The sequence below is a fragment of the Kribbella speibonae genome (assembly GCF_004331375.1).
GTDB classification, from domain to species: domain Bacteria; phylum Actinomycetota; class Actinomycetes; order Propionibacteriales; family Kribbellaceae; genus Kribbella; species Kribbella sindirgiensis.
On sequence record NZ_SJKC01000004.1, the window covers coordinates 516,269 to 571,650 of the forward strand.

57 protein-coding genes (2 of these 57 running past the window's edge) are annotated in these 55,382 nt (G+C 68.9%); 42 read left to right on the plus strand and 15 right to left on the minus strand.

From position 1 onward, the window contains the following. Window positions 1-804 carry the 3' portion of a threonine aldolase family protein gene (locus E0H92_RS30485; protein ID WP_131498678.1) on the plus strand. 288 nt of this gene lie to the left of the window's left edge, so the window shows 804 of its 1,092 coding nt (coding positions 289-1,092); its start codon lies beyond the left edge, outside the window; its stop codon occupies window positions 802-804. Window positions 805-952: 148 nt separating this feature from the next. Continuing rightward, a complete protein-coding gene (locus E0H92_RS30490) occupies window positions 953-1,513 on the plus strand; it encodes a dihydrofolate reductase family protein (RefSeq protein WP_131498679.1) in 561 nt (186 codons plus the stop codon). Here E0H92_RS30490 and E0H92_RS30495 read toward each other — a convergent pair. Together E0H92_RS30495 and E0H92_RS30500 are read right to left on the minus strand one after the other, a co-directional pair. After that, window positions 1,506-2,411, minus strand: a complete 906-nt coding sequence (locus E0H92_RS30495; RefSeq protein WP_131498680.1) for a M56 family metallopeptidase — start codon at window positions 2,409-2,411, stop codon at window positions 1,506-1,508. The genes E0H92_RS30490 and E0H92_RS30495 overlap by 8 nt on opposite strands. Then, window positions 2,408-2,800, minus strand: coding sequence for a BlaI/MecI/CopY family transcriptional regulator (locus E0H92_RS30500; protein ID WP_131498681.1), 393 nt, complete (start codon window positions 2,798-2,800; stop codon window positions 2,408-2,410). The genes E0H92_RS30495 and E0H92_RS30500 overlap by 4 nt, the downstream gene beginning before the upstream one ends. An 82-nt stretch (window positions 2,801-2,882) precedes the next feature. Here E0H92_RS30500 and E0H92_RS30505 point away from each other — a divergent pair, with 82 nt between their 5' ends. The 7 genes from E0H92_RS30505 to E0H92_RS30535 are packed head-to-tail and all read left to right on the plus strand — an operon-like array spanning window position 2,883 to window position 11,400. Further along, a complete protein-coding gene (locus tag E0H92_RS30505; RefSeq protein WP_131498682.1) occupies window positions 2,883-4,286 on the plus strand; it encodes a cytochrome ubiquinol oxidase subunit I in 1,404 nt (467 codons plus the stop codon). A 10-nt stretch (window positions 4,287-4,296) separates the two neighbouring features. Continuing rightward, window positions 4,297-5,280: a cytochrome d ubiquinol oxidase subunit II gene (gene cydB / locus E0H92_RS30510; protein WP_131498683.1), complete on the plus strand. Its 984-nt coding sequence runs from the start codon at window positions 4,297-4,299 to the stop codon at window positions 5,278-5,280. Further along, on the plus strand, window positions 5,277-6,902 hold the full coding sequence (cydD, locus tag E0H92_RS30515) for a thiol reductant ABC exporter subunit CydD (protein WP_131498684.1): 1,626 nt from the start codon (window positions 5,277-5,279) through the stop codon (window positions 6,900-6,902). The genes cydB and cydD overlap by 4 nt, the downstream gene beginning before the upstream one ends. Further along, window positions 6,899-8,512, plus strand: a complete 1,614-nt coding sequence (gene cydC / locus E0H92_RS30520; protein WP_131498685.1) for a thiol reductant ABC exporter subunit CydC — start codon at window positions 6,899-6,901, stop codon at window positions 8,510-8,512. The genes cydD and cydC overlap by 4 nt, the downstream gene beginning before the upstream one ends. Window positions 8,513-8,555: 43 nt before the next feature. Beyond that, window positions 8,556-9,743 (plus strand): signal recognition particle-docking protein FtsY, encoded by a 1,188-nt coding sequence (gene ftsY, locus E0H92_RS30525; RefSeq protein ID WP_202873911.1) that lies wholly within the window; start codon window positions 8,556-8,558, stop codon window positions 9,741-9,743. Between the two features lie 60 nt (window positions 9,744-9,803). Further along, a complete protein-coding gene (locus tag E0H92_RS30530; RefSeq protein WP_131291840.1) occupies window positions 9,804-10,211 on the plus strand; it encodes a YciI family protein in 408 nt (135 codons plus the stop codon). Beyond that, window positions 10,189-11,400 carry an RNA polymerase sigma factor gene (locus tag E0H92_RS30535; RefSeq protein ID WP_131498686.1) on the plus strand — a complete coding sequence of 404 codons (1,212 nt, stop codon included), beginning with the start codon at window positions 10,189-10,191 and terminating at the stop codon, window positions 11,398-11,400. Before E0H92_RS30530 ends, E0H92_RS30535 begins: the two co-directional genes overlap by 23 nt. Here the strand turns inward: E0H92_RS30535 and E0H92_RS30540 are convergent. Next, on the minus strand, window positions 11,397-12,356 hold the full coding sequence (locus E0H92_RS30540) for an asparaginase (protein ID WP_131498687.1): 960 nt from the start codon (window positions 12,354-12,356) through the stop codon (window positions 11,397-11,399). The genes E0H92_RS30535 and E0H92_RS30540 overlap by 4 nt on opposite strands. A gap of 11 nt (window positions 12,357-12,367) precedes the next feature. Beyond that, window positions 12,368-12,943 carry a helix-turn-helix domain-containing protein gene (locus tag E0H92_RS30545; protein WP_131498688.1) on the minus strand — a complete coding sequence of 192 codons (576 nt, stop codon included), beginning with the start codon at window positions 12,941-12,943 and terminating at the stop codon, window positions 12,368-12,370. Window positions 12,944-12,993: 50 nt separating this feature from the next. Between E0H92_RS30545 and E0H92_RS30550 the strand changes: the two genes are divergently transcribed. From E0H92_RS30550 to E0H92_RS30560, 3 genes are read left to right on the plus strand one after another with little or no spacing between them, the layout of a single operon-like run. After that, window positions 12,994-13,950 (plus strand): NAD(P)/FAD-dependent oxidoreductase, encoded by a 957-nt coding sequence (locus E0H92_RS30550; protein WP_131498689.1) that lies wholly within the window; start codon window positions 12,994-12,996, stop codon window positions 13,948-13,950. 27 nt (window positions 13,951-13,977) lie between these two features. Continuing rightward, window positions 13,978-14,421, plus strand: coding sequence for a sigma factor-like helix-turn-helix DNA-binding protein (locus tag E0H92_RS30555; RefSeq protein WP_131463966.1), 444 nt, complete (start codon window positions 13,978-13,980; stop codon window positions 14,419-14,421). Further along, window positions 14,418-15,656 carry a hypothetical protein gene (locus E0H92_RS30560; protein WP_131498690.1) on the plus strand — a complete coding sequence of 413 codons (1,239 nt, stop codon included), beginning with the start codon at window positions 14,418-14,420 and terminating at the stop codon, window positions 15,654-15,656. The genes E0H92_RS30555 and E0H92_RS30560 overlap by 4 nt, the downstream gene beginning before the upstream one ends. On the opposite strand, the gene E0H92_RS30565 is transcribed toward E0H92_RS30560, so the two are convergent. Then, window positions 15,645-16,259 (minus strand): TetR/AcrR family transcriptional regulator, encoded by a 615-nt coding sequence (locus E0H92_RS30565; protein ID WP_131463970.1) that lies wholly within the window; start codon window positions 16,257-16,259, stop codon window positions 15,645-15,647. The genes E0H92_RS30560 and E0H92_RS30565 overlap by 12 nt on opposite strands. A gap of 266 nt (window positions 16,260-16,525) precedes the next feature. Between E0H92_RS30565 and E0H92_RS30570 the strand changes: the two genes are divergently transcribed. Genes E0H92_RS30570 through E0H92_RS30590 form a run of 5 tightly spaced genes read left to right on the plus strand, consistent with a single transcriptional unit; the run spans window position 16,526 to window position 22,084 of the window. Next, the gene (locus tag E0H92_RS30570; RefSeq protein ID WP_202873912.1) at window positions 16,526-17,872 is read left to right on the plus strand and encodes an ammonium transporter; all 1,347 of its coding nucleotides are present in this window, start codon (window positions 16,526-16,528) and stop codon (window positions 17,870-17,872) included. After that, complete coding sequence (locus E0H92_RS30575) at window positions 17,869-18,207, plus strand: P-II family nitrogen regulator (RefSeq protein WP_131463972.1); 339 nt, start codon at window positions 17,869-17,871, stop codon at window positions 18,205-18,207. The genes E0H92_RS30570 and E0H92_RS30575 overlap by 4 nt, the downstream gene beginning before the upstream one ends. Beyond that, entirely contained in the window at window positions 18,208-20,466 is a 2,259-nt protein-coding gene (locus E0H92_RS30580; RefSeq protein WP_131463974.1) for a [protein-PII] uridylyltransferase, read from the plus strand. It abuts the gene before it with no gap. 10 nt (window positions 20,467-20,476) lie between these two features. Beyond that, entirely contained in the window at window positions 20,477-21,526 is a 1,050-nt protein-coding gene (locus E0H92_RS30585) for a DUF2332 domain-containing protein (RefSeq protein ID WP_131498691.1), read from the plus strand. Window positions 21,527-21,577: 51 nt separating this feature from the next. Next, entirely contained in the window at window positions 21,578-22,084 is a 507-nt protein-coding gene (locus tag E0H92_RS30590) for a hypothetical protein (protein WP_131498692.1), read from the plus strand. A 4-nt stretch (window positions 22,085-22,088) separates the two neighbouring features. Here the strand turns inward: E0H92_RS30590 and E0H92_RS30595 are convergent, their stop codons facing one another. The 3 genes from E0H92_RS30595 to E0H92_RS30605 form a co-directional block, all read right to left on the minus strand. Beyond that, window positions 22,089-22,823 (minus strand): arginase family protein, encoded by a 735-nt coding sequence (locus E0H92_RS30595; protein WP_238173668.1) that lies wholly within the window; start codon window positions 22,821-22,823, stop codon window positions 22,089-22,091. Between the two features lie 205 nt (window positions 22,824-23,028). Further along, complete coding sequence (locus E0H92_RS30600) at window positions 23,029-24,057, minus strand: hypothetical protein (protein WP_131498694.1); 1,029 nt, start codon at window positions 24,055-24,057, stop codon at window positions 23,029-23,031. Then, complete coding sequence (locus E0H92_RS30605; RefSeq protein ID WP_131463984.1) at window positions 24,050-24,493, minus strand: hypothetical protein; 444 nt, start codon at window positions 24,491-24,493, stop codon at window positions 24,050-24,052. Before E0H92_RS30605 ends, E0H92_RS30600 begins: the two co-directional genes overlap by 8 nt. A gap of 140 nt (window positions 24,494-24,633) precedes the next feature. Here E0H92_RS30605 and ffh point away from each other — a divergent pair, with 140 nt between their 5' ends. From ffh to E0H92_RS30645, 8 genes are all read left to right on the plus strand, one after another. Beyond that, the gene (gene ffh / locus E0H92_RS30610; protein WP_131498695.1) at window positions 24,634-26,193 is read left to right on the plus strand and encodes a signal recognition particle protein; all 1,560 of its coding nucleotides are present in this window, start codon (window positions 24,634-24,636) and stop codon (window positions 26,191-26,193) included. A gap of 235 nt (window positions 26,194-26,428) precedes the next feature. Continuing rightward, on the plus strand, window positions 26,429-27,784 hold the full coding sequence (locus E0H92_RS30615; RefSeq protein WP_202873913.1) for a lytic transglycosylase domain-containing protein: 1,356 nt from the start codon (window positions 26,429-26,431) through the stop codon (window positions 27,782-27,784). A 237-nt stretch (window positions 27,785-28,021) separates the two neighbouring features. Then, window positions 28,022-29,212, plus strand: coding sequence for a lytic transglycosylase domain-containing protein (locus tag E0H92_RS30620; protein WP_238152913.1), 1,191 nt, complete (start codon window positions 28,022-28,024; stop codon window positions 29,210-29,212). A 17-nt stretch (window positions 29,213-29,229) separates the two neighbouring features. Next, on the plus strand, window positions 29,230-30,321 hold the full coding sequence (locus E0H92_RS30625; protein WP_131463990.1) for an amidohydrolase family protein: 1,092 nt from the start codon (window positions 29,230-29,232) through the stop codon (window positions 30,319-30,321). A 109-nt stretch (window positions 30,322-30,430) separates the two neighbouring features. Continuing rightward, on the plus strand, window positions 30,431-31,771 hold the full coding sequence (locus tag E0H92_RS30630) for an N-acetylmuramoyl-L-alanine amidase (protein ID WP_131498696.1): 1,341 nt from the start codon (window positions 30,431-30,433) through the stop codon (window positions 31,769-31,771). Window positions 31,772-31,831: 60 nt separating this feature from the next. Beyond that, entirely contained in the window at window positions 31,832-33,049 is a 1,218-nt protein-coding gene (locus E0H92_RS30635) for a sensor histidine kinase (RefSeq protein ID WP_131498697.1), read from the plus strand. Beyond that, entirely contained in the window at window positions 33,040-33,678 is a 639-nt protein-coding gene (locus E0H92_RS30640) for a response regulator transcription factor (protein WP_131463996.1), read from the plus strand. Before E0H92_RS30635 ends, E0H92_RS30640 begins: the two co-directional genes overlap by 10 nt. A 99-nt stretch (window positions 33,679-33,777) precedes the next feature. Beyond that, window positions 33,778-34,890 (plus strand): S1 family peptidase, encoded by a 1,113-nt coding sequence (locus E0H92_RS30645; RefSeq protein ID WP_131498698.1) that lies wholly within the window; start codon window positions 33,778-33,780, stop codon window positions 34,888-34,890. Window positions 34,891-34,934: 44 nt separating this feature from the next. On the opposite strand, the gene E0H92_RS30650 is transcribed toward E0H92_RS30645, so the two are convergent. The 3 genes from E0H92_RS30650 to E0H92_RS30660 all read right to left on the minus strand — a co-directional run bounded on the left by E0H92_RS30650 (window position 34,935) and on the right by E0H92_RS30660 (window position 37,356). Further along, complete coding sequence (locus E0H92_RS30650) at window positions 34,935-35,717, minus strand: peptidoglycan DD-metalloendopeptidase family protein (protein WP_131464000.1); 783 nt, start codon at window positions 35,715-35,717, stop codon at window positions 34,935-34,937. A gap of 72 nt (window positions 35,718-35,789) precedes the next feature. After that, window positions 35,790-37,139 carry a flotillin family protein gene (locus E0H92_RS30655; RefSeq protein ID WP_131498699.1) on the minus strand — a complete coding sequence of 450 codons (1,350 nt, stop codon included), beginning with the start codon at window positions 37,137-37,139 and terminating at the stop codon, window positions 35,790-35,792. 22 nt (window positions 37,140-37,161) lie between these two features. Further along, complete coding sequence (locus E0H92_RS30660; RefSeq protein ID WP_130387656.1) at window positions 37,162-37,356, minus strand: hypothetical protein; 195 nt, start codon at window positions 37,354-37,356, stop codon at window positions 37,162-37,164. Window positions 37,357-37,497: 141 nt separating this feature from the next. On the opposite strand from E0H92_RS30660, the gene E0H92_RS30665 reads away from it, so the two are divergent. The 3 genes from E0H92_RS30665 to E0H92_RS30675 are packed head-to-tail and all read left to right on the plus strand — an operon-like array spanning window position 37,498 to window position 40,014. Next, window positions 37,498-37,881 (plus strand): hypothetical protein, encoded by a 384-nt coding sequence (locus E0H92_RS30665; RefSeq protein WP_131498700.1) that lies wholly within the window; start codon window positions 37,498-37,500, stop codon window positions 37,879-37,881. 1 nt (window position 37,882) lies between these two features. Continuing rightward, window positions 37,883-39,532, plus strand: coding sequence for a caspase family protein (locus E0H92_RS30670; RefSeq protein WP_165550110.1), 1,650 nt, complete (start codon window positions 37,883-37,885; stop codon window positions 39,530-39,532). Then, window positions 39,463-40,014, plus strand: a complete 552-nt coding sequence (locus tag E0H92_RS30675) for a hypothetical protein (RefSeq protein WP_131498702.1) — start codon at window positions 39,463-39,465, stop codon at window positions 40,012-40,014. Before E0H92_RS30670 ends, E0H92_RS30675 begins: the two co-directional genes overlap by 70 nt. Here the strand turns inward: E0H92_RS30675 and E0H92_RS30680 are convergent. From E0H92_RS30680 to E0H92_RS30695, 4 genes are read right to left on the minus strand one after another with little or no spacing between them, the layout of a single operon-like run. Further along, window positions 39,980-40,807 (minus strand): carbohydrate ABC transporter permease, encoded by an 828-nt coding sequence (locus E0H92_RS30680; RefSeq protein WP_131498703.1) that lies wholly within the window; start codon window positions 40,805-40,807, stop codon window positions 39,980-39,982. The genes E0H92_RS30675 and E0H92_RS30680 overlap by 35 nt on opposite strands. Next, window positions 40,804-41,721 (minus strand): carbohydrate ABC transporter permease, encoded by a 918-nt coding sequence (locus E0H92_RS30685; RefSeq protein ID WP_131464266.1) that lies wholly within the window; start codon window positions 41,719-41,721, stop codon window positions 40,804-40,806. The genes E0H92_RS30680 and E0H92_RS30685 overlap by 4 nt, the downstream gene beginning before the upstream one ends. A gap of 14 nt (window positions 41,722-41,735) precedes the next feature. Continuing rightward, window positions 41,736-43,022 (minus strand): ABC transporter substrate-binding protein, encoded by a 1,287-nt coding sequence (locus E0H92_RS30690; protein WP_131464010.1) that lies wholly within the window; start codon window positions 43,020-43,022, stop codon window positions 41,736-41,738. 4 nt (window positions 43,023-43,026) lie between these two features. Next, window positions 43,027-43,986 (minus strand): carbohydrate kinase family protein, encoded by a 960-nt coding sequence (locus E0H92_RS30695; RefSeq protein WP_131464012.1) that lies wholly within the window; start codon window positions 43,984-43,986, stop codon window positions 43,027-43,029. A 126-nt stretch (window positions 43,987-44,112) separates the two neighbouring features. Between E0H92_RS30695 and E0H92_RS30700 the strand changes: the two genes are divergently transcribed. The 14 genes from E0H92_RS30700 to dprA all read left to right on the plus strand — a co-directional run. Further along, the gene (locus E0H92_RS30700) at window positions 44,113-44,865 is read left to right on the plus strand and encodes a DeoR/GlpR family DNA-binding transcription regulator (protein WP_131464014.1); all 753 of its coding nucleotides are present in this window, start codon (window positions 44,113-44,115) and stop codon (window positions 44,863-44,865) included. Next, entirely contained in the window at window positions 44,862-46,208 is a 1,347-nt protein-coding gene (locus tag E0H92_RS30705; RefSeq protein WP_131464016.1) for a 6-phospho-beta-glucosidase, read from the plus strand. The genes E0H92_RS30700 and E0H92_RS30705 overlap by 4 nt, the downstream gene beginning before the upstream one ends. Before the next feature lie 171 nt (window positions 46,209-46,379). Beyond that, window positions 46,380-46,883 carry a 30S ribosomal protein S16 gene (gene rpsP / locus E0H92_RS30710; RefSeq protein WP_131464018.1) on the plus strand — a complete coding sequence of 168 codons (504 nt, stop codon included), beginning with the start codon at window positions 46,380-46,382 and terminating at the stop codon, window positions 46,881-46,883. A gap of 5 nt (window positions 46,884-46,888) precedes the next feature. Next, window positions 46,889-47,140: an RNA-binding protein gene (locus tag E0H92_RS30715; RefSeq protein WP_131292053.1), complete on the plus strand. Its 252-nt coding sequence runs from the start codon at window positions 46,889-46,891 to the stop codon at window positions 47,138-47,140. A 116-nt stretch (window positions 47,141-47,256) separates the two neighbouring features. After that, window positions 47,257-47,802, plus strand: coding sequence for a ribosome maturation factor RimM (gene rimM / locus E0H92_RS30720; RefSeq protein WP_131498704.1), 546 nt, complete (start codon window positions 47,257-47,259; stop codon window positions 47,800-47,802). Window position 47,803: 1 nt separating this feature from the next. Further along, window positions 47,804-49,003 (plus strand): tRNA (guanosine(37)-N1)-methyltransferase TrmD, encoded by a 1,200-nt coding sequence (gene trmD, locus E0H92_RS30725; protein WP_131498705.1) that lies wholly within the window; start codon window positions 47,804-47,806, stop codon window positions 49,001-49,003. A 182-nt stretch (window positions 49,004-49,185) separates the two neighbouring features. Continuing rightward, window positions 49,186-49,545 (plus strand): 50S ribosomal protein L19, encoded by a 360-nt coding sequence (gene rplS, locus E0H92_RS30730; protein ID WP_131291903.1) that lies wholly within the window; start codon window positions 49,186-49,188, stop codon window positions 49,543-49,545. Window positions 49,546-49,689: 144 nt separating this feature from the next. Further along, window positions 49,690-50,319 carry a signal peptidase I gene (gene lepB, locus E0H92_RS30735; protein WP_238152915.1) on the plus strand — a complete coding sequence of 210 codons (630 nt, stop codon included), beginning with the start codon at window positions 49,690-49,692 and terminating at the stop codon, window positions 50,317-50,319. Further along, on the plus strand, window positions 50,316-51,080 hold the full coding sequence (lepB, locus tag E0H92_RS30740) for a signal peptidase I (RefSeq protein ID WP_131464024.1): 765 nt from the start codon (window positions 50,316-50,318) through the stop codon (window positions 51,078-51,080). The genes lepB (E0H92_RS30735) and lepB (E0H92_RS30740) overlap by 4 nt, the downstream gene beginning before the upstream one ends. 52 nt (window positions 51,081-51,132) lie before the next feature. Beyond that, on the plus strand, window positions 51,133-51,831 hold the full coding sequence (locus E0H92_RS30745) for a ribonuclease HII (protein WP_131498706.1): 699 nt from the start codon (window positions 51,133-51,135) through the stop codon (window positions 51,829-51,831). 76 nt (window positions 51,832-51,907) lie between these two features. After that, window positions 51,908-52,231, plus strand: a complete 324-nt coding sequence (locus E0H92_RS30750) for a DUF2469 domain-containing protein (RefSeq protein ID WP_012922325.1) — start codon at window positions 51,908-51,910, stop codon at window positions 52,229-52,231. A gap of 76 nt (window positions 52,232-52,307) precedes the next feature. Next, window positions 52,308-52,664 carry a YraN family protein gene (locus tag E0H92_RS30755; RefSeq protein WP_131464028.1) on the plus strand — a complete coding sequence of 119 codons (357 nt, stop codon included), beginning with the start codon at window positions 52,308-52,310 and terminating at the stop codon, window positions 52,662-52,664. Further along, window positions 52,664-54,241 (plus strand): YifB family Mg chelatase-like AAA ATPase, encoded by a 1,578-nt coding sequence (locus E0H92_RS30760; RefSeq protein ID WP_131498707.1) that lies wholly within the window; start codon window positions 52,664-52,666, stop codon window positions 54,239-54,241. Before E0H92_RS30755 ends, E0H92_RS30760 begins: the two co-directional genes overlap by 1 nt. Next, window positions 54,238-55,382, plus strand: partial view of a DNA-processing protein DprA gene (gene dprA, locus E0H92_RS30765; RefSeq protein WP_131498708.1) — the 5' portion only. 82 nt of this gene lie beyond the right edge of the window; 1,145 of the gene's 1,227 nt are visible here — the first part of the coding sequence; the start codon lies at window positions 54,238-54,240; its stop codon lies beyond the right edge, outside the window. Before E0H92_RS30760 ends, dprA begins: the two co-directional genes overlap by 4 nt.

Sequence of the window (55,382 nt, forward strand, 5' to 3'; positions counted from 1 at the left end):
GTGGCGGTCCACGGGCTCGCACATCTGCTGGTGCACGAGCTCAACGCGCTGGAAGAGGTACACCATCTGCGGATCGAGCGGCTGACGTCAGAACCGCGTCAGCCGCGACCGGACGAGTTGGCCGCGATCCCGGGCGAGCTGGCTGCGGTGACGTTGGAGCTGCCGCTGCGCGATGCCGGGTTCGTACTGCCGACGTGGGACGAGCTGGTCGTGTTCTCCGAGTCCTGCGCGGAGCGCGGCGTACCGCTGCACCTGGACGGTGCGCGGTTGTGGGAGAGCACGCCGTACCTGGAGCACAGCCTCGCTGAGATCGCAGTGCTGGCGTCGACGGTGTACGTGTCGTTCTACAAGGTGCTGGGTGGCATCAGCGGCGCAGCGCTCGCCGGGCCCGAGGACGTCATCGCAGAGGTACGGCGGTGGCAGCGGCGTCTCGGCGGCAACCTGTACTCGCTCTTCCCGTACGCCGTGTCCGCGCGCCAAGGACTCCGCACGGTCCTGCCGCTGATGGACGACCTGCACCAGCGAGCCATCGAGGTCGCAACGGCCTTGCAGAGCGAAGGTTTCCGCGTCTTCCCGGAGCCGCCGCACACCAACTCGTTCCGGGTCTACGCGCCGCGCGCCGCCGAGTCGATCGAGCACGCCGCCGTCGAGCGGATGGAGCGGACGCACGAGGCGCTGTGCGGTCCGTGGCAACCGGCCGACGTACCCGGGTGGTCGTGGGTCGAGCTGGTGATGACACCGGCTTCGCTGGAGTGGCAGGTCGACGAGATCGCCAAGGCGTTCGGGGAACTTTTGCGGCGCTGAGTACGTCAGGCAGTGTGTTGGGTGTGGGGATCCGGGGAGAGAAGTGCTGACATTCGTCGTCACCATGGTGGTTCTGCTGGTTCTGTCGGGGCTCGTGCTCCTGGCTGTGGCACGGGGTGAGGGAAAACATTTCGGGTAGCCTCGCTGGATGAGGCGGCTGATCTTCCAGGAGTACGTGACGCTCGACGGGTACGCGGCGGGGCCGGACGGCGGGCTGGAGTTCTTCGACGCCATCGGCTCGCATCCCGACACCGACAATCTCGAGCTGCTCGAGAGCGTCGACACGATGCTGCTGGGCGCCGAGACGTACCGGTTGTTCGCGGGGTTCTGGCCGACCGAGGCGTCGGCCGGCGAGCCGATCGCGGAGAAGCTCAACGCACTGCGCCTGGTTGTGGTGTCGACCAAGCTGGACAGTGCGCCGTGGGGTCCGTACGAGCCCGGCCTGGTGGTCCGGGACCTGGACGCGGTGCGTGCGCTGAAGGCGGAGCAGACCGGCAAGGACATCATCCTGTGGGGCAGCATCACGCTGTTCCAGTCGCTGCTGCGGGCCGGGCTGGTCGACGAGGTGCAGCTGCGGATCTGCCCGGTGCTGCTCGGAGTGGGCAAGAGCGCCTTCCCGTCCGGCGGTTCGCCGGTGGGCCTGGAGCTGATCGAGGCGCGTCCGTGGGGTGCGGGCGGCGTACTGGTGCGGTACCGGCCGGCTAGCTGACCGCATCGACGATCGCCTGGACGATCGGTGCGGCGATGGTGATCGTCGGCAGGATCAGGAGCGCGGCCGCGGCGGCGTACGTGATCGCCGACAGCGTGGACTCGTTGGCCGCCGGGCCGGCGAGGCGTTGCACTCTCAGCACTGTGGCGGACTTGGCTGCGGCCAGGGCGGCCTCTGGCGCGGGTGAGCCAGCGAGTGCGACCAGGGCGCGGGCCAGTGGACGTGGACCGTTGCGGCGGCGGGCGTCGTCGTCGGCGAGCAGCTCGACCAGTGTGCGTGCCTGCTCCAGCGCAACGTCGCTGCGTACCCAGCGCGGGAAGGCGTGGTGCAGCGCGGTGAACTCCTCCAGCACCAGGTCGTGCCGAGCCCGCAGGTGCGCCTGCTCGTGGGCGAGGACCGCCTTCAGCTCACTGTCGTCCAGCCGGTCCAGCGCACCAACGGACACGACAACCCGCGCTCCACGCAGCGCCGGCAGGCAGTACGCCAGCGGCGTCTCCTCCGCCAGTACTCGCAGTCCTGGGATCAGCCCGTCCGGTGTGGCCAGTACGTCGACCAGATCGCGGTGCCGTTTGCGCCGTGCCCGAGTGCCGACCGCTACTCGTCCGATCGCCCACAGCAGTCGCACTACGACCAGTGCGACCATGGCGAGGATCGCCGCCGCTACCAGGTCCCGTACCGACGACGGATCGAACCGTGGTTCACCAGGGCGACCGGCAATCGAGTACGACAACGCGATACCGGCACCTAGCGCAGCCAGTACGGCGGCCAATGCGATCGCCTGCCAGAGGATGACCGCGGCGCGGGGGACCCGGTAGGGCCAGTCGGAACGAGCCAGCAGCGCCGGTGCCGGGCCGGTGAGTACCAGCGCCAGTACGGCCAGCAGGACCGGGGTGGTCACCCCGTCTGCTCCTGGTCGTCCAGCTTGGACAGGGCCTCGCGGAGCAGCGCCGCTTCCTCATCGGAGACCTGGCCGACGAAACGGACCAGGGCCTCGCGCCGGTCGCCCGCACGGTCGAGTGCGTCCCGCATCAGGTCGGCGGCCAGCTCCTCGCGGGGCGCGGCGGCGCGGTAACGCCAGGCCTTACCGTCCCGCTCGCGCTCGGTCAGCTTCTTCTTCGCCAGCCGGTCCAGAACGGTCATCACGGTGGTGTAGGCGAGCTCACGCGTGCCTGACAGCTGCTCGTGCACCTCGCGCACGGTCAGCGCAGCCGGGGACGCCCAGAGGCGCTCCATCACCAGGCGTTCCAGATCGCCCAAGGGGCGTGGACCCTTCTCCTCACTCGCCACGTGACCAGTATAACTACACGTCGTAGTAGATCCGCGCTAGCATCTACTACGACACGTCGTAGATGGCTGGGAGGCCCTCCCGATGGACACGCTGGATCTGGCCCGGTGGCAGTTCGCGATCACCACCGTGTACCACTTCTTCTTCGTGCCGGTGACGATCTCGCTGGTCGCGATCACCGCCGGCCTGCAGACCGCCTGGTACCGGACCGGGAAGGAGAAGTACCTCCGGTTGACGAAGTTCTACGGGAAGCTGTTCCTGATCAACATCGCGATGGGCGTGGTCACCGGCCTGGTCCAGGAGTTCCAGTTCGGGATGAACTGGAGCGACTACTCCCGGTTCGTCGGCGACGTGTTCGGGGCCCCGCTGGCGCTCGAGGGGCTGCTCGCGTTCTTCCTCGAGTCGACGTTCATCGGCCTGTGGATGTTCGGCTGGGACCGGCTCCCTCGCCTCGTCCATCTCGGGTGCATCTGGATGGTGGTGCTCGGCACGCAGCTCTCGGCGTACTTCATCCTCGCGGCGAACTCGTGGATGCAGAACCCGGTCGGCTTCCGCGTGAATCCCGAGCGGGGCAGGGCCGAGCTGACCGATCTGTGGGCGGTGCTGACCAACAAGGTCGTCCTTGTCACCTTCCCGCACACGATCTTCGCCGCGTTCATGGTCGGCGGCGCGTTCGTCGCCGGTGTCGCGCTGTGGCACCTGGTCCGTCGGCCCGACACGGATCGGGACGTGTTCCGGTCGGCGCTGAAGATCGGCGCGTCGATCGTCCTGGTGGCCAGTGCCGGCGTCGCGATCAGCGGTGACCTGCAGGGCAAGGTGATGACCGAGGTGCAGCCGATGAAGATGGCGGCGGCCGAGGCCCTGTACGAGACCGAGAAGCCGGCGTCGTTCTCGGCGTTCACGATCGGGACCCTGGACGGTTCGAAGGAGATCTTCTCGATCAAGGTGCCGTACCTGTTGTCCTTCCTCGCCACCGGGCACTTCGACGGCGAGGTGAAGGGGATCAACTCGCTGCAGGACGCGTACGAGCAGCTGTACGGACCGGGGTCGTACAAACCGAACATTCCGCTGACCTACTGGACGTTCCGGTTGATGATCGGCGTCGGGATGGCGTCCGCCGCGGTCGCGCTGTGGCTGTTGTGGACCACGCGCCGCGGCCGGGCTCCGACCCGCTGGCTGGTCTGGCTGGCGGCCCCGTTGCCGCTGCTGCCGTTGGCGGCGAACACGTTCGGCTGGATCTTCACCGAGACCGGCCGGCAGCCGTGGCTGGTCTTCGGTCTGTTGCCGACGGCGTCGGGCGTCTCACCCGGTACGACGAGCGGCGAGGTGATCACGTCGCTGGTCGGGTTCACCGCGCTGTACGGCGTTCTCGCGGTGGTCGAGACCAAGCTCCTGCTGCGGACGATCCGGGGTGGCCTGGCCGGGACGGACGCGCCGCCTGAGGAGTCACCGGAGCAGCCCGACAAACCACTGTCGTTCGCGTACTGAGGGGTCTCTGATGGAACTGACGACTGTCTGGTTCGTCGCGATCGCGACGCTGTGGACCGGGTACTTCGTGCTCGAGGGCTTCGATTTCGGAGTCGGGATGCTGTACCGCGTGCTGGGCCGCAACGAGCCGGAACGCCGGGCCGCGATCAGCACGATCGGCCCGGTCTGGGACGGGAACGAGGTCTGGCTGATCATGGCCGGCGCGGCCACTTTCGCGGCGTTCCCGGAGTGGTACGCGACGCTGTTCAGCGGGTTCTACCTGCCGTTGTTCGCGATCCTGGTAGGGCTGATCCTGCGCGGCGTCGCACTCGAGTACCGCGGCAAACGGGACGAGCCGGTGTGGCGCGCGCGGATGGACGCGATGATCGTCGCCGGGTCGGTGCTGCCCGCGCTGCTCTGGGGCGTTGCCTTCGGCAACATCGTCCGCGGCGTACCGCTCGACGCTTCGCATGAGTACGTCGGCGGCCTCGGGACACTGCTCAACCCGTTTGCCCTGCTCGGCGGCCTGACCTTCGTCGCGGTGTTCGTCACGCACGGCGCGATCTTCCTCGCGCTGCGGACGACCGGCGACCTGCGCGTTCGCGCCAACCGGCTCGCGACCCGCACCGGCGCTGTCGCCGCGGTCCTGACGATCGCCTTCCTCGCGTGGGCGCAGGCGTTGCGCGGAGACACCGTCTCGATCGTCGTGACTGTCGCCGCGGTGGTGGCGTTCGCCGGCGGCCTGGTCGCGAACCTCCTGCGCCGCGAGGGCTGGGCCTTCGTCGGTACGACGCTCGCGATCGGACTGGCCGTGGTGTCGTTGTTCGTCGCGCTGTTCCCGGATGTGATGCCGTCGACGCTCGATCCGGGTTCGACGCTGACCGCGGTCGAGGCGGCGTCGTCGGCGTACACGTTGAAGGCGTTGACGATCATCACGGCGATCTTCATGCCGCTGGTGCTGCTGTACCAGGGCTGGACGTACTGGGTGTTCCGCAAGCGGGTCGTGGTCGCATGAAGCCGCTCGACCCGCGGTTGCTGAAGCGGGCCCGTGGCGCCCGGGACTTCCTGGCCGCGTCGGTACTGATCGGCATCGTCAGTGGCGTGCTGATCATCGTGCAGGCAGTGCTGCTCGCTCACGGCATCGCCGGCGTCGTACTGCGAGGCAGCTCGGTGACTGCTGTGGCCTGGGGGCTGGCAGCAGTCGTTGCAGGTCGGGGGGTGCTGGTGTGGGTGCAGGAGGTGGTCGCACAGCGCGCAGCCGCCGCGGTGAAGTCCACGCTGCGGCGGCAGGTGCTGGAGCACTCGCTGAAGCTAGGACCGGTCTGGCTGAGTGGTGAACGCAGCAGTGCGCTGACAACCCTGCTCACTAAGGGCTTGGACGATCTGGACCCGTACTTCGCCCGCTACCTGCCGCAGCTCGTCCTAGCGGCCACTGTGCCCGCAGGCGTGATCGGTTGGATGGCAACCGGTGACCTGATCGCCGCTGGCACAGTGCTGATCACTCTGCCGCTGATCCCGATCTTCATGGCCCTGATCGGCTGGGTGACACAGGCGCGCAGCCGGCAACGTCAGCACGCGCTGGCCGTGCTGGCGCATCACTTCGCGGACGTCGTCGGCGGACTAACCACGCTGAAGCTGTTCGGCCGCGCGAAGTCGCAGGAGTCCGCGGTACGCCGGGTGACCGACCAGCACCGCGCTGCGTCGATGGGGAGCTTGCGGCTCGCGTTCCTGTCCTCGTTCGCGTTGGAGCTGCTGGCGAGCCTGTCGGTCGCCTTGGTCGCAGTTGGTGTTGGTCTGCGGCTGGTTGACGGAAAGCTCGGGCTCGAGACCGCGTTGATGGTGCTGATCCTTGCGCCGGAGGCGTACCTGCCGTTGCGACAGGTCGGCATGCAGTTCCACGCGAGCGCGGACGGGGTCGCGGCGAGCGAGGAGGTGTTCCGCGTGCTGGAGACACCGTTGCCCGCGCGTGGCGAGCGCACCGACGTACCCGATCTGCGGGTGAGTCCGCTCTACCTGTACGACGTGACGGTGACCTACCCGGGGCGGGAGGCGCCGGCGCTGCAGGGGTTCGATCTGGAGTTGCGGCCGGGGGAGGTGGTGGCTCTGACCGGACCGAGTGGTGCTGGGAAGTCGACAGTGCTCGCCGTACTGCTCGGGTTTGTGGAGCCGGAGCGCGGTGTGGTCGTTGCTGCAGGCAGTGCAGCGGATGAGTTCGATCCGGTGGTGTGGCGCCGCCAGTTCGCGTGGGTCCCGCAGCGTCCCGGCCTGCGGTTGGGGACGGTGGCCGATAACGTGCGGTTGGGTCGGCCGGACGCTTCGGACGACGAGGTTCGCTTGGCGCTCATCACTGCAGGCGCAGGCGAACTGCAACTGGACAAGGCGGTTGGAGAGCAAGGCCAGCAGCTCTCAGGTGGCCAGCAGCGTCGAGTTGCCCTGGCCCGTGCGCTGATCACCGACGCCCCGGTCCTCCTGCTCGACGAACCGACAGCCGGTCTGGACGCCGACACCGAGGCCGCCGTCATCACCAGCCTCCGCTCCACCGGCCGCACAGTCCTCCTGGTAGCCCACCGCCCCACCCTGATCACCACCGCCGACCGCACAGTCACCGTAGGCGTCCGAGAGTTGGTGAACGCATGAAGAGCCTGCAGTTGGCGCGCCCGCAGCGTGCCGTGATGTGGCGCCTGTTGCTGGCGCTGGTGCTTGGTGTCCTGGCTGCCGGGTCAGCTGTGGCCCTGCTCGCCACCTCGGCCTGGCTGATCACAGCAGCGTCGGCGCAACCACCCGTCTTGTTGCTGATGGTCCCGATCGTGGCAGTGCGTGCCTTCGGTGTGGGGCGCGGCGTCTTCCGGTACGTCGAACGGCTCGTCGGGCACGATGCGGCGTACCGGGTGCTGGGGGAGACTCGTGCGCGCATCACCGGGCGTCTGGAGAAGCTCGCACCACTCGGTTCACAGCGGAAGGGTGATCTGCTCGCCCGGCTCGTGCTGGACGTAGATGCGGTCCTCGACCTCTGGCTACGGGTGCTCCTACCCATTGCGGTCGCCACCGTCACAGCAGCAGCCACGGTAGGCCTCCTCGCGATGCTGCTTCCGGCAGCTGGCGCCGCTGTCGCACTGGCGGTCCTGATCGCGTGCACCGTCGTACCGTGGCTGACTGCCCGCACCGCCGAGCGAGCCGAGCGCAACCTAGCTGGTGCCCGTGGCGACGTCGCAGCCACTACGACCGAGTCCCTGCTCACCGCAGCCGATGTGGTCGCCTACAACGCGATCGACTCGGTGCTGGACGACTTCAGCCGCCGCGACGCGCATCTGGCGGCCGCGGAACGCCGGTCCGCCTGGAGCGCCGGCCTCGGCAGTGCCCTGCTCGTCCTGTGCGTCGGCGGCGCCAGCGTGGCCGCACTGGTCCTCGGCAGTACGGCGAACATCACCGGCGCAGTCTTCGCCGTACTGGTCCTCACCCCGCTCGCACTGGCCGACGTACTCGGCGGAATCCCGGCAGCCGCCCAACTGGCCATCCGGGTACGGGCGTCGCTCGACAGGGTGCAGGAACTCGTAGACACCCCCGCGCCGGTCAGCGAGCCGATCAGCCCACTGCCCCTCCCCGCAGGACGCGACCTGCAGGTGAATCTGCTGCGAGCCGGGTACGACGGCGCCGACGTACTCACTGGACTCAGCCTGGACATGCCGGCCGGGAGCCGTGTGGTGATCACCGGATCGAGCGGCTCGGGCAAGAGCACGCTGGCCTCGGTACTGCTCCGGTTCCTCGAGCCTCGCGGGGGAGAGGTGCTGCTGGACGGTGTGGACCTGGCCAGGCTCGAAGGCGACCAGGTGCGGTCCGTGGTCGGGCTGCTGACCCAGGAGAGCCATGTGTTCGACACGAGCATCCGGGAGAACCTGCTGCTCGCGAAGCCGGGTGCCAGCGACCTGCAGCTGTGGAAGGCGCTCTACCGGGCCCGGCTCGGGGTGCTCGTCGAGAAGCTGCCGGAAGGGCTCGACACCCTGGTAGGCGAGCACGGCGCGCGGCTGTCGGGTGGTGAGCGCCAGCGGCTCGCGTTCGCGCGGCTGCTGCTGGCCGATCGCGACGTACTGGTGCTCGACGAGCCCACCGAGCACCTGGACGAGGAGACCGGGCGGGCGCTGCTCGCCGACGTGTTCGGAGCGGCGGCCGGCCGGACCGTGGTCCTGCTCACCCATCGCCCCGAGTTGGTGCCTCCTCACGTACCGCGACAACTGGTTTGCCTGACGTGACAAATGCGGGCGGCGGGCCCGGTGTCTGTCAAGATGGGGAACCGTGACCTCACTGCTCGTTTCTCTGCTCACCGACCAGGCTCTGCTGACGATCGTCGTGGTGATCGCGGTCGTTCTGGTCGTCGGAACCACCGGTCTGGTCGTCGCCCGGCGCCGCCGCGCCGAGCTGCCGGCGGAGGCCCCTAAGGCCGCGGTCGAGGCCGCTGAGCCGAAGGTCGGTGAGGACGCGGAGGAACCGCGGGACACCCCGACCCGCACGCTGGAGGACACCGAGCTACCGGAGCCCGCGGCGACCGCGACGATCGAGAAGCCCGAGTCCGCGCAGGGCCGGCTGGTCCGGCTCCGCGCCCGGCTGGCGCGCTCGCAGGGCTCCCTCGGCAAGGGGCTGCTCGCGCTGCTGTCCCGCGACAAGCTCGACGAGGAGGCGTGGGAGGACATCGAGACCACGCTCATCACCGCTGACGTCGGTGTGGCGCCCACGCAGGAGCTGGTCGAGAAGCTGCGCACCCGCATGCGCGTCGAGGGCGTCGGGGCCGCACAGGCCCGGGAGATCCTCCGCGAGGAGCTGATCGACCTGGTCGACCCGTCGCTGGACCGGTCGCTCAACGCGAGCCGCAAGGACGGGCAGCCTGCCGTCGTGCTGATGGTCGGGGTCAACGGCACCGGCAAGACCACCACCGTCGGCCGTTTGGCCCGCGTACTGATCGCCGAGGACAAGAAGGTCGTTCTGGGCGCCGCGGATACCTTCCGCGCGGCCGCCGCCGACCAGCTGCAGACCTGGGGTGAGCGCGTCGGCGCCCGCACCGTACGCGGTCCGGAGGGCGGCGACCCGGCGAGCGTCGCGTTCGACTCGGTCAAGGAAGGCATCGCGGACGACGCCGACGTCGTACTGGTCGACACGGCCGGCCGCCTGCACACCAAGACCGGCCTGATGGACGAGCTCGGCAAGGTCAAGCGCGTCATCGAGAAGGCAGCCGAAGTGGACGAGGTACTGCTCGTCATCGACGCCACCACCGGTCAGAACGGCCTCACCCAGGCCCGCGTGTTCGCGGAGGTCATCAACGTCACCGGGCTGGTCCTGACCAAGCTGGACGGTACGGCGAAGGGCGGCATCGTGATCGCGGTGCAGCGCGAACTCGGCGTACCGGTCAAGCTGGTCGGCCTCGGTGAGGGTCCGGACGACCTTGCCCCGTTCGAGCCCGAACAATTCGTCGACGCGTTGCTGGACTGATGTAGAGAACCCTCGACCGGCTCCGTCTCCCGGGTAAAGGCTCTACTAGGAGGAGATGACATGACCAAGTTCATGCTGTTGATGAACATGGACGGCGGCAACTGCGAGACCCCGATGCTGGAGTGGGACGAGGCCGACATGAAGGCCCACATGGACCACCTCGGCGAGGGCATCGAGCGACTGCGGCAGAGCGGCGAGCTGGTCGAGGTCCAGGGGCTGACCTGGCCGTCGCACGCCAAGGTGGTGCGGGCGGCCAGCGTGACCGCGCCCGTGCTGACGGACGGTCCGTACGCCGAGTCCAAGGAGGTCCTGGCCGGCTACACGATGATCGACGTGGAGTCGGAGGAGCGGGCCTACGAGATCGCGGCGTGGCAGTCGGCCGCACCCGGTCCCGGCGGCGTGCCGATCGAGCAACCGATCGAGGTCCGCCGCGTGATGGAGTCGGATGCCGATCTCCACGACTTCTGAACCGGACGGCGAGCTCGAGGACCTGCTGCGGGAGCTGACGCCGCGGGTCCTCGGCGCCGTCGTGCGGTGGTCCGGTGACTTCGCCGCGGCCGAGGACGCGGTCCAGGAGGCACTGCTCGCGGCAGCCACCACCTGGCCGCGGGCCGGCCGGCCGGACAATCCGAAGAGCTGGCTGATCCAAACGGCCTCCCGGCGGCTGATCGACGAGGTCCGCCAGCAGCAGGCGCGTCGGCGCCGCGAGGAGCGCGCCGCGCTGCGAGAGGTTCCGGCCGGCGAGGTCGAGGAGCACGACGACACGCTCCGATTGCTGTTCCTGTGCTGCCACCCGACGCTGACACCGGCCTCGGCGATCGCACTGACCCTGCGGGCGGTCGGCGGCCTCACCACGGCCGAGATCGCCACGGCGTACCTCGTGCCGGAGGCAACGATGGCGCAGCGGATCAGCAGGGCGAAGTCGAAGCTCAAGGGCTCCAGCTTCGAACTGGACGCCGACCCGGACCGGCTGCGCAACGTGCTGCACGTGCTGTACCTGATGTTCAACGAGGGCTACACCAGCACCAGTGGTCCGGAGCTGCACCGCAGCGACCTCTCCAGCGAGGCGATTCGTCTGACGCGCGCCGTCCGCACTCAGTTGCCGGACGACGGACAGGTCGTCGGACTGCTCGCTCTGATGTTGCTGACCGACGCCCGGCGCACAGCGCGGACCGGTAAGGGCGGGGAGATCATCCCGCTGGCTGAGCAGGACAGGTCGCTCTGGGACCACGACGCCATCACAGAAGGCGTGGCACTCGCGGTCGAGGCGTTCGGCACGCCTCCGCTGGGCGAGTACCAGATCCAGGCAGCGATCGCGGCGTTGCACGACGAGGTGGACCGCGCCGAGGACACCGACTGGCCGCAGATCCTCGGGCTGTACGGCCTCCTCGAGGACCTGTCCGGGAACCCGATGGTGAAGCTCAACCGCGCGATCGCCGCCGCCATGGTGGACGGACCGGACGCCGGCCTGAAGCTCCTCGCACCGCTGGACGACGAGCTGGCCGGCCACTACCGGCTCGACGCCACCCGCGGACACCTCTACGAGATGCGCGGCGACCGCGAGACCGCCGCCGAGCACTTCCGGGCGGCGGCCCGCGGTACGACGAGCTTGCCGGAACGCGACTACCTGATGACCAAGGCCGCGTCCCTCAGCTAGCAGTACTGCGCGAACGCCGCGGCGAGGTCGTCGTCTGTTGCCAGGAGCAACCGGAGCAGGACACGTGCCTTGTACGGGTCGAGGAACCCGCCGTCGATCAGACCGCGTTGCAGCAGGTCGATCTCCGAGCCGGGAGAGTTGTACGTGTTACGGACGATCGAGCCGGCGCCAGTGCGTGACGTGAGCACCACCGGCATCCGGGCCGCCAGCTCGCCGAGAACGGGCGCCAACGCAGCAGGCACGTGCCCAACGCCGTACCCGGCGACGACGAGCCCCTGGTGGGTGTCGGCCAGGCCCTGCAGCAGCAGGCCGTCGTCGTCGAGTGTGACGGTGTAGAGCGCGACGTGGATGTTGTCGAGCTCGGCGGGCTCAGCACTGCCCTGTACGCCGTCCAGCCGCAGCGGCCGCGTGAGTACGCGCACCTGGTCTTCGACGACATGGCCGATCGGACCGGTGTTCGGTGAGACGAACGTCGCCGTACTCGTGCTGTGCGTCTTGCGCACCCAGCGGGCCGCGTGGATCTCTTCCTTGAAGACGACCAGTGCGCCGAGGTCACGTGCCGCGGGGGAGCAGGCGACGCGCAGCGCGGCCAGCAGGTTCGCAGGGCCGTCAGGACCGGCCAGCGTCGGGTTGCGCATCGCACCGGTGAACACGAGCGGCTGCGGGTGCGGCCAGACCAGGTCGGCGAGGAAGGAGCTCTCTTCGAGGGTGTCGGTTCCCTGGGTGACGACGACGCCCACGGCCCCGGCGGCGACGGCCTTGGAGGCGGCGTCGACGACCTCGAGCAGCTTGGCGGCCGTCAGGTTGGCGCTGGGCACCTTCTCGATGTCCTGGATCTCGACCGGACGACCGAGCTCGCGCAGCCCCGGCATCGCCGCGGTCAGGTCGTCACCGGTCAGGCGATGGGTACCGGCCATCGAAATGGTCCCGCCCAGCGTGAACAACGCAACGCTCACTAGGTCTCTCCTCAGGTCGTGCGAGCTCGGACGTGCATCCGCTCCCCTTGCGGGCCGTACAGACATAGCACCTCGGTCGGTCCAGGGCCCGGATTGGAGAACCAGTGCGGCACCCGGCAGTCGAACTCGACCGCTTCACCCTCCTTGACGATGAAGTCCTGGTCACCGAGTTTCAGCCGGATTCGGCCCGACAGCACGTAGAACCAGTCGTAGCCCTCGTGGGTCTTCTGCACCACGTCGTTGCCCGGGTATCCGGCCGGCAGGATCTGCTTGAACGCCTGCAAGCCGCCCGGTCGCCGGCTCAGCGGGATGTGAATGGTGCCATGCCGCTTGATCGGCTTCTGGTAGATCCGCGGGTCTCCCGTCGGCGGTGCGTCCACCAACTCGTCCAGCTGCACCTGATGCGCCCTGGCCAGCGGCAGCAGCAGCTCCAGCGTCGGCCGGCGCTGTCCGGACTCCAGCCGGGACAGCGTGCTCACGGAGATGCCGGTCGTCTCGGACAGCTGCGCGAGCGTGGTGCCACGCTCGGCCCGGAGCGCCCGCAGCCGCGGTCCGACCGACTCGAGAACGTCCTCGTCGTTTGCCATACCGGCAACATTACTTGTCGAAAATGAAAATCACCACGCACCCTCGGGGTATGAGTTCTCAAATGAAGTACGACGTGATCGTGATCGGCGGCGGCGCGGCCGGGCTGAGCGGTGCCCTGGCGCTGGTCCGGTTCCGCCGGTCGGTCCTGGTGATCGACGACGGTACGCCGCGCAACGCGCCCGCCGACGGCGTCCACAACTTCCTGACCCGTGACGGCGTACCGCCCCGGGAGATCTACGCCGTCGGCCGCCAGGAGGTGCAGGGGTACGGCGGCGAGTTCGTGGACGGCACGGTGACCACCGCGTCGCGCGATGACGACGGGTTCACGGTCGGGCTGGCCGACGGTACGACGTACCGGGGCAGGCGGCTGCTGGTGACGACAGGGCTGACCGACGTGCTGCCCGACGTACCTGGGCTGGCGGAGCGTTGGGGGAAGGACGTGGTGCACTGCCCGTACTGCCACGGCTGGGAGGTGCGGGACCAGGCCATCGGCGTGCTGGCGACCAGCTCCATGGCGATGCACCAGGTGCAGCTCTTCCGGCAGTTGAGTGATGACGTGACGCTGTTCCTGCACACTGCGCCGGAGCCGACCGAGGAGCAGTGGGAGGAGTTGGCTGCGCGCGGAATCGCCGTAGTACAAGGGAAGGTCGAGCAGGTCGAGATCACTGCCGGCCGGATCACCGGTGTGCGGCTGGAGGGCGGCAAGGTCGTTCCGCGCCAGGCACTGGCGATTCAGACGACCATTCGGGCACGTGCCGGCTTCCTGGCCGACCTGGGCCTGGAGACCACTCTGGTGGAGGCGAACGGCGTAGAGGTCGGTACTGCGATCCAGGTCGACGGCATGGGTGCCACACAGGTCCCCGGTGTCTTCGCCGCCGGCAACGTCAGCAACCCGATGGCGCAGGTCATGCCGTCCGCAGCGGCCGGATTGGCTGCCGCAGGTGGTATCAACTTCGATCTGATCACCGAAGAGACGCGTCTGGCTGTAGCAGCGCGCAGTAGTTGAGGAGTTGAATAGAGGCCGGGAGGGTGGATGCACGACACGGTCGACCCGGACTTCGCCTCGTTCGTCGATGCGCGGCAGGGCAGATGGCTCCGTACGGCGTACCTCGTGTACGGCGACCTGCACCGAGCCGAAGAGCTACTGCTGCGCGCCTTCACGCAGCTGTCCGTGCGCTGGACCAGGGTGGACGACCCGGACGCCTTCGTGCAGCGGCTGCTCTACCAGCCGGCCATGCGGCCGTGGAACCGGGCGAAACCGTTTCCGGACGAGGACGACCAGGTGAAGCTCGCACTGGCCGAGCTGACGCCGGCACAACGCACGGTGTTCGTGCTGCTGCACCTGGAGGAGCTGACCGAGTTCGAGGTGTCCGAGCTGCTCGGTCTCTCGCACACCGCCGTCCACGCTCACGGCATGAGCGCCTTCGGCCGCTTCCGTAGCGCGCTGGGTGCGGGCGACTGGCGTGATGCCCGATGAGACGAGAGGACGTCCAGCCCCTGCTGGTTCAGGCAGCCGACCGGCTACCGGAGCCCGATCTGGCAGACGTGGCGTGGGCAGCCGGCGTGCAGGCAAGTCGCCGTCGGCGCCGGTTGGTCGTACTCGGCGTGATCGCCTTCATCGTGGGGGCGATCGTCGCCTCGATCCTGATCGAGGTCGGTACGTCGGGCAACGCCGACATCACACCCCCGCCGAATCCGCCCGGATACGTCGAGGCCTCCGGCAAGATCAGCGGGATCGACTTCTGGGTCGCGCCACCGCCCGGGAGCGAACGCTTCCTCGACCGGCTCGAGACGCCGCTCGGCGATCGGCTCGAGCTACCGGACAAGGTGCGTCCGCTGGCGAAGCACACCCTGGACAGCGTCGCGGCCGTCGTTCTGGTGAAGCAGGGCGACCGCTACGCACCAGTGCTGCTCGGCGGGGACGGGTCGTGGGCTCAGGCCGACATCGGCCTGGTCCCGGTCGGCGGCGAGTCGCCGCTCAGCCCGGGAGCGGTCTCTCCGTACGGCCGGATCGTCGCGTTCCCTCAGCCGGGTGAGCTGATCACGGTGAATGCGACGACGGCTGAGATCTCGCACTTCCCCCTACCTGGCGGCGGTGAGTTCCGCAGCGTGTCCTGGGTGCAGGACGAGCAGCGCGTGCTGGTCAGCGGGGCAGGTGCCGCGTACCAGGTGGTCGTCGGAGAAGGCGGTGACGGAGAGCAGGCGGTGATCCAGGTCTCCGCGACGAACGATCCGGCCGAGGTCACGGCGCCGTACCGGATCCAGACCGGCGCCGTCATGCGGTACCTGTTCAACGGCCGGTGGATGGAGGACAGTCCGCTCACCCTGCCGGTCCGGTCGTGGCAGGGGCAGACGATGTCGTCGAACACCGCCGCGGCGCGCGTCTTCGTCGCGGAGAAGCTCCCGGAGGTCCCGACGAGGGTGTCGCAGCCTCAGGTGCTGGCCGCGATCTCCACCCTGCGGACGCTGCCCAGCCGGCTGCTGGTGCTCGGGGAGCCACAGGACAATCCCCCGACCTACGAGGGGGCGGGGGATCGTCCGTTCGTGCGTGAGGCAGGCTGCTGCGTCGTACTCGGCTGGTACGACGACAGCAACGTGCTGTTTCGGGTCCACGGCTGGGTCTTGGCCTGGAACCTCGAGACCGGACGGGTCCGGCGCGTCACCGAGATGCGCGTGGACCAGGTGGCTCTGGGCCCCGGACTACGGCTCTGAGACAGGCATCTCGAGTACCGCGCGCAGAGTGACGTCGGCCAGGCGATCGGCGTCTTCGGTCGGCGGCATCGGCTGTCCGGTCAGGGCTCGGATCACGAACACCCCGGCCATCCATTCGACCATCAGCACCGGGTCCGCGGTGCTCTTGATCGGTTCGCCACGCGCCCGTGCGCGTTCGAGTGCTTGCCGGGTGAGCTCGATCCGGCGCTCCAGTACACCTCTGTAGATCGCGGCGGACCGCGCGTCGCGGTTCGCCTCCGAGACCGCCAGGCGAATCATCGCCCGGCCGTACTCGCTGTTCGCGAACGTCAGCGCGACGCGGTAGACCTGGCGCAGGTCTTCCGCGATCGAACCGGTGTCCGCGTCCGGGATCTCCAGGTCGAACAATTCGGCCATCGCGTCGTTGGCGAGCAGCTCCTTGCTGGCCCACCGCCGGTAGATCGTCGCCTTGCCGACCCCCGCGGCCTCGGCGACGTCGTCCACCGTCATTCCTTCGAATCCCCGCTCCAGCAGCAGTTGCACGGCGTACCTGCGGATCCTCGGCTCCGCTTCCGGGTCCCGTGGTCTGCCGCGGCGCGGCCTCACCCCGTGGTTCGGCTCCATTTCGTCGTTCCCCAGCTCGGACGGGTGCAGTGGCGCGGCTGCGGGCCCGTGTGGTCCAGGCCAGAGTGCCACAAGTCGGCCTTCGGTGAGTCATGTCACCTCGATGTCACCTGGGAGCCCGCTTTGTCACATGCCTGAAACAAACGGACCGATCGGCTGAAACGGCGCGCCGACACCGTGTGCGGTGTGGCCGAGCGGCGGGCTCCCCGGCGTTGTGGAGACCTCCCCGACTGAGGACGCCGGCCACCCCCAGTTCGATGGAAGGGATGACGTTGATGGAGATCAACGCCGGCGATACCGCCTGGGTTCTGGCCAGTGCCGCCCTGGTGATGCTGATGACCCCGGGCCTGGCTTTCTTCTACGGCGGTATGGTGCGCGTGAAGAGCGTGCTGAACATGATGATGATGAGTTTCGTCACCATCGCCGTCGTCACCATCCTCTGGGTGGTGGTCGGCTACTCGCTGACATTCGCCGGTGACAACGGGCATGTGATCGGAGACTTCTCCGAGGTCGGGCTGAAGGGCCTGCTCGCACCCGAGGCGGTGAGCGGGACGACGCCCACGCTCGCCTTCGTCGCCTTCCAGCTGATGTTCGCGATCATCACCCCCGCGCTGATCTCGGGCGCGATCGCCGACCGGGCCACGTTCCGCGGCTGGATCGCGTTCGTGGTCGGCTGGACCTGCCTGGTTTACTTCCCGGTCGCGCACTCCGTCTGGTTCCTGGACGACGGCAACGGCGGCTGGATCGGCGACAAGCTGAAGGCGATCGACTTCGCCGGCGGTACGGCGGTGCACGTGAACGCCGGTGCTGCCGCGCTCGCGCTGGCGATCGTGCTCGGCAAGCGGATCGGCTGGAAGAAGGACCCGATGCGGCCGCACAGCCTGCCGCTGGTGCTGCTCGGCGCCGGGCTGCTGTGGTTCGGCTGGTTCGGGTTCAACGCCGGCTCCGCGCTGAGCGCCGGTACGACCGCTGCTGTCACCTTCGTGAACACCCAGGTCGCCACCGCTGCCGCGGTGATCGGCTGGCTGATCGTCGAGCGGCTGACGCACGGTAAGGCCACCACGCTGGGTCTGGCGTCCGGTGCGGTCGCCGGTCTGGTCGCGATCACCCCGTCCTGTGGTGCTGTCACCCCGGTCGGTGCGATCATCCTCGGCCTGTTCGCCGGTGCCATCTGCGCCTTCGCGGTGTCGCTGAAGTACAAGCTCGGCTTCGACGACTCGCTCGACGTCGTCGGCGTCCACCTGGTCGGCGGTCTGTTCGGCTCGCTGGCGATCGGTCTGCTCGGCTCGGAGGCGGCGCCGTCCGCGGTCAACGGCCTCTTCTACGGCGGCGGAGTGTCCCAGCTCGGCAAGCAGGCACTGGCGAACTTGGTGGTCGGTGTCTACTCCTTCGCGGTCGCGTTCATCCTCGGCAAGGTGATCGACAAGACCATCGGCTTCCGGCTCAAGGAGGACGACGAGGTCACCGGTGTCGACCAGGTCGAGCACGCGGAGACGGCGTACGACTACCTCAGTTCGTCCGGTCTGCGCGGCGCGCTGTCGGCCCGTCCGGCCCCGGCCGAGACGGAGAATGGCACCACTGAGGCCTCGGAGAAGGAAGGTGTCAAGGCATGAAGCTGATCACCGCGGTGGTCAAGCCGCACAAGCTCGACGACGTCCGGGCCGCGCTGGAGACGTTCGGCGTCACCGGCATGACGGTCACCGAGGCGAGCGGCTACGGCCGGCAGAAGGGCCACACCGAGGTCTATCGTGGCGCGGAGTACGAGGTGGACCTGGTGCCGAAGGTGCGGCTCGAGGTGGTCGTCGAGGAGGGTGACAGCGCCGACGTGGTCGACGTCATCGTGAAGGCGGCGCAGACCGGCAAGATCGGTGACGGCAAGGTCTGGGTCACCCCGGTGGAGACGATCGTCCGGGTCCGCACCGGCGAACTGGACGGAGACGCGCTCTAGATGGTCGATCGGGCAGAGCAGCGGCGCGGTCGTGCCGAAGAGGCCGACGCGCTGCTGCAGCTGCTGCTCGCAAAGGCTTGTGACGCCCTCGGTGTACCTACCGAGGGCGTCGCCCTGGTTGCGGTGGGCGGCTACGGGCGTGAGGAGCTGTCGCCGTACAGCGACCTCGACGTGATGCTCGTGCACGCCGAGGGGTACCCGCGCATCGACGAGCTGGCGGCCCAGATCTGGTACCCGCTGTGGGACTCGAGGACCAAGCTCGACCACAGCGTCCGCACGCTGGCCGAGGCCCGGCAGGCCGCGGCGGACGACGACCGCGTGGCCTTGGGGCTCCTGGACGCGCGGCATGTCGCCGGCGACTCACACCTGACCCTGCAACTGCGGTCGGTGCTCATGGCCGACTGGCGGCGTACGGCGCGGTCCCGGATGCCCGGGCTGGCGCAGGCGTGCCGTGACCGGGCGTCCACGGTCGGAGAGCTCGCACACCTCGCTGAGCCCGACCTGAAGGAGGCGTACGGCGGTCTGCGCGATGCCGTCGTACTGCGGGCGTTGGTGGCGTCGTGGTTGGTCGACGTACCGCACCCTGTGCTGGAGCGGGCGCGGCGGGACCTGCTCGAGGTCCGTGACGCACTGCACGAGGTGGCTGGTCGCGCGACCGACAGGCTTGTTGCCGACGTGGCCGGTGAGGTGGCGGCTGGGCTCGGGATGTCGGGACGGGACGAGCTGCTGCGGCACGTGTATGCGACAGGCCGGACGCTCGCGCACGTGTGTGACGTGTCCTGGCGGCGCGTCGAGAGCTTGATGACCAAGCCCCCGCGGTCGCGGCGTCGTCAGCGGAGCGGTGGTCCGTTGCTGCTCGCATTGGACGAGGGGGTCGGCCAGCACGAGGGCGAGGTCGTGCTGATGCCCGACGCGCGCCCGGAGCGCGACCCGGTGCTCGGAGTGCGTGCTGCGGCAGTTGCTGCGGACCGTGAGCTCGTGCTGTCACCTTCTGTCTGCGCACGGCTTGCGGCCTCGGCCGCGGACCTGCCAGAGCCGTGGCCGGGGGAGGCGCGACGGCTGCTGTGCGCTCTGCTCGGTGCGGGCAACGGGCTGCTCGAGGTGTGGGAGGCGCTGGACCAGGCCGGGTACATCTCCCGGATCCTGCCCGAGTGGGACGCCGTACGGTTCCGGCCGCCGCAGTCGGCGATCCACCGGTTCACCGTCGACAGGCACCTGCTGGAAACCTGCGTCGAAGCGTCCGCGATGGTGCGCGACGTACGACGACCTGACCTGTTGCTGGTCGCTGCTCTGCTGCATGACCTGGGCAAGGCGATCGACGGCGACCACAGTGTTACCGGAGCGGCCATCGCGGCTCGGGTGGCCCGTCGTATCGGCTTCAGCGAGGCTGACGCCGACACCATCACCCTGCTGGTCCGTCAGCACCTCATGCTCGCGCAGGTCGCCACACGGCGAGACCTGGAAGACCCGATGACCGTGGACATGGTCGTTGGCATCGTGCGCAGCACCGAGACTCTGGACCTCCTGGAGGCACTGACGTACGCCGACGCGCGGGCAGCCGGTCCGGCCGCGTCGTCGCCGTGGCGGATGCGGCTGGTGGGTGAGCTGTGCCGGCGCGTGCGTGGTGAGCTCGCCGGTGGTGGCGAGAGCATGTGGACCGAGGCGCCGCCGGTTGCGGTGCCCGTGCTGCACCAGGTGGTTGGTGTGGGACGGCTGGGTGTCACCGTGTCCGATCATCACGGCGACCTGCGAGTGAACGTCGCCGTACCCGATCAAGTGGGGACGCTGTCGACCGTTGCCGCCGTACTCGCGGTGGAGCGGCTCGCGGTCCGGTCCGCGGTCATCACGTCCGTTGACGGGCTGGGCATCTCGCAGTGGACTGTGGCGGGATCGCCTCCCGATCCAGTGCGCTTGCGGGACCGGCTCGCGGTGGCGCTGCGTGACTCCGCCGACGTCGTACGGCGGCTGGCCGCGCGGGACTCCTCGCGCGCTCGGGTCGCGAGTCGCGTGGACCTGTTGCCAGACGCGTCGGAAACGGCCACGGTGCTGCAGGTACGTGCCCACGACCGTCCTGGCCTGCTGTACGACGTCACCGCGGCGATTGCCGCGACTGGTGCGGACATCCGCTCTGCACACGTCAGCACGCTCGGTGCGGAATGTGTGGACGTCTTCTACCTCACCGACAGCCACGGTGCGCCACTCGAATCCGAGGACGCGCGGACGACCGCAAAGTCAGTTCTGGATCGTCTGAGCTTCTAATCTCGCCTATGTGGATGTTGTAGAGGCTCTCCAGCGACAAGCGACCGCCTGCGAGGACCTGGGGTCCCCGATGTACGCCGAAGTGCTCCGGCTGCTCGTGGACGACTACGAGGTCGGCGGGGTGTCGGTCGAAGTACTGGCCGGATACGACGGTCGTTCGTTCGGCGAGGCGATCGGTCTGCGGTTGCTGGCCGCGGTGCACAGCATGGTGCTGTCCGGTACGGCGCCTGAGCTGGCGGCGTTCTACCCGAGCGTCGGCGGGACGTGGGACCCGGTGCTCGGCTGGGAGGCGTTCGAGCAGGTACTGCGGTCGCGGCTGGGAGAGGTGCGGTCGCTTCTGACACAGCCGCCGCAGACGAATGAGGTAGGGCGGTCGGCAGCGCTGTACGGCGGCCTGCTGCAGCTGGTCGCGGCGGTGCCGCTGCCGGTGCGGCTGTTCGAGATCGGTGCGAGTGGCGGTCTCAACCTGCGCGCCGACCAGTACCGGTACGTGACGGACGGGGCGTCGTACGGCCCTGCTGACAGTCCTGTGGTGTTCGACGCGGCCTGGTCCGGGCAGGTGCCGTCGGTGGACCTGCGGATCGCCGAGCGGGTCGGGTGCGACATCGCCCCGGTGAACCCGCTCACGACGGACGGTGCGCTCACACTGACGTCGTACGTGTGGCCCGACATGTCTGATCGCCTGGAGCGGCTCCGCGGTGCGTTGAAGGTCGCGCGGGACGTGCCGGCCGACGTACGACGGGAGGACGCCGTCTCGTTCCTCAACGCGCTGGAGCTGTCGGAAGGGCACGTCACTGTCGTCTGGCACTCGATCATGTGGCAGTACCTCCGCCGGACCGACCGCTCCGCGATCGAGGCGCGCCTGGAGGAGCTCGGCGCGCAGACCACCGAGTCCGCACCGCTGGCCCACCTGCGGCTCGAACCGCACCAGGTGATCACGCACGACCGCGGTGCGACCGGCTGGGAGTACCGCGTCGACCTCCAAACCTGGCCGGGCGGGGAGCGCCGCATCCTGGGACGTGCCGCACCTCACGGACAAGAACTGGTCTGGGGAGCTTAGGATTCTCTTGTTAGGTAAGCCTTACCTAATTTACGAGAGGATCCCGCCCAGATGATTCGTCGTACCGTTCTGACCCTTTCCTCTGCTGCCGCACTGACCGTGGGCCTGGTCGCCCCGGCGTCGGCCGCGCCCGGCAGCGCCAGCAACCTAGGCAAGACCCTGTCCGCCTCGAACGCCACCGGGCTCGCGGCGGCGGGGGAGACCATCACCGTGACCGGCAGCGGCTACAACCCGGCGCAGGGGTACTACGTGGCGCTCTGCGCCGTACCGTCCGACTACAGCTACGGCACCAAGCCGAGCCCATGCGCGGGCGGCGACGGCCAGGGCGGTACGACGGTCGGCCCGTCCGCGTGGGTCACCAACAGCCCGCTCGGCGGCAGTGCGTCGTACCCGATCGCCGCCGACGGGACGTTCACGGCGCAGATCCACATCGCCGAAGTGAACTCCGGCCTGGACTGCAGCGACCCGGACGTGACCTGTGCGATCGTCTCGCGGCGCGATCACCTGGCCGCGAGCGACCGCACCGGCGACGTCTACATCCCGGTCTCGTTCAACTGAGAGTTCAGGTGAGCACAGCGACCAGTGTGTCGGTGAGTTCTCCGGCATAAGTGCCGTCGGGGTCGAGGTCGGGATCGAAGATGCCGATGTCGACCCCGACGCAGCGCGGGGACGTGAGCAGCGGCCGGAGGAGCGCCCGCAGTTGGTCGTGGTCGATCCCGCCGGGGTCAGGGCTGTCGACGGCAGGCAGGATCGCCGCGTCGAGGATGTCCACGTCCACATGCACCCAGAACCCGTCCAGCTCGGCCAGGTGCTCCAGGGTTCCTTGGGCGGCCGCGCGCGGATCGTCCGCGATCTTCGCGGCCGGCCAGACCGGGATCCCGGCTTTCTCGACATCACCGACGTACTCGTCGTCCGCGCGGATTCCGAGCAGCACCGCGTCGGTGTCCCGCGTGTACGGCCCGAGCCCTTCGAGATCGGTCAGGTCCGTCTGGCCTCGGCCGGTGACCAGCGCCAACGCCTCACCGCCCGCGGCCCCGACGTACGGCGAGTTGTCCACAGTCCGGAAGTCCGAGTGCCCGTCGAGGTAAACCACGCCGTACCGCCCGAGCCGCTTCAACCCCAACGCCGGCCCGAGCAAATTGCTGCACTCACCACCCAGCAACACCACGAACTTCCCCTGCCCGACGAACCCGGCCACACGATCCGCCAACTGCACCGTGTACGACGCGATCGCCGCCGCGTTGAACACGCCGTCGCCGGGCTTCCAGTCGTGCATGTCGTACCGCGGCGGCGTCACACACCCACCGTCCTCCGCCCCGATCCGCCCCACAAACCCCCGATCCCGCACCGCCCCCGCCAACTTGTAACACCCCGGCACCACCCCAGCCTTCGGCGCCCGCAACCCCAAGTTCGACGGCCCATCCACCACAACCCGCACGGCGATCCCCTAACCGATCAAGTCAATTCAATAGGTTAGATCGTCGACGGTCCGCGATCAGCTGTCAACACGACTGTCCGCGTCCGTTCGGGGTGCGAGGGTGCGGCGTGGAGGCGCCTCGAACCGGCGCCGATGCGCGAGCGGCCGCCGCCCGTGACCCATCACCCAGCGAGGGGGCCCGTCCGCCCGTAGCCCGCGCCACGCCACTCAGGAACCTGGCCGCGAGCACTTCCTCAGCCTTCTGCCTCGGCTGGTGCGCCGTCGGCTGGTGAGCCCGCTCCGCGTCCCGTTGCAGCGCGCCGTCGCCCCCGACCACCCGTCCCGTCTGCTGATACCGCTGCCGGATCTCGTCCACCTTCGCGTTCAGTGCCTTGCTGATCTCGCCGGCCACATGCTGTCCCGCTTCGGGTGATCGCTGAGCCAACGAGTCCCACTGCGGGTGCAGCATCGTCGTGATCAGCTCGCGTCGAACTGTGCGCCGGTCTGCGCCTTCGGGCGGTGCGACTTCCTGCAGCCGGTTCCGTACGACGGCCTCCGCCAGCTGGTCGAACTGCATCACTGCGGGCCCGTTGTTGAGGCGGCTGATCAAGTCCAGACGGTCGACGCTCGGGCCGGAAGCTTGCTGGATCAGGTCGTTCGTGGCGACGTACGCGCCGGATTGCTGCGTTCCGTCGAACGCCAGCTGTGGGTATCCGGCCGATCTGGTGAAGAGCTCGAAGTCGTTGACGGCCCGGACCGATCCGACGCCCTCGTGCAGCCCCTGTGACTGTGCCGTCCCGACTGCGTTGGCTTCGCCGGGTGCGTCCACCTCCATCCCAGCCTGGGTGACCCGGTTGAGAACCGTTGCCAGTGCACGTGCCTGCCGCCGAGGGTTGTCGGTCGCACTCCTCGTTAACCCGGCACGAAGCAGCGGCTCGTGAATCCCGATCGCTCCGGTCCGCTGGTCGAAGCCGCCGGGTCCGCTTGTTGCGTACAGCTCGCGGCTCCAGCGGTCGACGCCGGTTGGGCGGATCTGCCGTGCCAGGTCGTACAGCCGGCTGAACTCGCGGTACGTCGGCGAGTCCTCGGGGACGCGCTGACCGGACTCAGGCATGGGGGAACGGTGTATCGGTCAGCGGGACCGGTGGGTCGCGGAGCCAGTCCTCCAGGGACTTGAGATCCTCCGTCATCGCGCGGATGTCGTCCTCCTCTTCGGCGGTTGCGCGATCTGCGATCTCCCAGATCCTGCGGCGCCCGTCCGCCAGCATCGCGACCTTCTCCTCGGTGGTCCCCTTCGGTGGGTAGACCGCTGTGTGGATCCGCACTGCGTCGCGGTACAACTCGCTACGGACCGGCGGCGGAGGCGGTGGCGCGGCGAGGTCGTCGATGAGCTGCGCGGTCCAGGTGCGGTCATGATCCGACGCGTCAGCAGGTACGAGCGCTCGCAGTCTTTCCTGCTCGGCCGCGACGTCCACAGGTCCTGCTCCGTCGCGCACCCGGTCGCGGGCGCGGCCGAACGCGTCGTTGAAGGCGGGGAGGTCGAGGGGCATGGGGCGGATCTCCTTGGCGGACGTGGTTGAGGTTGTCCTCACGGTAGCGAGGAAGAGGGCGGTGCCGCCGGAGTTATCCACAGGTTGGGTGGCCGGTAGACTCGGGGAGTTCATCGCTTCGAGGAAACGGACTGTTTCTCGTGTTCGACACGCTTTCCGACCGGCTCTCCACCGCGTTCAAGAACCTGCGGGGCAAGGGCAAGCTGACCGACGCCGACATCGACGCGACCGCCCGGGAGATCCGGGTCGCGTTGCTGGAGGCCGATGTCGCGCTGCCCGTCGTGCGAGAGTTCATCGCGGCGGTCAAGGAACGCGCCTCCGGGGCCGAGGTGCGGGGCGGGCTGAACCCGGCGCAGCAGGTCATCAAGATCGTCAACGAGGAACTGGTCAACATCCTCGGCGGCGAGACCCGCGAGCTGCGGATGGCGAAGCGGCCGCCGACGGTGATCCTGCTCGCCGGTCTGCAGGGTGCGGGTAAGACCACCCTGGCCGGAAAGCTCGCCAAGTGGCTGAAGGACACCAAGCACCAGACCCCGATGCTGGTCGCCGCGGACCTCCAGCGGCCGAACGCGGTCACCCAGCTGCAGGTGGTCGGCGAGCGCGCCGGCGTACCGGTGTACGCGCCGGAGCCCGGCAATGGTGTCGGTGACCCGGTCGACGTCGCCCGCAAGGCGATGGACGAGGCCCGCGCCAAGCAGCACAGCGTGGTCATCGTCGACACCGCCGGCCGGCTGGGCGTCGACGAAGTACTGATGAAGCAGGCCGCCGACATCCGCGACGCGGTCAGCCCGGACGAGATCCTGTTCGTCGTCGACGCGATGATCGGTCAGGACGCGGTCACCACCGCGCAGGCCTTCCTGGACGGCGTCGGGTTCGACGGTGTCGTGCTGTCGAAGCTCGACGGTGACGCCCGGGGTGGTGCCGCGCTGTCGATCGCGCAGGTCACCGGCCGCCAGGTGATGTTCGCCAGCAACGGCGAGAAGCTCGAGGACTTCGACGTCTTCCACCCCGACCGGATGGCGTCCCGCATCCTCGGCATGGGCGACGTGCTGAGCCTGATCGAGTCCGCCGAGCGCACCTTCGACGCGGAGGAGGCCGCGAAGACCGCGGCCAAGCTGCAGAAGAAGGGCGGCAAGGACTTCACGCTGGACGACTTCCTCGCCCAGATGCAGTCGGTCCGGAAGATGGGCCCGCTGACCAAGATCTTCGGCATGCTGCCCGGCGCGAACCAGTTCAAGGACCAGCTGGAGAACTTCGACGAGCGCGAGATCGACCGGATCGAGGCGGTCATCCACTCGATGACCCCGGCCGAGCGGAACGACCCGAACATCATCAACGGCTCCCGCCGGGCCCGGATCGCGAAGGGCTCCGGGACCGAGGTGGCGACCGTCAGCGGGCTGGTCGAGCGGTTCTTCGAGGCCCGCAAGATGATGTCCGCGATGGCGTCCGGCAAGGGGATGCCGGGCATGCCCGGGATGCCGGGGATGCCGGGCATGGGCGGCGGCGGCCGGAAGGCCAAGCAGCAACAGCAGAAAAAGGGCAAGAAGCGCGGCTCCGGCAACCCCGCCAAGCGGGCGAACCAGGGCAACCAGCAGCCGCAGGCCCCGCAGCCGGGACAGCTGCCGGCGGCGTTCGGCGGGCAGAACGGCGGCGACTTCGAGCTGCCGGACGACCTGAAGAAGATGCTCGGCGGCAACTGAGCTTCCCGAAAGGGCACATCTGTCGTCCGTTCACCCGACGCGGTGGACGGACGACTGCTTTTACCGTGGTCCTGGTAGGAACAGGAGCGGGCGGCCGGCTGAATATCTGTGTTCGGTACTCGGTCACGGCTGCGCGTGGCTCACCGGCAAGGGTTGTCGCCGACCTCCTGACGGCTAAGATCGTGCCTACGCCCGAGAGACACACCACCTGCGGAATGCGTCGAGGACGGTTCGGATGAGGCAGCAGTTCAAGAACCTGGACACGTGGCGGGGAAAGCTGACCGCCACCTGGGTCTGCCTGGCTCCGCCCACCGCCATGGTCGCCGTGTTCGTGGTCGGCGGCGTCACCTCGAACACGTTCGTCGTCGACGCGCACGCGCTGGCCGCCCCGCGGCAGGACGCGGTGTTCGACGACCTGGCCGACAACGTGCCGAACCAGCCGGGTGTCGACGGCAGCCTGCCGACCCAGGAGAAGTCCACGGTCCAGGTCCCGATCACCGGGACGACGGACGGCACCGTGCAGCCGATCCCCGGCGCGTTCGGGGACGTCTCGGGCATCCCGGGCACCGTGCTGGCGGCGTACCAGAAGGCGGCGCGGGATCTCGCGATGTCGATGCCGGGCTGCCACATCACGTGGCCGCTGCTGGCCGGGATCGGAAAGGTCGAGTCCGGGCACGCCAGCGGCGGCAAGGTGGACGGATTAGGCAACACCCGCGGCAAGATCCTCGGCCCGGTCCTCGACGGCAGCCCCGGGATGGCGGCGATCGCCGACACCGACCAGGGCCTGTACGACGGGAGCGCGACCTGGGACCGCGCTGTCGGGCCGATGCAGTTCATCCCGGGTACCTGGAACGCGTTCGGTGCCGATGGCAACGGGGACGGGCTCAAGGACCCGCACAACGTGTTCGACGCGTCGCGGGCGGCCGGTGACTATCTCTGCTCCGGCGGCGCGAACCTGTCCGACCCGCAGGGCCTGGTGCAGGCGGTGCTGCGCTACAACCACTCGATGGACTATGTGTCGACGGTCCTGCGGTGGATGCAGACGTACAGCAAGGACGGCGTGACGATTCCGGACCAGCCGGGGACCATCGACACCCCGGACGACGACGGCAACAACGGCGACCGGGACGAGATCCGTACGACGGCCTCACCGTCGACCACCGCACCGACGAGCGCGCCCACGACCGCTCCGACCACGGTGCCCACCACCGCGCCGACGTCGGTGCCGACGAGCGTCGCCACCACGCCCCGCCCGGGCGTGACCAGCACGTCGACGACGCCGAAGCCGACGGACGGCCCCAGTTCGACGATGTGGCCGACCCGCCCGCCGATCAGCCCGACGCCGACCAACACGCAGAACACCCCGACCACCACGCCGACGACGCCGACGACCACGCCGACGACGCCGACCACGTCTCCGACGGGTGAGCCGACGAGCGACCCGACCTGCACGCCGACGACGACGCCGAGCACGACGCCGACGAGCAGCCCGACGGTGACGCCGACGCCGGAGCCCTGCAGCACGACGGCCCCGGACTCGAACCCGAGCGAGACCGCAGCCAGCCCGAACGACGCCCCGACAACCAACTGAGCCTCCGGGCGATTGGTGTTCGGGCGCTCACGGTCGGTAGGGTGAGGTAGCGGCGATCGTTACCTCGGTGCCGGTTTTCCGAGGGGTTTCTGGGCGGCGTAACTTTGCGTCGTCTTGATGTAACTTTCTGGCGCTTGGTTCGTTGAGTGGGCTATGCGCCTAACCCGTAGTGGTAACCGTCGGGTCAAAATCATCATCGCTTCATTGTGTACGGCCCCGCTCCTGGTCGGGGCCATCGTGACCGTCGCCTCGGGCGGAGCCGGTGCCTCCGGACCGCTCACGGCAGGCAGCCCGGTCGCCCCATCGCCTGGGGCCGGGCTGAACAGCGGTGAGTTCGACGAACTGACGATGATCGTGCCGCAGCGTCCCGGAGTGGACGGCCGGCTCGGATCCGATAAACCCGCTCGCGACGACGTCCCCGTGCAGGGGGCCACCGACGGCCGGTCGGTCGTCCGTCCCGGGCGTCCGGGTGCCGTGAACGGCATCCCGCGCGGGGTGTTCCCCGCCTACCGCCGCGCCACCGCGAATCTCGCGGTCGTCCGGCCGAACTGTGGGCTGACCTGGCCGTTGCTGGCCGGGATCGGCAAGGTCGAGTCCGATCACGCGAGCGCCGGCCGCGTCGACGTGGCCGGCACCACCCGCGGCCGGATCCTCGGCCCGGTGCTGAACGGCCGGCACGGCAACGGCCGGATCACCGACTCCGACAAGGGCAAGTACGACGCGGACTCGACCTGGGACCGCGCGGTCGGCCCGATGCAGATCATCCCGCAGGTCTGGGACGAGTACGGCGCCGACGGCAACGGTGACGGCTTCCGCAACCCGAACAACGTGTACGACGCGGTCACCACGGTCGCCGTGGTGCTGTGCTCCGAGGGCGACGACCTGCGCAGCCCGCGCGACCTGGTCGCCTCCCTGCTGCGCTACCAGCACTCCAAGGACTTCGTCGCGACCGTGTTGAAGTGGATGCGCGTCTACAGCAAGAACGCGGTCCTCGTGCCGAACGCGAAGGGCAACATCGCGAGCGCCAAGTCGAACGGCAACGCCGATCGCCGGGTCGACCCGCGGCAGGTCCCGGACGTGCCGGACGACACCAAGACGCCGACGCCGACCCCGACCGCGGTGCCGACCACGCTGCCGACCGCGGTCCCGCCGTCCACGACGCTCGCGACACCCACGCTGCCGAGGCCGGTGGACACGCCGACCCGGACGCCTACCAGGACGCCGACGTCGACCCCGACGAAGACTCCCACCAAGACGCCGACGAAGACGCCTACCAAGACGCCGACCCCGACCCCGACACCAACTCCCACCCCGACTCCGACCCCGACGCCCACCCAGACCCCGACGGAGACCCCGTCCGGATCGCCGTGCGCCGGCAACGAGACCACCACCCCGACCTGCACGCCGGGCGGCGGCTCGCACGGATAACCGGATACCGTCGCTGCATGGGCGACGACGTACTGAGGCTGGTCGGCACTGTTCTGCCGGCTGGTGAGCAGCAGGAGCTTCATCTCAGCGGTGGGCTGGTCGTCGACCGGCCCGCCGCTGCTGATGTGACGACCGTGCACACCGGCGGCTGGATCGTTCCGGGTCTGGTCGATGCGCATTGCCACATCGGCCTCGATCAGCACGGCGGTGTCGACGAGGAGATCCAGGAGCAGCAGGCGATCGCGGACCGCGAGGCCGGTGCGCTGCTGGTCCGCGACGCCGGTTCGCCGGTCGACACTCGCTGGATCGACGACCGCGCGGACCTGCCGAAGATCATCCGCGCCGGCCGGCACATCGCCCGCTCGAAGCGCTACATCCGGAACTACGGCTGGGAGATCGAGCCCGACGAGCTGGTCGCGTACGTCGAGCAGGAGGCCCGTCGCGGTGACGGCTGGGTGAAGCTCGTCGGCGACTGGATCGACCGCGACGCGGGCGATCTGACCCCGTGCTGGCCGGCCGAGGCGCTGAACGCCGCGATCGCCCGCGCCCACGAGCTCGGCGCCCGCGTGACCGCACACGTCTTCGGCGAGCACGCCCTCCCGGACCTGCTGGCCGCGGGCATCGACTGCCTCGAGCACGGCACCGGTATCGAGCCCAGCCTGCTCAGCGAGATGGCCGAGCGTCAGGTGGCCGTCGTACCGACCCTGATCCAGCTGGAGAACTTCCCGCAGTACGCCGACCAGGCCGCGGCCAAGTTCCCGGTCTACGCGGCCCACATGCGCGACCTGTACGAACGCCGCCTGCACCGGCTGCGGGACGCGTTCGAGGCCGGCGTGCCCGTATACGCCGGGACCGACGCGGGCGGTGTCCTCGGACACGGACTGGTCGCGCAGGAGGTCCAGGCGCTCACCGAGATCGGCATGTCGGGGGAGCAGGCGCTGGCCGCCGGGTCGTGGGCGGCTCGCGCCTGGCTCGGCGCGCCCAGTGAGCTGCGGCCCGGCGATCCGGCCGATCTGGTCGTGTACGACGAGGATCCGCGCGCGAACCCCGCCGTACTGACGCACCCGCGGTTGATCGCACTGCGTGGAAACGTGGTCTTCTCCCGGTAACGGGAAGAAATTCACTCAAACACTGGAGTTAGCGGAAGATCTTCCCTTAGCGTGGCTCTCGGGACCGCCGACGCCCCTCGGCGGACCAGATACGGGAAGGAACCGCCCCATGTCCCGAGTACCCAAGCTGGCCACCGCGCTGGCCACTGGACTGGCCGTCGGTGCACTCGCGCTGACCGCCCCGCCGAGCAACGCCGCCGAGCCGGCGCAGCCCACCGGTGAACCCGACCTCGCGGCCGCGTTCACGACAGCGTCCGCGAAGTACGACGTACCGCGCGAAGTGCTGGTCGGTGTCGGTTTCGCCGAGACGCATCTCGACGGCCACAACGGCACGCCGAGCCAGGCGAACGGCTACGGCGTGATGCACCTGGCCAGCAACAACGTGAACAAAACGATGACCGAGGCAAGCAAGCTGACCGGCCTACCGGTCGCGAAGCTCTCCAAGGACGATACGTCGAACATCCTCGGCGCCGCCGCCGTACTGGACGCGTACGCCGACCAGGCCGGCCTGACGAACCGCTCCGACGTCGGCAAGTGGTACGGCGTGATTGCGAAGTACTCGCACTCCGCCGACGCCCCGACCGCGCGGCTGTACACCGACGAGGTCTACCGCGTGATCGCCCGCGGAGTCCAAACCGCTGGGGTCTCGACCGCGCCGAAGCGGGTGACTCCTGACCGTGGTGCCTACGCGAAGGCCGCACCGCTCGGGACCGCTGCCGTGGACTACCCGGGCGCGATCTGGAACCCGGCCAGCACCAGCAACTACCGGGTCGGCCGGACCGCGGCGATCACCACGATCGTGATCCACGTGACCCAGGGCTCGTACGCCGGCACCATCAGCTGGTTCAAGAACCCGTCAGCACAGGTCAGCGCACACTACGTGGTCCGCTCCAGCGACGGCGAGGTCACCCAGATGGTGGCCGAGAAGGACACCGCCTGGCACGTCCGGACCGAGAACCCGTACACGATCGGCATCGAGCACGAAGGGTTCGTCGACCAGCCGTCCTGGTTCACCGACGCGATGTACCGCTCGTCCGCGGCGCTGACCCGCAACATCGCCGACCGGCGCGGCATCCCGAAGGACCGGGCCCACATCAAGGGCCACAGCGAGATGCCGAACAACGACCACACCGACCCGGGACCGAACTGGAACTGGGACTACTACATGCAGCTGGTGAACGGCGGCGACCCGAACCCGCCGGAGTACAACTTCACCACCTGGGGCAGCGGTGTGAACGTCCGCTCGGCGCCGAAGCTGTCCGCGTCGGTCGTGACGACCTTGCCCGGCCCGACCCGGGTGTTCGTCGAGTGCCAGGTCCAGGGCGACACGGTGACCGCCGGCGGCTACACCAACAACTGGTGGGCCAAGCTGCGCGACCAGCACGGGTACATGACCAACATCTACATCGACGACCCGAACCAGAAGCTGCCTGGCGTTCCGGACTGCTAGAGGAGGAAAGGTAGAGCCTGCTGTACCGACAGGTTCGGCTGCCTGACGGAGGATTGAAGCATGACCAAGATCCTTGCGCGCGGCGGCCGGGCCAGTGGGTACCTGGCGATCCGGTACGTGCGGTCGCTGCTGCTCTTGCTGGCGCTGCCCAACGCCCTGCTGCTCGGCTGGCTGATCCCCGCCTTCACCGGCGGTCTGGTGCGACTCGCGAACAGCGAGCGGGACCGCGCAGCGAAGTTCCTCGGCCTGCCGCAGGCCGAGGAACTGCCGCCGGCACTGCCACGGCAGCCGGGAGATGTCATGACGTTGTTCCGGGACAAGTCCTTCAAGCGGAGCCTGCGCTGCCTGCTGATGCCACTGGCGATGATCCCGGAGCTGTTCGTGGCGGTCATCGCTGTGGTCGGTGCGCCCGCCGCGGTCCTCGGCATGCTGCTGTGGTGGGTTGACCCCGGCAACTTCAGCTTGATGGGTGTCGACGTCGACAACTGGCTCGAGGCCCTCACACTCGGTCCGCTCCAGGTCGGCGTCAGTCTGTGGTTCCTGGGCCGTGTGGGGCCCGCTCTGGCTCGTGGACACGCCACTACGGTGTTGAAGCTGCTTGCTCCGAGTCAGGAGCAGCTGCTCGAGCAGCGCGTCGAAGAGCTCACCAAGAGCAGGGCCGGTGCTGTCGACTCACACGGCGCTGAGCTGCGCCGTATCGAGCGCGACCTGCACGACGGTACCCAGGCGCAGCTGGTGTCGCTGGCGATGCGGATCGGCATCGCCAAGCAGACGATGGCTGATGACCCGGAGAAGGCGGCCAAGCTGCTGGACGACGCCCGTGACGGCGCAGAGCAGGCCATGACCGAGCTACGCGGCGTACTGCGGACCATGTACCCGCCGATCCTTGCGGACCGCGGTCTGGCCGGAGCGGTCTCCGCACTGGCTGCGCGCTGCCCGCTGCCGGTTGAGCTCCGCATCGGTGCGCTGGGCGAGGTCCCGGCAGCAGTGGAGGCCGCTGCGTACTTCGTCGTCGCGGAGTCCCTCACCAACATCACCAAGCACAGTGCTGCGGGACATGTCGACATACAGCTCGAGCGGCGTGGTCCTGAGCTCTACCTGGCGGTCATGGACGACGGGATCGGTGGAGCGCGAGTCAGCGAGCAGTCCGACCTGCTGGGCCGGGGGAGCGGCCTGCATGGCATGCTCCATCGCGTGCAGGCGATCGACGGTCACATGGAGCTGAACAGTCCGATCGGCGGGCCGACCACCGTCGAGGTGATCCTTCCGTGCGGGTGATCATCCTCGAGGACAACCCGATCCTCGCGGAGGGCCTGAGCCTGCTGCTCGACAACTCCGGCTTCCAGGTCGCCGCCGTCGCCACCGACGCGGACGAGTTCGCCAAGGCGATCGACGAGCACCCGGTGGACATCGCGGTGGTCGACGTACGGCTGCCACCGACCTTCACCGACGAGGGCCTGCGGGCGGCGATCGAGGCTCGTCGTGTCCGGCCAGGGCTCCCGGTGCTGGTGTTCTCGCAGTACGTCGAGGAGGTGTACGCCGCCGAGCTGCTGGCGGCCGGCAGCGAAGGGGTCGGGTACCTCCTGAAGGACCGGGTGTCCCGCGTCGACGAGTTCCTGGAAGCGGTACGCCGGGTTGCGGGCGGAGGGACTGTGCTGGACCCGGAGGTGGTCAGCCAGCTCATGGTGAAGCGGAGCAGCCCGCTGGACCGCCTCACGCCGCGCGAGCGCGAAGTACTCGCTTTGATGGCCGAAGGCCTCGGCAACGCGGCGATCGGCGAGAAGCTGGTGATCTCGGACGGTGCCGTGCACAAGCATGTCGGCAACGTGTTCCTGAAGCTCGACCTGCCGCCGACCGACTCCGGTCACCGCCGCGTCCTCGCCGTTCTCGCCTACCTCGGACTCTGAGAGGGCGTCTGAGCCCTTGACGCGCCTGACAACGTAGGCCACTCTCAAACCTGAGAGCGCTCTCATCCACCGAACCGCCCCTAGGTGAGGAGAGTTCCGATGAAGGTCCTACTGGCCGCCGTACTCACGGCGGCTGTCCTGACTGTGCCCGCACAAGCAATGGCCGAGCCTCTGGCAGTCCCCGGCCAGTCCGTGGCCATGCAGCGTGATTTCGGGCTGACAGAGCAGCAGATGCAGCAGCGGCTGGCCTCCGAGACGTCGGCCGCCAAGTTGTTGCCTGCGGCCCAGAAGGCGGCCGGCACCGCGTTCGGCGGAGCCTGGTACGACGCGGCCACGCAGAAGCTGGTCGTCGGCGTGGTCGGCTCTGCACGTGCGGCCGCGGTACGCGCCACAGGTGCGCAGGTGGCCGCCGTACCGGTTGCGGCTGCCACGCTCGACAAGCAGAAGTCAGCGGTCGACAAGCTGGCGGGCAAGGCCGTGCCGCCTGCGGTCAGTGGCTGGTCCACCGACGCCAAGAGCGGCAGCGTGGTCATCAACGTCCAAGCAGGCAAGCGTTCCCAGGCCGTCGACGCGTTCGTCGCCAAGGTAGCGAAGGCCGGCGCGGTCACGGTCAAGGAGGTCGCGGCGCAGGCGCCACGTACCTTCGCGGCCGGCACCGTCGGCGGTGACCCGTACTACGTCAGCAACATCCGCTGCTCGATCGGCTTCTCGGTATACGGCGGATACGTCACCGCCGGCCACTGCGGCCGGAGCGGCATCGTGCGCGGCTGGGACGGCTCGGACCAGGGCTCGTTCCGCGGCTGGTCGTTCCCGGGCAACGACTACGCCTGGGTCGGCACGGGCTACGGCTGGTGGACCGTACCGGTCGTACTCGGCTGGGGACAGGTGAGCGACCAGCTCGTCCGCGGGTCGTGGGAGGCGCCGATCGGCTCGTCGGTGTGCCGGAGCGGGTCAACGACCCACTGGCACTGCGGGTCGATCCTGGCCAAGAACGAGACGGTGAACTACGGCAACGGTCAGCTGTTCTACGGCGCGACCAAGACCAGTGTCTGTGCCGAGGGCGGCGACTCCGGCGGGTCGTTCATCACCGGTGACCAGGCGCAGGGCGTCACCTCCGGTGGCTGGGGCAACTGCAGCAGCGGCGGCGAGACGTGGTTCCAGCCGGTCAACGAGATCCTGCAGGCCTACGGTCTGACCCTCCACACCGCCTAGCGAAGCTGTGGGATCCCCTTGCGCACAAGGGGATCCCACACCGGTCAGCAGATCGGTACGCCGGGGAGCTGGGCGTTCGGATCGTCGATGTAGATGTTGCTGATGAAACCGTTCTGGTCCCGCAGCTTCGACCACCAGTTGTTGGTGTAGCCCTCGGCGTTCACGGTGTCGCCCTGCTTCTGGCAGAGCACCCACACCGAGGTCGGTCCGCCCAGCGTGGTCACGACCGGCGAGCTCAGGTGCGCGTCGGAGCGGACGTTCACGCCGGAGCCCCAGGTCATGTAGTTCTTGCCCGGGCCGGAGCAGCCGTTGTCGCTGGTGAGGAAGTAGGAGCCGTAGGAGCCCGGGTAGGCGAGCCCTGACCCGTTGATCACGATGTTCTGACCGACACCGTTGAGCAACTGCTCGTAGTGGATGTGCGGACCGGTGGAGTTGCCGGTGCTTCCGGTGACTCCGATCTGCTGGCCCTGCGAGACCTGTTGGCCGTTGGCGACGGAGTAGGCGGACAGGTGGAAGTAGTACGTCTTCCAGCCGCCGCCGTGCTCGATGGCGATGTAGTTGCCGGCGCCGCTCGGTTGCGAGAAGCGGTACGCCGTACCACCGGCGGACGCGAGGACCGGCGTACCGTTCGTCGTCCCGCCGTCGGCGCGGATGAAGTCGAGAGCGCGGCGGACCTCACCGGAGTGGTGACTGTAGGTCCAGCGCTGGCCACACGGGAACGGGGCCTTGAAGTTCGGCGCGGCCTGCGCCTGCGTCGGCATCGCCACCAGAGTGGCGATGCCGAGCAGGAGCGCGGCGAGTACTGCGAGAATCCTTCTGGGCGGCATGCTGCTCAGTGTCAGCCGTTAAGCAGCAACCTTCAACGGTTTGCGTCTGTAGTTAATTGTCGGCGCGGCGGGTCAGGCGGACTCGTCCGGAACCGGCTCCAGTTTCGGGGCTTCGTCCTTCTTCGTGGCCAGCGAATCGATCAGCTGCTTGGCCAGCGCGAAGCCGGAGCCGCCCATCGTGATGGTCTTCACCAGGGTGTCCTCGATGCCCTGGGCACCGTTCAGCACGACCATGTTGCCGACCTTGTCGAACGAGCTCGCCGCAGCGGTGACGATCTCCGGGTAGGCCTCGGCCAGCTGCTGCGCGACGACCGCCTCGGTGTTGGTGGCCAGCGCCTCGGCGCGCGCCTTGATACCGGCCGCCTCGGCCATCGCCTTGGCCTGGACGGCGGACGCCTCGGCCTTACCGGTCAGCTCGGTGGCCTTCGCCTGCGCCTCACCGCGGAGCTGGACCTCCCGGGCGTTCGCCTCGGCCGCCGCGATCTGCGCGTCACGGGCGGCCGCGGCCAGCGTGCGCTGCCGGTACGCCTCGGCGTCGGCCGGCTTCAGCACCGACGACTCCAGTTGCTTCTCGGCCAGCGACGCGTTCAGCTTCGCGGTCTCCGTCTCGGCGACGACGACTTCCTGGCGGGCCAGCGCCTCGGCCAGCGGACCGGACTGCGACGCCTTCGAGTTCGCCTGGTCGACCTCGGCCTGGTAGCCGGCCTGGGCGATCGAGCTCTGCCGGACGGCCGCGGCCTTCTGCGCGGCGGCGGCCTGCTCGCGCTCGGTCGCCTCCTTGTCCCGCTCGGCCTGCGCGATCCGGGCGGCGGCCTCGACGGCCGCGGCCTGCGGACGGCCGAGGTTGCGGATGTAGCCGGACTCGTCGTCGATCTCCTGGATCTGGAGCGAGTCCACGACCAGGCCGAGCTTCTCCATGTCCCCGGCCAGCGAGCCGCGGATGTTGGTGGTCAGCGTCTCCCGGTCGTGCAGCATCTCCTCGACCGTGGTGGAGCCGACGATCGCCCGCAGGTGACCAGCGAACAGCTCGTGGATGGTGCCCATCACCTGCTCGTCGCTCTGCTCCAGGAACCGCCGGGCGGCGTTCGCGATCGAGCCGTAGTCGTCACCCACCTTGTACGCCGTGACGCCCTTGATGTGCAGCGGGATGCCCTGGCTGGACACGCACGTCACGGTCAGCGGCGTCGCGCGGATGTCCAGCGGCAACCGCCGTACGGTCTGGAAACCGGGGAGCACCGCGGTGCCGCGGCCGACGACGATCTTGAAACCGAGCGTCTCGTTGACCTGGTCGGTGCTCGAGTGCGCGCCGAGGCCGGAGATGATCAGCGCCTCGTTCGGCTCCGCCACCCGCCAGACCATCCGGAACAGGATCAGAAGAACGACCACCGCGACGGCCGCGATGATCAGGTACGTCCAGAGCATTTCCCCTCCAAGGGAACTTCAATTAGATGGCGCGAGCGACGTACACGGTGCGGGGCGGATCGAAGTCGACGACGACAACCTGCGTCCCCACCTCGAGCACCTCGTCGGTCGCCGGGTAAGCGTAGAAGGCCTCGGTGGCACCCCGGACCGGCAACATCACTTCGCCGACGATCCCGGGTGCGATCCGGCCGATCACCCGCCCCCGCTTGCCTACCATGTTGCCCCTCCGACGTACCGCTGCCTGTTCCAGTTCCCGAAGCCTACGTTGTTCCCGGCCGGTGCCTGCCGGCCACGCCCCTTGTGGCGGGCCCGGCACGGCGGCATGGTTGAGGCAACGGCCTGGGGGTGGGGAGGGGCCATGGGCGAGAAGGTCCGGATCGAGGTCGTCGACAGCGGCGTCGACGAGGAGCGGCTCGAGGTGCTGGCGCTGCTGTTGCGCCAGGAGTTGCTGATGCTCGACGTACGGTCGGTCGAGCCGTACGGCGAGGGCGCGGCGCCGGAGGGTTCGAAGGGCGCGCTCGCCGCTGTGGCCGGCGTACTGAGTGTGTCGCTGGCGCCCGGTCTGCAGGCGATCGGCGGGGTGGTCGCGGTGATCCGGGAATGGCTGCGCAGATCCGGCAGCGGGCGGTCCGTGAAGGTCACGATCGACGGCGACGTGATCGAACTGACCGGCGCCTCCGACGCGATGCAGCAACAGTTGATCGACACCTTCGTACGACGGCACGCCGGAGCGGATGTGTGACATGCCCGGCGCGCGGATCGCCCTGGTCGTGGCCAACGACCATTACGACGACCCCGGACTGCGCAGTCTGGTGGCGCCGGCGCAGGACGCGGCCGCGCTGGCCGAGGCGCTGGCCGATCCGTCGGTGGGCGGTTTCGAGGTCCAGGTCCTGCGCAACGAGTCCGCGCAGGGGATCCGGGTCGCGGTCGAGGACTTTTTCGCCGACCGGCAGCCCGAAGACCTGTTGCTGCTGCACTTCTCCTGCCACGGCCTGAAGAACGCGGCGGGCGAGCTGTTCCTCGCGGTCGCGGACACCAAACCTGCCCGGCTCGCGTCGACCGCGGTGGCCGCGGACTTCGTCAACCGGCAGATGTCGGACAGTCGCGCGCAGCGGATCGCCTTGTTCCTGGACTGCTGTTACGGCGGCGCGTTCCCGCGCGGCATGGTCGTGCGTGCAGCCGGTGAGGCCCAGGTACGGGACGCTTTCGCCGGACAGGCCGATGTGGGCGGTGGCCGCGGCCGGGTGGTCGTGACGGCATCGAGCGCGATGGAGTACGCGTTCGAGGGCGGACAGTTGGCGACGGACGCGACGCCGACGCCGTCGGTGTTCACCGGTGCCGTGGTCGACGGGCTGACGACCGGGGAGGCGGACCGGGACGGCGACGGCTGGGTCGGTCTCACGGAACTGGTCGGGTACGTGACCGATCGGGTCCGCCGGGTGACGCCGAACCAGAACCCGCAGATGTGGACCTTCGGATCGCAGGGCGAGCTGCTGATCGCCCGCAGCCGGATCCGCCGGATCACTCCCGCTCCGCTCGCCCCGGCACTGCTCGAGGCGATGGAGAGTCCGTTGCCGGCAGCAAGGTTCGGTGTGGTCGACTACCTGCGCGAACGGTTGTCCGACGCCGACCTCGGGCAGGCCTACGCCGCCTGGCAGGCGCTGCACCGGATGATCGACGACGACAGCCGCCGGGTCTCCGACGCGGTAGCCGAAGCGATCGCCGGGGCCGAGCTGGTCGTCACGCCGCCCGACGTGGAGCTCACCGGCGAGACGGCGGAGCTGCGGCTCGAGGGGCCGCCGATCGCCTTGACGGCCTCGGCGTCGGCGAGTGCCTCCTGGCTGAAGGTCGAGCAGGACGGTGCGATCGTCCGGGTCCGCGCCGACGGGGCGGGCGATGCGTCGGTGATCCTCAGCGGGCCGATCGGCGAACGCAGGATCCCGGTCCGCGCGACGCTGCCGGACACCGAGTCCGAACCGCCGGCGCCGCCGCCCGAGCCGGAGCCGGAGCCCGTACCCCGGCCGGCTCCGCTACCCGAGCCACCACAGACCGAGCCACCACAAACCGAGCGACTACAGACCGAACCGGCACAGACCGGGCCGGTTCCCGAGCTGTCCGTTGAGTCAGTGAAACCTCCTGGGTGGCTGATCGCCGTACTGATCGTCGGGTCGGGGCTCCTGATCGGGATCAACTGGCCGGGTGCAGCCGAGTCGAGCAATCTCTGGTACGACCCCGAGACCACCGGCTGGCACGTGTATCGGACCTGGCACGATCCGGTCTTCCTGTCGTCCGTCACAGCACTCGTGGTGAGCCTGATCTCCCGGTGGGCGGGACCTGTCGCACTCGGTGTCGTCGCAGGCGCGTCGCCGGTGTCCTCGAGGACGCGCTCCTGATCCTCGGTGCCGGCATCTGGGAGAACGACACCGAGACACCGTGGTCCTGGCTCGCGGTGCTCGGGATCGGCTTGGTCATGGCCGCCGTACTCCTCGTCGTGCTGTGGCCCGAGCGATGGCGCATCCGGCCGGTGCCGGTCCCGAGCGCGGCCCTGGTCGTTGCCGGCGGCATCCTGGTGCTGGCGAGCGGGCTCATCAATCATCCAGACGGCTTCGCCTTCGTCGACGTCACGGTCCTGGCCGTGCTCGAGCCGCTCGTGGTCGTCGCCCTGGCCTGGCTCGCGCTGGCCGCAGTCGAGGCACGCGCCCTGACCTGGCTTGCGGCCACAGCGACGACGTACGCCGTGATCAGCGCGATTGCCGCCATACCTGCGCTGACCGGAGGGAATGCACCGGTTGCCTTCCTCGCCGCGCTGCTGGGCAGCGCGGCGATCGTAGCCGGAGTTCTCAGCCGCGTACTGCGCCTTCCGTCGCGCCCTTGATGAACTGGCGGGCGAAGAGCGCGAAGACGATCACCAGGGGCACCATCGCCATCAACGCGCCGGTCATCACCATGCTGTAGTCCACGCCGTGCGACCGGTTCAGCGTCGACAGCGCGACCTGCAGTGTCACGTGGTCCGGGTTGGTCAGCACGATCAGCGGCCACATGTAGTCGTTCCAGGAACCGACGAACGTGAAGATGCCGAGGAACGCCAGCGCCGGCCGCGCCGACGGCAGCGCGACGTGCCAGTACGTTCCGAAGAAGCCGCAGCCGTCCAGCGTCGCGGCCTCGATCAGCTCGTCGTGGATCGAGTTCTGGAAGTACTGCCGCATCCAGAAGATGCCGAACGCGTTCGCCGCGCCGGGGATGATCAGCGCCTTCAGCGAGCCGACCCAGCCGAGGATCGCCATCGTCTGGAACTGCGGTACGGCGGCCAGCTGCGCCGGCAGCAGCATCGTCGCGAGCAGGATCACGAACAACGCGTTCCGCCCCGGGAACCGGAACTTCGCGAACGTGAACGCGGCCAGCGAGTCGAAGAACAGCACCAGCAGCGTGGTCGAGATCGCCACGACCGCGGTGTTGGCCATCGACTGGAAGAACGCGACGTTCTCGAGCACGTGCCGGACGTTCTCACCGAAGTGCCCGCCGAAGGTCAGCTTGGGCGGGAACCGGTAGATGTCCGCGGTCGTGTTCGACGCCATCAGGATCGTCCACACGAACGGGAACATGAACACCAGCAGCGCCACCACGAGCGCCCCGTGCAGCGCGAGCCCGCGCAGCCGGTACCGCGTCATCGATCCTCACCCCGTCCGCGGAAGATCCGCCAGTTGATGGCCGTGAACAACAGCACGAGCGCGAAGATGCTCAGCGCGATCGCGGCGGCGTACCCGTAGTCGTTGTCCAGGAACGCGGCCCGGTAGAAGAACAGCACGACCGTCATCCCGCTCTGCCCGGTGCCGCCGCTGTTGCCGACCATCACCTGCGGCTCGGTGAACGTCTGCAGTCCGCCGATCGTCGACATGACGACGGTGAACAGTACGACGGGACGCAGCTGCGGCAACGTGATGGAGAAGAATGTGCGGACCGCTCCCGCCCCGTCCACCTTGGCGGCCTCGTACTGGTCCTTCGGGATCGCCTGCAGGCCGGCCAGGTAGATCAGCGTGTTGTACCCGACCCACTGCCACACGATCATCGTGGAGATCGCGATCTTGATCCCCCACGGCTGCCCGAGCCAGTCCTGCTGCGGGATGCCGAGCGACCGCAGCGCGGCGTTCACCAGACCGAAGTTCGTGCTGAAGATCGAGCTGAAGAAGATCGCCATCGCGACCAGCGACGTGACGTTCGGGATGAAGTACGCGATCCGGTAGACGTTGGTGAACCGGACCGCCGACTGCAGCATCACCGCCAGCAGCAGCGCGAGCACGAGGGTCGGGACCGTCGACATCAGGAACAGGACGACGGTGTTCTCCAGCGATTGCCAGAACGTCGGGTCCTTGACCAGGAACGCGAAGTTGTCCAGGCCGGTGAACCTGCGGGCGCTCAGACCGTCCCAGCGCTGGAACGCCAGCACGATCGTGGACAGCATCGGGTACAGCCCGAACACCGCGAACAGGACGTAGAACGGCGAGAGCGCCAGGTAGAACCGCCAGTACGACCAGACCCGCCGCCGCTGACCGGTCGATGCTCCGGTCAGCGGCGTCGTCCGCATCGTCGTTACCTGGGTCACTGCACTCCCTGGCGCTTGGCGATCGCCTTCGCCTTCGAGACGGCGGCCGACCAGGCCGCGTCCGAGGTCTTGGCGCCGGTCTGCACGGTCTTCAGCTCGTCGTGGAACGGCGCGGCGACCGAGTCGTCGAACGGGCTCTGGTACGCGACCGGGATCTCCTTCGCGGCCGGGCCGAAGACGTCGATCGGGACCTGGCCGCCGAAGAACGTGTCGGCCGCCTTGAGCTGCGGCTTGTCGTACGCCGCCGGCGTCGACGGGAAGATCTGCGCGTCCGCGAACGCCTTGGCCTCGTTGTCGGGGCTGAGCATGTACTTGATCACGTCGAACGCCTTCTGCGGATCGGCGGCGTTCTTGGTGATCGCGAGGAACGAGCCGCCGAAGTTCGCCGCACCGCCCGGGGTCGGCGCGAGCCGCCACTTGCCCGCGGTCTTCTTCACCGCGGACTTGATGTCCAGTGCGACCCAGGCGGCGCCGATGTGCGCGGGCACCGTGCCCTGGTCGAGTCCGGCGTTCCAGTCCGGGGAGCCGCTCGGCGTCTTGCCGTCGATCTTCATCGTCATCGCCTTGACCGAGGTGTCCCAGGCCTTGCGGATGTGGTCCTGGTCGCCGATGAACTTGTTGTCCTTGGAGATGTACCGCTCGGTGCCCTGGCCGACGACCATGTCGTAGAGGTCGGTGGCGTCCCAGACCAGCAGCGCCTTCGGGTTCTTCGCCTTCAGCTGGACACCGGCGGCGAAGAAGTCGTCCCAGGTCTTCAGCTGCTCGGCCACCTTCGCGGGGTCGCTCGGCAGCCCGGCCGCAGCGAAGATGTCCTCGCGGTAGAACAGCGCGGTGGGACCGACGTCGATCGGCAGGCCGATGACCTTGCCGTCGAGTGTGGTGGCCTGGTTGACCTTCCACTCCAGGTAGTCGCCGAGGATCGAGTCCGCGCCGACCGTCTTCAGGTCCACGAACCGCTCGGCCTGGGGCAGCAGCGACGCGATGTCCTCGCCCTTCAGGCCGGTGATGTCGGGGATCGACGTACCGCCGTTGAACGTGGTGATCAGCTTCTGCTTGAAGTCGCCGCCGATCTCGGAGTACTTGATCTTCGGGTCCGGGAAGTGCGCGATCGTGTCGTCGAGCACCGACTTGCCCAGACCGCCCGGCCAGCACCACATGGTGAGTTCGGTGGCGACGTTCTTCTTGGTGGACGTGCCGCTGTCCATGCCTGACGAGCAGCCGACCAGCGACCCGCCCGCTACGGCTGCGAAGCCCCCGAGCAATGTCCGACGTGAGAGCTCCATGGTTCTACCTTCCTGAGTGTGCGCTGATCAGCGCCTGGAGGTGGTGGTCTTCGGGATGCCCCGTGTCGAGCAGGGCCTGCCAGGCCACGAGGTCGGCCCAGCGCGGTGCGGCGTCCGCACCGCCCAGCCGGGTGACGGAGAGCGCGGCGGCGAGTGCTGCGAACCGCACCCGCTGCGCCAGCGGCAGCTCCCAGAGCGTGGCGGCGATGAAACCGGCGGCGAACACATCACCCGCCCCGGTGGTGTCCGCCGCCGGAACCGCATACGCGGGTACGGCGACCTGCTCGCCAGTACTCGCGTCGAGTGCCATGGCGCCCGCTGCGCCGTTGGACACGACCACCAGCGGCACCTGCTCCGCCAGCCGGCGCATGGCCTGCTCTGGTGAGTCCGTCCGCGTGTAGTGCATGGCTTCGTCCGCGTTCGGCAGGAACACGTCGCAGTGCTGGAGCTGGTCGAGCACTGCCGGGTCCCACTGCTCGGTCGGGTCCCAGCCGACGTCTGCGAACACCACGCTGCCGGCCGCCTTCGCCTTCGCCAGCCACTCGTTCGGCCAGGATCCGATGTGGGCGGCGACGGCTCGAGCAGCCGGCGGCGTGGTGATCAGCTCGTCGGCCGACAGCAGGGGAGAGGTGCCCCTGGTGACCAGTGCCCTGTCGTTGTCGTAGGCAAGGGCCACCGTGAGAGGGGTCTGCCAGCCGGCGAGTCTTCGGGAGAGTGTCAGATCGATGCCCTCGGCGGTCAGGTACGTCCAGACCCGATCGCCGTCCGCGTCGGCCCCGAAGGCCGCGGCCATACCGGTCCGCAGCCCGAGCCGGGCGAGGGCGACCGCGAAGTTCGCGATGCCGCCCGGGCTCTCGTGGGACTCGGTGGCCCAGACCTCGGTGCCGGGACGCGGCGCGGTGGGCAGGCCGAGCACCAGGTCCTGGAAGACCAGACCGGACACGACCACGTCCAGTTCATGCATGCTGCGCCACACTCCTGCAGGCTCGATCAAACTCGTTCACGAATCTAAAAGCGGTTGCGCAGGATCCGCAATACCTGATCACAAATTTGACTGAAAGTGACAGAGTTTGCGTGATACGGTCTGCCTGTGTTGCCGAAGCAGCGTCAAGATCAGATCGTCCGCGCGCTCCGGGCCGACGGGGCCGGGGGCGTCAAGGTGCTGGCCGGGAAGCTCGGCGTCAGCGAAGCCACCATCCGGCGCGACCTCGAGCAGCTGCACGCCGAGGGTCGCCTGACCCGGGTGTACGGCGGTGCGCTCGCGGTCGACGGCGGTGACGAGCCGTTCGCCGACGTCAACGCCGTCCATGCCGAGGAGAAGGACCGCATCGCGCGTCGTGCGGCCGAGCTGGTCACCGACGGCGAGTCCGTGCTGCTGGACATCGGTACGACGGCGCTCCGGGTCGCACAGCACCTGCACGGGCGGTCGTTGACCGTGGTGACCAGCAACCTCGCCGTACTGGAGGAGCTGCAGTACGACGAGCAGATCGAGCTGATCGTGCTGGGTGGGTTCGTGCGGCGCAGCTACCGGTCGCTGGTCGGCTACCTGACCGAGGAGAGCCTGCGGCAGATCCACGTCGACTGGCTGTTCCTGGGGACCAGCGGGGTCCGTCCGGACGGCCGCGTCATGGACAGCACGATGATCGAGGTGCCGGTCAAGCGGGCGATGATCAACGCCGCCGAGCGCGTGGTCCTGCTCGCCGACCGGACCAAGTTCCCCGGGCACGGTGTCGCCCGGGTGTGCGAGCCGGGGGAGCTTTCCATCGTCGTCACCGAGCCTGACTCCGACCCGGCAACCCGTGCCCAACTGAGCGAAGCAGGAGTAGAGGTGGTTCTGGCGTGAAGCTGACGATCCTGGGTGGGGGCGGCTTCCGGGTACCGCTCGTCTACCACGCCCTACTGGGCGACCGAGGCCCCGGCCGCATCACCTCGGTAGTCCTCTACGACACCGACCGCTCTCGGCTCTCAGCAATCGCCGCAGTCCTCCAACAGCAGGCCTCCGGCGCTCCTCTCGACCCACCTGTCGTCACCGCGACCACGGACCTCGACGAGGCGCTCCGCGGTGCGGACTTCATCTTCTCGGCCATCCGGGTCGGCGGGCTCGAGGGGCGCACCGTGGACGAACGGGTCGCGCTGGACCTCGGCGTACTCGGCCAGGAGACAGTCGGCGCCGGCGGCATCGCCTACGGCCTCCGCACCCTCCCCGTCGCCGTGCAGATCGCCCAGCGCATCGCCGCGGTCGCACCGGAAGCGTGGACCATCAACTTCACCAACCCGGCCGGCATGGTGACCGAGGCGATGATCCCGTACCTCGGCGACCGCGTGATCGGCATCTGCGACTCCCCGTCCGGTCTGGGGCGCCGGGCGGCGCTGGCACTCGGAGTGGATCCGTCCAGCGCGTTCTACGACTACGCCGGTCTGAACCACCTCGGCTGGCTGCGAGGGCTGCGGTCCGGCGGCGTGGACCGGCTGCCGGACCTGCTGCAGTCGGCTGACGCGCTGGCCTCGTTCGAGGAGGGCCGGCTGTTCGGTGTGGACTGGCTGCGGTCGCTGGGCTCGATCCCGAACGAGTACCTGCACTACTACTACTTCGCGCGCGAGACGCTGGCCGCCGTACAGGGGGTGCGGCAGACGCGTGGCACGTTCCTGCTGGAGCAGCAGTCCGCGTTCTACGCCGAGACCGGGCAGCACCCCGAGCAGGCGCTCGAGCTGTGGCAGAAGACCCGGGCCGAGCGCGAGTCGACGTACATGGTGGAGAGCCGTGAGGTCGCGGACGCGGGGGAGCGGGACGAGCGCGACATGGCGGCCGGCGGGTACGAGCAGGTCGCGCTGTCGCTGATGCGGGCGATCGCCCACAACGAGCGGGCCTCGCTGATCCTGAACGTCCGCAACCGCGGCGTACTGCGCCACCTCGACGACGACGCCGTGGTGGAGATCCCGTGCACCGTGGACGCCAACGGGGCGCTCCCGGTGACCGTGTCCCAGCTCACGGACCACCAGGCCGGCCTGATCTGCTCCGTGAAGGCCGTCGAGCGCTCCACCATCGAAGCCGCCACCGCGGCCTCCCGCTCGGCGGCGCTGAAAGCGTTCGCCAACCACCCGCTCGTAGACTCGGTGACCGTGGCCCGGAACCTGCTGGAGACGTACGTCGATCAGCTCCCGAACCTCGCGTACCTGCGCCCGTGACGCCGATTGGTCCGAGCGGTGCCGAATCTGGCACAATGGCCTGCTGAGTCCGTCCTGGTTCGTGCAGCCCTCTAACTCCACCGCCAGGCCGGCCCATCGAGTCACACTCCGTTGTCCCCACGACGCTGTGCTGCTCACCCAGTCTGTAATTCCAAGGGAGACCACCCGAAAGTGGCAGTCAAGATCCGTTTGAAGCGCATCGGCAAGAAGCGCACCCCGCACTACCGCATCGTCGTCATGGACGCCCGCACCAAGCGGGACGGCCGGGCGATCGAGGAGATCGGGATCTACAACCCGAAGACCGAGCCGTCGTTCATCCGCGTCGAGTCGGAGCGGGCGCAGTACTGGCTGGGCGTCGGCGCGCAGCCGAGCGAGGCCGTCGAGGCGATCTTCAAGGCCTCCGGCGACTGGCAGAAGTTCAAGGGCCTGGACGCCCCGGCGCCGCTGCGGGTGGCCGAGCCGAAGCGGGACAAGCAGGAGATCTTCAACGAGGCGCTGGCCGAGGCCCACGGCTCGCTGAAGACCGAGGCCGTCACCGCCAAGAAGACGGCGAAGAAGGCTGAGAAGAAGGACGACGTCGCGGAGGCCCCTAAGGCTGACGAGGCGAAGGCCGACGAGGTCAAGGCGGACGAGCCGAAGGCCGAAGAGGCCAAGGCCGAGACCACCGAGGCCTGACGATGATGGAGACCGAGGCGCTCGAGCACCTGGTCCGAGGCATCGTGGACAACCCCGACGACGTCAGCGTCCGGGCCCGGAACCTGCGGCGTGGCCGCACCCTCGAGGTGCATGTCCACCCCGACGACATCGGCAAGGTGATCGGCCGCAACGGCCGCACCGCCACCGCGATCCGCACCGTCGTCGGCGCCCTCAGTTCCGAGTCCTCGCTGCGCATCGACTTCGTCGACGAGTTCAACCGGCGCCCGCGCCGCTGACTCGATAGTCCTCGAAGGGCCGCACCCCTAGTCGGGTGCGGCCCTTCGTCTCATTCAGGGTGCACACTCTCACTGGACGTTTTGCGCAGTGAGACTAGTCGGAAGGGTTACTGCAGGTGTTGGTGACTGTCGGGCGGATCGGCCGCGCGCACGGGATCAAGGGCGAGGTCGGTATCGACGTGCGCACCGACGAGCCGGACCGCCGGTTCGCCGACGGAGCGACCGTCGTGACCGATGCCAAGGTGTCCCGGACCCTGACCATCGCCTCGAGCCGCTGGCACAGCGGGAAGCTGCTGGTGAAGTTCGCCGAGGTGCCGGACCGGACCGCGGCGGAGCAGCTGCGCAACCTCTTCGTGCAGTGCGAGGTGGCCGAGGACGAGCGCCCCGAGGACCCGGAGGAGTTCTACGACCGCGACCTGATCGGTCTCGCGGTCCGCACCACCGACGGCGCCGAGGTCGGCGAGGTGACCGACGTCGTGCACCTGCCGTCGCAGGACCTCCTGGAGATCCGGCGTACCGCGGGGAACCTGGTGCTGGTCCCGATGGTCGAGGAGCTCGTCCCGGAGATCGACATCGACAAGCGGTACGTCGTCGTGGCGGACCGCCCCGGCCTGCTCGACCCCGAGGGCGCAGAGGTGGTCCAGACCGAGCCGGGGGACTGACATGCGGCTGGACGTCGTCACGATCTTCCCGGAGTACCTGGCTGCCCTCGACGTCTCCCTGGTCGGGAAGGCGGCCAAGAGCGGCCTGCTGGACATCCACCTGCACGACCTGCGCGAGTGGACCCACGACCGCCACCGGACCGTCGACGACACCCCGTACGGCGGGGGAGCGGGCATGGTGATGAAGCCGGAGCCCTGGGGGCAGGCGCTCGACGCGGTCGCCCCCGTGGACGGCCCCACCCAGCCACGGCTGATCGTCCCTACGCCTGCCGGCCGCCCTTTCACCCAGGCGCTGGCGTATGAGCTGGCCGCGGAGCCTTGGCTGGCGTTCGCGTGCGGCCGGTACGAAGGCATCGACGCGCGCGTGGCGTCGTACGCCGGTGAGCGGATGCGCGTCGACGAGGTGTCCATCGGCGACTACGTGCTGAACGGCGGTGAGGTCGCCGTACTCGTCATGGTCGAGGCAGTGGCCCGCCTCCTGCCCGGCGTGATCGGCAACCCGGAATCGCTGGCGGAGGAGTCCCACTCGGGCGACGGCCTGCTCGAGTACCCGGTCTACACGAAGCCGCCGAGCTGGCGCGGGTACGACGTACCTGAGGTCCTGCTGTCCGGGAACCACGGCCTAATCGCCGACTGGCGCCACGACGAGTCGGTACGGCGTACCGCGGAACGCCGGCCGGACCTCCTGGCCGCGTGGGGCGATGTGGTCGCTCAGAAGGACGACACCACCTCAGGGGTCCGCCTGCTGCCCGCAACGGCTGCTGACGCGGGAGAGATCCACGTACTGCAGTTGGCGGCCTTCCTGTCCGAGGCGCAGTTCTACGACGAGTACTCGATCCCGCCGCTGATGGACGACCCGGCCGCGACTGCCGCCCGCCTGGAGCGGGGGACCGTTCTGAAGGCCGTCGCCGGCACCCGCATCGTCGGATCGGTCCAGCTCGTCGTCGACGACGCGGTAGGCATGATCGAGCGCCTGATCGTGGCCCCGGACTGGCAGGGTCGCGGACTCGGTACCCGCTTGCTGCGTGCCGCGGAGCAGATCGCCCCGGCCGAGGTCACGTCGTACGCGCTGACCACGGGCGGGCGGAGCGAGCGCAACCTCGCGCTGTACCGGAAAGCGGGCTACCGGGAGCTCAGCCGGGAGGCCCAGACGCCGAAGGTCGACCTGGTCCTGCTCGGCAAACGCAGACGCCGCAAGTGATCACCCTGCGCGGTCGACGGCACCGGATTTCGTCACCGTGCGGGGCGTGTGGCAAGATTGTCTGTTGCTGCCCTTCGGTGCTCCTGCCACAGGGGGTGACCACCGACCGGCAGCCTTTTGATGACTTCATCACCACCGAGATTCGTGGGTGGCCTGTGGCACGCGCGAGGAAGAGACACCTGATGAGCAACGTCCTGAACGAGCTCGACAACGCGAGCAAGCGTGACGACATCCCCGCCTTCCGCCCCGGTGACACCGTCAAGGTGCACGTCAAGGTCGTCGAGGGCAACCGGTCCCGCGTCCAGGTCTTCCAGGGTGTCGTGATCCGCCGCCAGGGCGGTGGCCTGCAGGAGACCTTCACGGTCCGTAAGGTCAGCTTCGGCGTCGGCGTCGAGCGGACCTTCCCGCTGCACACCCCGATCGTCGAGAAGATCGAGGTCGTGACCCGCGGCGACGTCCGCCGCGCCAAGCTGTACTACCTGCGCGAGCTGCGCGGTAAGGCGGCGAAGATCAAGGAGAAGCGCGAAGTCCCGGCCTCCTGACGCCCGTAACGACGACGGTCACCTATGGCGCCGAGCACTGCGACTCGCGCTCGCCCTCGACCGGTATCCACGAGGGCACGTCGCAGCAAGGGACGTCACCGCAGGCTGAAGCAGCGGAATCCGCTGCTCAGCCTGCTCGTCGAGATGAGCACCGTCACGGTGCTCGCGCTCGTCATCACGGTGGTCCTGCGGCTGTTCGTCGCTGAGGCGTTCTACGTCCCGTCGGAGTCGATGTACGACACCCTGACGAAGGACGACCGGATCCTCGCCGAGAAGATCAGCTACCTGCATCGCGACGTCGACCGCGGTGACATCATCGTCTTCAAGGACCCGGACAACTGGCTGAACGAGGAAGAGGTCAAGCCGGGCACGGTGCGCCGGATCGGTGAGTTCGTCGGCATCCTGCCGCGCAGCGGCGAGGGTCACCTGGTGAAGCGGGTGATCGGCATCGGCGGCGACCGGGTGGTCTGCTGCAACAAGCAGGGCCAGATCACCGTCAACGGCATCCCGCTGGACGAGCGGGAGTATCTCCTGAAGGACGCCAAGCCGTCCGAAATGCCGTTCAACGTGCTGGTTCCGGCGGGTCACCTGTGGGTGATGGGCGACAACCGGGCCGAATCAGCCGACTCCCGCGCCCATATGGGCGGCCCCGGCGGCGGATTCGTCCCGGTCGAGAACGTGGTTGGCCGGGCCTGTTGCGTAATCTGGCCGTCTGACCGGATGACGATGCTGCGTCCTCCGGAAACCTTCAAGAAGCCGGGGCTGAAGAAGTGACCGATACACCGACCAAGACGGACGCCAAACCTGCCCACCGCTCGGGCTTCGCGGCGGCCGCCCGCGAGTTCGTGCTGATCGTGGTCGGTGCCCTGATCGTCTCCTCGATCCTGCGGGCGTTCGTCGGGCAGATGTTCATCATCCCGAGCGAGTCGATGGAGAACACCCTGCTGGTCGGCGACCGGGTCGTGGTGGAGAAGCTCACCGACGTCAAGCGCGGCGACGTGGTCGTGTTCGAGGACCCGGGCGGCTGGCTGGGCGCCGAGGAGAGCGGCCAGAAGCGCGGCTCGATCGGCCGGTTCTTCGAGATCGTCGGCCTGCTGCCGGACTCCAGCCACGGCCACCTGATCAAGCGCCTGATCGGGATGCCCGGCGACAAGGTCGCCTGCTGCGACGCCAAGGGCCGGCTGCTCGTGAACGGTCAGCCGCTCGACGAGACCAATTACCTGTACCCGGGCGACGCCCCGTCCCAGATGGACTTCCAGGTCACCGTCCCGGCCGGCCGGATCTTCGTGATGGGCGACCACCGGTCCGCCTCCGGGGACTCCCGCGTCCATCTGCAGGATCTCGACGCGAACGGCGGCAACCAGGGCGACGCGGCGTTCGTCCCGCTGGACAAGGTCACCGGGCGGGCGATCATGATCGTCTGGCCGGCGGGTCGCTGGGACAAACTCGGCGTACCGGACACCTTCAAGGCGGTCCCGGCTCCCGGCCCGGCGCCGGACAAACCTTCGATATCGCTCACGCCGCCACCCAAGTAACCGTTCTGTCGCCTCGGACGCCTAGGGTGAGTTGTGTGATGCGGAGGGCTGGATGAGCGCGTTACCGCGCGGGAGCACGGTACGGCGGGACGCCGGGCTGTACGGGTACGAGCGGGCCCTGCGCCGCGTCGGCCTGGATCCGATCGCCGGTGTCGACGAGGCCGGTCGTGGACCGTGCGCGGGGCCGCTGGTGGCCGCCGCTGTGATCCTGCCGGAGGGCAAGCGCGGTCAGATCCCGGGGCTGGCCGACTCGAAGCTGCTGACCGCGAAGGCGCGTGAGCGCTGCTACGAAGAGGTCCGCAAGCGTGCCCTGGCCTGGTCGGTGGTGTCCATCGAGGCGGACGAGTGCGATCGGCTCGGCATGCACGTCGCGAACGTGCAGGCGCTCCGCCGGGCGCTGTTCCGGCTCGACGTGCGGCCGTCGTACGTGCTGACCGACGGGTTCGGCGTCGACGGTCTCGGCGTACCGGGCCTGGCGATGTGGAAGGGCGACCGGGTGGCCGCCTGTATCTCTGCCGCGTCAGTGATCGCCAAGGTGACGCGGGATCGCGTGATGGAGCACTGGGACAAGGTGTACCCGCAGTACGGGTTCGGGATCCACAAGGGGTACTGCACCCCTGAACACCAGGCGGCACTGGACGAATACGGCCCGTGCCCACAACATCGACGGCGGTTCGAGAATGTCCGCCGCAGTCTGCGGCCCGTTATGGGACAGAATGTCACCAGTCCCACCGGAGTGGAGAGCCAGTGAGCGAGCGTAGCGAGCGAACCGACAACGCAGCAGTGCACTGCGCTCAGGCCGGAGCCGAGCGTAGCGAGGCGCAGGCATGAGTGCTGACGACCTCGAGAAGTACGAGACCGATATGGAGCTGCAGCTCTATCGGGAGTACAAGGACGTCGTCGGGATCTTCAAGTACGTGGTGGAGACCGAGCGGCGCTTCTACCTGTGCAACGCGGTCGACCTGAAGGTGCGTACCGAGGGCGGTGACGTGTACTTCGAGGTGACGATGGCCGACGCCTGGGTCTGGGACGTGTACCGGTCCGCCCGCTTCGTCAAGAACGCCAAGGTCGTCACCTTCCGCGACGTCAACATCGAAGAGCTCGCCAAGTCCGACCTGGAAGTCCCCAAGGACTCCGACTTCGGCCGCTGAGGTTGTCCACAGTTTCGAACTGAGGGTCCGTAGCGAGGCCTGATCCCGGCATCTTCTCTGCCGGAGGTGGTTCTCGATGCGGACCAGGAACACCGTCGGACGGTACGGCGAAGACCTCGCCGCGAGGTATCTGAGCAGCCACGGTTTCGCCGTGCTCGAGCGCAACTGGCGCTGCGAGTTCGGCGAGATCGACATCGTCGCGCGCGAAGGCGACACACTCGTTGTCTGTGAGGTGAAGACCCGGCGCGGGCTGAACTACGGCACCCCGCTGGAGTCGATCACCTACCGGAAGCTGGCCACGCTCCGGAGGCTGGCCGGCCGCTGGCTGCAGACCCATCAGCTGAGACCGGCCGAGATCCGGATCGACGTCATCTCGATCCTGTTCGACCGCAACACGCCGCCGACCGTGGACCACGTGCGGGGTGCGATCTGATGGCACTCGCCCACACCTGGTCCGTCGCCCTGGTCGGTCTGGAGGGCCATCTGGTCGAGGTCGAGGCCGACATCGCCCAGGGCCTGCCGAAGACGACCCTGATCGGTCTTCCCGACACATCCTTGTCCGAGGCCCGCGACCGGGTCCGCGCCGCCGTGGTGAACAGCGGCGAGCGGTTCCCCGACCGCAAGGTCACGATCGGCCTGTCTCCCGCCACCCTGCCCAAGACCGGCTCCCACTACGACGTCGCCATCGCGTTGTCGCTCCTCACCGCGGCCGGCGCGGTCGATCCCGGCGCCCTTCGCCGGACGGCGATCATCGGCGAACTGGGCCTCGACGGCCGCATCCGCGAGGTCCGCGGCGCGCTCGCGATGACCCTGGCCGCGTCCCGGGCCGGATTCGACCGCATCGTCGTCCCCGACCTCAACGTCGGCGAGGCCAGGTTGGTCCCCGGTATCGAGGTGTACGGCGCTCGCTCGCTACGTCAGGTCCTCGCGTTGCTCCGCGGCACCGAGATCCCCGACGAGGCACCGCCCCGCGCCGAGCCGCGGCTGGTGTCGGAGTCGCTGATCCGGGTGCCGGGCGTCGATCTCGAGGACATCATCGGCCAGCACGAGGGCCGGCGTGCGATCGAGGCCGCTGCCGCGGGCGGTCATCACCTGTTCCTGCACGGCCCACCGGGGTCCGGCAAGACGATGCTCGCCGAGCGCCTGGCCGGGCTGATGCCTGATCTCAGCACCGACGACTCGCTCGAGGTCTCAGCCGTGCACTCCCTCGCCGGTCTGCTCACCAACGATGCCGAGCTGGTCCACCGGCCGCCGTTCATCGCGCCGCACCACACGGCGTCCCTGGCCAGCCTGGTCGGCGGCGGCACGGGTGTGCCGAGACCAGGCGCCATCAGCTGCGCGCACCGCGGCGTCCTCTTCATCGACGAGGCACCCGAGATGCATCCACTGGCTCTCGACAGCCTCCGACAGCCACTCGAATCGGGACTCGTCGAAATCCACCGGTCCGCGGCCGTTGCCAAGTTCCCCGCCCGCTTCATGCTCGTCCTCGCCGCCAACCCCTGCCCCTGCGGCTTGTCCGGCACCAACCAAGGCATCTGCAGCTGCACACCACAGCATCTGGCGCGGTACCGCCAGCGGATCAGCGGCCCGATCAAGGACCGCCTCGACATCCAGCGTCAGATCCTGCCGGCCGCCCGCACCGTCACCGACGGCCAACCTGTGGAGTCGACAGCCGTCGTCGCCGCTCGCGTCCAGGCCGCCCGTGATCGCCAGACGCACCGGTACCGCGAGACCGCCTGGACCCTCAACAGTCAGATCCCCGGCCCGGTCCTGCGCCGCGAACACCCACTCGACGACGCGAGCCAGAAGCTCCTGGAAGACCACTACACCGCCGGCCGCCTCACCGCGCGAGGCTTCGACCGGGTGGTCCGCCTCGCCTGGACCTTGACCGACCTGGCCGGCGCCTCCATCCCGACCGTCGACGAAACCCACGAAGCCTTCCAACTCCGCTCAGGCGAGCCCCTGACCCAACTGGCCGATCTCCGCCCCCTCAAAGGACCCGTCCAATGACCCACACCTACGCACTCGCGACCGAGGGCTCCGGCTCCGGGCGCGGAGCTGATGGCTACGAATCGGTTGCTGGTGGCAACGGGGATGAGGAGCGACTGGCTCGCGCGGGTCTGTCCCGGGTGGTTGAGCCGGGCGACGTCGCAGCCCTAAAGGCCTTCGAAGGCCTGCTCCCGTTGGAGATCTGGGACCGCCTCCAGCACAACGCCCCACACCTGGAGCGCTGGTCGACCAGACTCGCCACGGCCGACCCGCACCGAGATCTCGAGCGAGCCGCGGCCGCGGGCGCGCGGTTCGTGATCCCCGGCGACGACGAATGGCCGGCCGACGTCGAAGTCCTCGACGAAGCCGGTCAGCTGAGCCGCCGAGCCGGCGTACCGTTCGGCCTCTGGGTGCGCGGCCGCGCGGACCTCCGCCAAGCCCTGACCCGGGCTGTCGCCGTCGTCGGCGCACGTGCCTGCTCGTCGTACGGCGAACATGTTGCCGCCGAGCTGTCCGCCGGCCTCGCCGACAACGGTCTGACGATCGTGTCCGGCGGCGCCTACGGCATCGACGCGGCCGCACACCGCGGAGCCCTCGCAGCCGCCGGTACGACGATCGCGGTTCTCGCCTGCGGCGTCGACGTCAGCTACCCGAAACGCAACTCCGCTCTGCTCAGCCGCATCGCCGAGGACGGCCTCGTCGTCACCGAGCTCCCGCCCGGCTGCGCCCCGACCAAGCTCCGCTTCCTCGCCCGCAACCGGCTGATAGCCGCCATCACCCAAGGCACCGTCGTCATCGAAGCCGCAGTACGCAGCGGCGCCCTCAACACCGCCGGCTGGGCCGAACAATGCGGCCGCCCCGTGCTCGCCGTCCCTGGCCCGATCACCTCACGCATGTCCGCCGGCAGCCATCTCCTCGTCCGCGAACGCAACGCCGTCCTGACCACCAACGTCGCCGAAATCATCGAGGCGATCTCGCCCTTCGGCACCAACCTCACCCAACCCCCGAGAGCAACCCGAACCCTCACCGACACTCTCGCCCCCGACCTCCAACGAACCCTGGACGCCGTCCCGGTCCGCACCCCAGCCCCCACCGACCGGATAGCTATCGCAGCAGGCCTTGACCTCCCCACAACCCACCAATCCCTGCAAACCCTCGCCAC

Coding starts and splice junctions, on each gene's coding strand:
- E0H92_RS30490 (WP_131498679.1), top strand. CDS start 953: ATGAGGCGGCTGATCTTCCAGGAGTACGTGACGCTCGACGGGTACGCG.
- E0H92_RS30505 (WP_131498682.1), top strand. CDS start 2,883: ATGGACACGCTGGATCTGGCCCGGTGGCAGTTCGCGATCACCACCGTG.
- cydB (WP_131498683.1), top strand. CDS start 4,297: ATGGAACTGACGACTGTCTGGTTCGTCGCGATCGCGACGCTGTGGACC.
- cydD (WP_131498684.1), top strand. CDS start 5,277: ATGAAGCCGCTCGACCCGCGGTTGCTGAAGCGGGCCCGTGGCGCCCGG.
- cydC (WP_131498685.1), top strand. CDS start 6,899: ATGAAGAGCCTGCAGTTGGCGCGCCCGCAGCGTGCCGTGATGTGGCGC.
- E0H92_RS30530 (WP_131291840.1), top strand. CDS start 9,804: ATGACCAAGTTCATGCTGTTGATGAACATGGACGGCGGCAACTGCGAG.
- E0H92_RS30535 (WP_131498686.1), top strand. CDS start 10,189: ATGCCGATCTCCACGACTTCTGAACCGGACGGCGAGCTCGAGGACCTG.
- E0H92_RS30545 (WP_131498688.1), bottom strand. CDS start 12,943: ATGGCAAACGACGAGGACGTTCTCGAGTCGGTCGGACCGCGGCTGCGG.
- E0H92_RS30550 (WP_131498689.1), top strand. CDS start 12,994: ATGAGTTCTCAAATGAAGTACGACGTGATCGTGATCGGCGGCGGCGCG.
- E0H92_RS30555 (WP_131463966.1), top strand. CDS start 13,978: ATGCACGACACGGTCGACCCGGACTTCGCCTCGTTCGTCGATGCGCGG.
- E0H92_RS30560 (WP_131498690.1), top strand. CDS start 14,418: ATGAGACGAGAGGACGTCCAGCCCCTGCTGGTTCAGGCAGCCGACCGG.
- E0H92_RS30565 (WP_131463970.1), bottom strand. CDS start 16,259: ATGGAGCCGAACCACGGGGTGAGGCCGCGCCGCGGCAGACCACGGGAC.
- E0H92_RS30570 (WP_202873912.1), top strand. CDS start 16,526: ATGACGTTGATGGAGATCAACGCCGGCGATACCGCCTGGGTTCTGGCC.
- E0H92_RS30575 (WP_131463972.1), top strand. CDS start 17,869: ATGAAGCTGATCACCGCGGTGGTCAAGCCGCACAAGCTCGACGACGTC.
- E0H92_RS30580 (WP_131463974.1), top strand. CDS start 18,208: ATGGTCGATCGGGCAGAGCAGCGGCGCGGTCGTGCCGAAGAGGCCGAC.
- E0H92_RS30590 (WP_131498692.1), top strand. CDS start 21,578: ATGATTCGTCGTACCGTTCTGACCCTTTCCTCTGCTGCCGCACTGACC.
- E0H92_RS30600 (WP_131498694.1), bottom strand. CDS start 24,057: ATGCCTGAGTCCGGTCAGCGCGTCCCCGAGGACTCGCCGACGTACCGC.
- E0H92_RS30605 (WP_131463984.1), bottom strand. CDS start 24,493: ATGCCCCTCGACCTCCCCGCCTTCAACGACGCGTTCGGCCGCGCCCGC.
- E0H92_RS30615 (WP_202873913.1), top strand. CDS start 26,429: ATGAGGCAGCAGTTCAAGAACCTGGACACGTGGCGGGGAAAGCTGACC.
- E0H92_RS30625 (WP_131463990.1), top strand. CDS start 29,230: ATGGGCGACGACGTACTGAGGCTGGTCGGCACTGTTCTGCCGGCTGGT.
- E0H92_RS30630 (WP_131498696.1), top strand. CDS start 30,431: ATGTCCCGAGTACCCAAGCTGGCCACCGCGCTGGCCACTGGACTGGCC.
- E0H92_RS30635 (WP_131498697.1), top strand. CDS start 31,832: ATGACCAAGATCCTTGCGCGCGGCGGCCGGGCCAGTGGGTACCTGGCG.
- E0H92_RS30645 (WP_131498698.1), top strand. CDS start 33,778: ATGAAGGTCCTACTGGCCGCCGTACTCACGGCGGCTGTCCTGACTGTG.
- E0H92_RS30650 (WP_131464000.1), bottom strand. CDS start 35,717: ATGCCGCCCAGAAGGATTCTCGCAGTACTCGCCGCGCTCCTGCTCGGC.
- E0H92_RS30655 (WP_131498699.1), bottom strand. CDS start 37,139: ATGCTCTGGACGTACCTGATCATCGCGGCCGTCGCGGTGGTCGTTCTT.
- E0H92_RS30660 (WP_130387656.1), bottom strand. CDS start 37,356: ATGGTAGGCAAGCGGGGGCGGGTGATCGGCCGGATCGCACCCGGGATC.
- E0H92_RS30665 (WP_131498700.1), top strand. CDS start 37,498: ATGGGCGAGAAGGTCCGGATCGAGGTCGTCGACAGCGGCGTCGACGAG.
- E0H92_RS30670 (WP_165550110.1), top strand. CDS start 37,883: ATGCCCGGCGCGCGGATCGCCCTGGTCGTGGCCAACGACCATTACGAC.
- E0H92_RS30680 (WP_131498703.1), bottom strand. CDS start 40,807: ATGACGCGGTACCGGCTGCGCGGGCTCGCGCTGCACGGGGCGCTCGTG.
- E0H92_RS30685 (WP_131464266.1), bottom strand. CDS start 41,721: ATGCGGACGACGCCGCTGACCGGAGCATCGACCGGTCAGCGGCGGCGG.
- E0H92_RS30690 (WP_131464010.1), bottom strand. CDS start 43,022: ATGGAGCTCTCACGTCGGACATTGCTCGGGGGCTTCGCAGCCGTAGCG.
- E0H92_RS30695 (WP_131464012.1), bottom strand. CDS start 43,986: ATGCATGAACTGGACGTGGTCGTGTCCGGTCTGGTCTTCCAGGACCTG.
- E0H92_RS30715 (WP_131292053.1), top strand. CDS start 46,889: ATGGAGACCGAGGCGCTCGAGCACCTGGTCCGAGGCATCGTGGACAAC.
- trmD (WP_131498705.1), top strand. CDS start 47,804: ATGCGGCTGGACGTCGTCACGATCTTCCCGGAGTACCTGGCTGCCCTC.
- rplS (WP_131291903.1), top strand. CDS start 49,186: ATGAGCAACGTCCTGAACGAGCTCGACAACGCGAGCAAGCGTGACGAC.
- lepB (WP_238152915.1), top strand. CDS start 49,690: ATGAGCACCGTCACGGTGCTCGCGCTCGTCATCACGGTGGTCCTGCGG.
- E0H92_RS30745 (WP_131498706.1), top strand. CDS start 51,133: ATGAGCGCGTTACCGCGCGGGAGCACGGTACGGCGGGACGCCGGGCTG.
- E0H92_RS30750 (WP_012922325.1), top strand. CDS start 51,908: ATGAGTGCTGACGACCTCGAGAAGTACGAGACCGATATGGAGCTGCAG.
- E0H92_RS30755 (WP_131464028.1), top strand. CDS start 52,308: ATGCGGACCAGGAACACCGTCGGACGGTACGGCGAAGACCTCGCCGCG.
- E0H92_RS30760 (WP_131498707.1), top strand. CDS start 52,664: ATGGCACTCGCCCACACCTGGTCCGTCGCCCTGGTCGGTCTGGAGGGC.